The following is a 40,920-nucleotide window of genomic DNA, read 5'->3' as shown; positions in this document are numbered from 1 at the left end:
TTCCGGAAAAGATGAGTTTCGCGCGCTCCTGCACCTACTCTAGAGGTAACGGGATATGACGCGTGAAGGTTTCGGCCCTCCTAGATATCGATTCCTTCTTACGGAACGCCATACCCGGGTGAATTTCAGCATCTTCGTACCGTGCCGTTATTCACCGTTGAGTCCTTACTTCCGGTCAGGCGCCCCTCTAGACACCTTCGGGGTAAGGTCTCACCAGCGATTAGTGTGGGCCCCACGGACATAGTCAATGGGGATTATGTCCGCCACACTGATCCGGAGCTTTTAGGACATTGCATGACTTCGTGGCGACTCTTACCGCCACGGCTAAATTTACCTGCCGGCACGGGTAATATAGCCGGGTTCTCTACTCACTCGGTAACCCACCCGCTGCAGGGCGCATCTTGATTTTTGTGTTGTTCAGAAGATGTGTGCTGTAGCAAAAGAACGAGGGGCACCTCTGCCAGGTGCCCCTCGTTTTTGTATGCGCTTTACTGTTTATTAGCTGCCGCGCTCTTTAGCAGATTCCACGCTATTTAGTAGATGCCACGCTGCGCGGTCCAGCGGATTGTGCCGCGCTCAAAGTCCATGTAGTACACGCCGTTCACGTAGGACTCGTCGCCGCGTGCCGCACCGTAGCGGGCGCTGTTCTTCTCCCAGTGCTTGAAGATTGCGCCGTTACCGTTGGTCTCGTACGCACCGTACGCATCCGACCAGAGCAGTACCTTGCCGGAGGCGAACTGAATCTGAGCACCCGTGGAGGTGGTAGTCTCGTCGGTCACCGGGGCGCCCCAGGTGTCGCGGTGCTGCAGGAAGCGGTGGTAGAATGCGCCGCCGGTGTGCATACGGTGGGTGCCGGTCTGTGCGGACCACACGTAGGTGGTGCTGCCGGTGAATTCCTGCTTGATGATGCCGTTGCCCAGGTTCTGCTCGTCGGTGGTGGGTACGCCCTTCATGCCAGCTGCGCGCCAGGTCGCGTAGATGGCGCCGCGCTCGTTGATGATGTGGGTGCCGTACGCGTTGGACCAGTAGGCGCCCTCGCCGTTGGCGAAGGAGACCGCGATGGTGTCGGAGCGGGTTTCCTCGTTGGTGGTCAGACCGCGGAATCGCGCAATATCAGAGCGGAACTTGTGGTCCAGGCCGCCGTTGGTGACCAGCCAGTGCGAGCCGTGGGAGTCCGTCCAGTAGATGGTCTTGCCGTTGGTGAACTTCTGTGCGTACACACCGTTGCCGAGGTAGTATTCGGTGCCGATCGGGTTGCCGTAGAAGGAGCGGTTGTGGTTCCAGTAGTCGCCGATGCCGGTGCGAATGTCAATGGAGCCGGTCGCGGTGGTCACCACGTTCGAATCCTGACCGTTCGACCAGTTGCGGTGCACCGCGTTGGGGTTCTTTGCCAGAACCTTCAGATCGTTCACGGTGCCGGGGAAGAAGTTCGAGTCACCCACGAACGGGCCCGAGTCAGTGAACTGCCAAATGTCGTAGCCGCTCCATCCTGCCGGAATTGCACCGACCACGGTCGAGTAGCTCGCCAGGTGCAGCGGCAGAGAGCCGAACTGCTGCGAACCCACGCAGTGTGACCACCAGGAGGTCGCGGTGTACACCATCGGGTTGCGTCCGGTCAGCGAACGGTAGGTGTCCACAAAGTCGCGGGTCCATGCGGTCAGCTGCGCCGGGGTCATGTTGTAGCAGGTGTTGCCGTAAGCGGGGTAGGGGTTGAACTCGATGTCCAGCAGGCCTGGCAGGGTCTTGCCGTCAGCAGTCCACGCGCCACCATTCTGCACGAAGTAGCGTGCCTGATCGGCACCCGAGGAGGTTCGGGGGTTTGCAAAGTGGTAGGCGCCGCGCACCATGCCGACCTGCGCCGAGCCGTTGTACTGCTGAGCGAAGTAGGGGTTGGTGTAGTAGGCACCCTCGGTTGCCTTCACGTAGGCGAAGCGGGAACCTGCGGCGTAGGCGCTCGCCCAATCAACGTTCTGCTGGTGCGAGGAGACGTCCATGCCGAGGGTGCCGCCGGAGGGGGTCCACGCGGAGCGGCCCTGCGCCAGCGCCTGACCGGAAGCCAGGCCCTGCGCGGAGCTCTGGGTCGCAGAGATGCCGCTCAGAGTTGCGGTCGAGGCGGGGGAGGTTGCGCCGGTGCGTGCGTTGGTGGTGCCCAGGCGTTCACGCTCGCCCGCGCCCATGGCGGGGTTGGAGCGTTCGACCAGGGATGCATCCGGGGCGGGGGCGTAGGTGAGCTCCTCGTAGGAGGCATTGGGGTTGACCTCTGCGGCTGCGCTCGCGTTGGGGGCGGCGAATGCGGCGGGAACGGAGGTGAGGGATGCGGCGACCAGGGAGAGCGCACCTGCGGACGCCATGATGGAGCGGGCTGCCGCGGAGCGTGCGGCAGTCTGGAGTTTCTTCATAGATTTTGCCTGTGTTTGAGAGGTGGATGTGTCGATGTGGCCCTGTGTGGGGGCTTCTGACACGAGTGAATATGTGGGGTAGTTGAAGTGATGTGTGTGTCGGCTGCCGGGTATGTCATGCGGCTGACACAGCTAACAGCGTACGGTACCTGCACCGATGTGCGCAATGATTTGGGGTGTCATTCTGGCGGCATATCTTTCGCAGAGTGCACAGTAACCTAGAATCTTTGGGGTGCCTGTTTTACTTTGTGGCTTGTTGGTGCATTTATTGGCTCAAGTTTTTGGGACAAAATTTTAGGCACGCGACACGCCGAGGCGTTGCGAATTTCACTCTGTGGACTGCTGTATTGGGGCGTCGCTGTGTCGGTTCGTTGTTCAGGGTGGGCCGCAGCATCTAGAGCTACGTTGCCGGGATGCAGTCGGGTGCTGATGCGCCGGGCGGTGCCTCTTGCGACTTTTGAGTCGGCTTTTGGGCATAAGGAAAGGGGTGGGCCGCACACACAAAGACCCACCCCTCATGTTCCGGGTACTGTATTTGGCGCGGCCTCGCACCGGCACCCGGAGTTTCATGGTCGATGCAGGAGAGATGAAGAGTCATCGACCACGTATATGGTGCCTGTTGGCACGTTTTTCTCGGCTCTTCCCGCCCGCTCTTTCAGGTTCTGGTGTCCGGCTGAAAGATCGGGAGGGAAGAGGCGAAAGTTTATTTTTCCTCGAATTTTTTAAAATTTCGAGGGCTTAGAGGAACTTGGCGATGTCCTCGACCAGCGGCTTGAGGGTCTCGCGATCGATGTACTCAGCCTTGCCGGTCTTGTAGCATTCGAGCATCTGCTGAATACCTTCGTTCGGGTGCGGGTTTGCCATGAGCCATGCGCGCACGGGACCCTTCAGGGCGGTCTTGTGAGCCAGCGAAATCTTGTCGAAGTCGATGCCGCCACGCAGGTGGTAGACGGGGCGACCTTCGGTCAGTTCGGGGGTGTAGCTCTTGGCGACGGCCTTGTCGAGCAGCTTCTTGGAGTATTCACCGGTGAAGGAGACGGTGAAGAACGCGGTGCGGTTCTTCTTTGGCGCAATAATCGGCAGGATCTTCTTGCGAAGTGCCGGTGCACCGTTGAGGAATCCACCGTAGTCACTGCCGGCGATCACGAAGGCGTCGAATGCCTCTGCCTGCTCGGGGGTGACCTTGGAGGCGGGGACAGTCTCAACTTCGGGAGCCTGCGGGAGTGCACGCAAATCTTCTGCCAGCCAGGTGGCGTACTGTTCGGTGTAGCCGTAGGTGGAGCCGAAGATAATCAGCACGCGAGTAGTCATCTGTGAACCTTCCAGATATATTTCGCATTTCAAATACTAATTATGGGTTCCAATATAGGCTAGGCGCGCGAAAATGTGAAATCGCCTAGCTCTTGGAGCCCTATCTATCTTCTCATAGCCCACTCTGAGTGTCTCTATGTTTTTGAAATACGATCGAAGGTTCTCGAGTGTGACTAAATATTGCGCAGCAAGGGGTTTATATGGGTAAAAAGCACCCTAATTTACTTTCCGGGCGAGGTGGGGGTGGAGGGGGTGGAAACCGGCTTCTCGTGGTGTGCTCGACGGGGGAGAGGCGATGTTCAAAATGCGACGTGAAACACAATTTCTTCGATGGAAAGAGTTGGGAGAAACATACCCAAGAGGGCGTAAAACCCCTATAATTGAGAAAGAGTCCCACGCATCCGGCATGTGGTTACCTGTTAGAACGCGTGGGAATAATTGGGAATTTGACGTTAGTCTTCCCCGGAAAATCAGTGTGAACCCTCAGTGGTCGCACAAAACAACACACAAAGGTTAGGTACATGAGGCGCGCAAAAATCGTTGCAACCATCGGTCCGGCAATCGAGTCCCCCGAGAAGATCTCCGAGGCAATCAAGGCTGGCCTGAACGTCGCCCGTCTGAACATGAGCCACGGTGACCACGCCGAGCACCAGGCACGCTACGACACCATCCGTGAACAGTCTGCAAAGCTCGGTAAGGACGTTGCAATCCTCGCCGACCTGCAGGGCCCCAAGATCCGCCTCGAGCGTTTCGCAAACGGCAAGGAATACCTTGAGCCCGGCGCAGACTTCACCATCACCTCCGAAGACGTTGAAGGTACCGCAGAAATCTGTGGCACCACCTACAAGGGCCTGCCCGGCGACGTAAAGCTCGGTGACAAGCTCCTGCTCGACGATGGCAAGATCCGCCTCGAAGCTATTGAGGTAACTCCCACCCGCGTTCGCACCCGCGTGGTCGTCGGCGGCCCCATCTCCAACAACAAGGGCATCAACCTGCCCGGCGCAGCAGTCTCCCTGCCCGCGCTGACCGAGAAGGACGCAAACGACCTGCGCTTCGCACTGAAGATGGGTGCAGACATCATTGCACTCTCCTTCGTCCGTACCGGTGCAGACGTTGACCCCGTCCACAAGATCATGGACGAAGAGGGTATCCGCGTACCCGTCATCGCCAAGATCGAGAAGCCCCAGGCTGTTGAGAACCTGCAGGACATCATCGACAAGTTCGACGGCATCATGGTCGCTCGTGGTGACCTGGGTGTTGAGCTGCCCTTCTCCGAGGTTCCCCTCGTCCAGAAGAAGGCAATCGACATGGCACGCCGCTGGGCAAAGCCCGTCATCGTGGCAACCCAGGTGCTCGAGTCCATGACCGACAACCCTGTCCCCACCCGTGCAGAGGTTTCTGACTGCGCTAACGCAATCCTCGACGGCGCAGACGCAGTTATGCTCTCCGGTGAGACCTCGGTCGGTAAGTACCCGATTCTGACCCTGCAGGCTATGGCTGCAATCGTCAAGGACACCGAAGAGGGCGGCCTGTACCGCGTGCCCGAGCTGGACCGTAAGCCCCGCACCCGCGGTGGCGCAATCACCCGCGCAGCAGTGAACATTGCTGACCAGCTGGATGCAAAGCTCATCGTAACCTTCACCCAGTCCGGTGACTCCGCACGTCGTCTGGCACGTCTGCGTCCCGAGACCCCGATTGTCGCGTTCACCACCAGCTCGAAGGTTCGCTCCTTCCTGTCCATGCTGTGGGGCGTTGAGGCTGAGCAGGTTGAGATGATTACCGATCAGGAAGGTCTGTTCCACTTCGTGGACGAGTACCTGCTGAAGAACGGTCTGGCAGAAGCTGGCGACCTGGTCGTCGTTGCTGCCGGTGCTCCCGCAGGCCGCGCAGGTACCACCAACATGGTTCAGGTACACCGCGTCCACGGTGCTGAGGGTGAGCGCGAGGCTCTGCGTCCTTACGAGGAGGACGAGGTCAAGCGCTAAGCCGCTCACCAATCTTTTTCGATGCGTAGCTGAGGGTAATTCTCAGCCTGTACGCTCGGTATATAGAACCGCCGCCCGGTCGTGAACTCTCACGGCCGGGTGGCGGTTTCTTGTGCCTTTATTGTTGCCGCATCCGATGCGCGGGTGGGCGTAAAAGTAGAAGTAGATACGCAAAAGCGGCGGGAAAGCTTCAAGCTTTCCCGCCGCTTTTGCGTTGGTGCCCGAGGTGGGACTCGAACCCACACTCCGAAGAACCTGATTTTGAGTCAGGCGCGTCTGCCAATTCCGCCACTCGGGCGTATCACGCATTTGTGCGTAACACCTTTAGAATTCTAACCCAGGCTGTCTAGAAAATCTAATCTATCTGACGTGTTGGGGGCGCTGTTGTGGGGCGGGGAGCGTGTGCTGAAAGCTTCCGTCGGGCTCTCGGCGCGCCTCGACGGGAGACGCCCTGCGGCGTAAATCCTGAGCTCAGGGTGAACCGGCGCCACTTATCCACAGGTGGAGGCGGGGGAGAAAGCGCGCATCCTGTATCCTTAAAGACTGACTAACCATCCCCGTTCGCCTTCGCGGCTGGGGGCCACCTCAACGTTAAGAAAGTGATCACGGCTCGTGTTCAATTCTCTCTCCGACCGCTTGACGGCAACTTTTAAGAACCTGCGCGGCAAGGGCCGCCTCTCCGAGGCAGACATTGATGCAACCGTCCGCGAAATCCGCCGCGCCCTGCTCGACGCTGACGTCGCCGTCCCCGTGGTCCGCGAATTTACCGCCCACGTGAAGGAACGTGCTCTTGGTGCGGAGGTTTCCGAGGCGCTGAACCCCTCCCAGCAGATCGTGAAGATCGTGAACGAGGAGCTGGTGAGCATCCTCGGTGGTTCGACTCGCCGTATCAACATGGCGAAGAGCGGCCCGACCATCATCATGCTGGCGGGTCTGCAGGGTGCCGGTAAGACCACCCTGGCGGGCAAGCTGGCTCACTGGCTGAAGGGCCAGGGCCACACCCCGATGCTGATTGCATCCGACCTGCAGCGCCCCAATGCGGTGACCCAGCTGAAGGTCGTTGGCGAGCGTGCGGGCGTGCCCGTGTACGCGCCGCACCCCGGTGTGACCAGCGAGTTTGACGTACCCACCGGCGACCCCGTGCAGGTGGCTCGTGACGGTGTGGCTGAGGCACGCGCTAAGCTGCACGACGTGGTCATCGTCGATACTGCGGGTCGTCTGGGTGTTGACGCTGAGCTCATGCAGCAGGCACGCGATATTCGCGACGCGATTGAGCCGCACGAAGTTCTGTTCGTCATCGATGCGATGATCGGTCAGGACGCCGTGAACACCGCTAACGCCTTCAACGAGGGCGTGGACTTCACCGGTGTGGTCCTGTCTAAGCTTGATGGTGACGCCCGCGGTGGTGCGGCTCTGTCGGTGGCTTCGGTGACCGGCAAGCCGATTATGTTCGCCTCCACCGGTGAGAACGTCACTGACTTTGAGCAGTTCCACCCGGACCGTATGGCAAGCCGCATCCTGGACATGGGTGACATCCTGACCCTGATTGAGCAGGCTGAAGCTCAGTGGGATAAGGCTGAAGCCGACCGCATGGCGAAGAAGTTCATCGATCAGGAAGACTTCACTTTTGAGGACTTCCTGGCTCAGATGCAGCAGATTCGTAAGCTTGGCTCCATGAAGAAGCTGCTCATGATGATGCCCGGTGCGGCTCAGATGCGTCAGCAGCTTGAGGCTTTTGACGAGCGCGAGATTGACCGCGTGGAGGCGATTGTTCGCTCCATGACCCCGCATGAGCGTGTGGCTCCGCGCATCATTAACGGTTCTCGCCGTGCCCGTATCGCTAAGGGTGCTGGTGTGACCGTGTCTGAGGTGAACCAGCTGATGGAGCGTTTCGCCCAGGCTCAGAAGATGATGAAGAAGCTCGCTTCGGGCAAGATGCCCGGCATGCCCGGCGGTATGCAGATGCCCGGTATGGCTGCGGCGGCGGGTGGCGCTCGTAAGAACGCGAAGAACAACAAGAAGAAGAAGGCTCGCTCCGGCAACCCGCAGAAGCGTGCGGCTCAGGAGGCGGCAGCAGCCAAGGCACAGCAGGCGCGCGCCGGTGCTGCGTTCGGTCAGCAGGCTCAGAACCAGGAGATGGATCTGTCCAGCATGAACCTGCCGAAGGGCTTCGAGAAGTTCCTGCAGTAAGAGCAAATATGAGCCCCGCGAGGGGTGGTACGGGTGCGCACGTGGTTACGGGGCGCACCCGTACCGGTATGGTGCCCGGTTTGGGTGTGTGAAGGGAAGGTATCAATGGCTCAGAACGAGCAGAATTGGGATCGAGAGAACGCGGATGATCAGCTGAATGAGCAGGTCACGCCGTGGTCTCAGCGCGCCTTCGCTGATGATTCTGTAGAGGAACCTGCCGCTGAATCTGCCGTCGAGTCTGCAGATGAACTTGCAGATAACTTCGCGGGCGACCTTGAGGGTGACTTCGCGGGTGACCTCGATGATGACTCGAGCATCCTCCCCGGGTACACCCCTGTCTGGGCGCGCATCGCCCTCGAATACGGTGAGCACTCTGCCGAGCTGGCGGGTGATTTGGTGTACTCGAGCGAGAGCGACGACCCCGCCGTTGATGACGTTGCCGCAACCATTCTGAACCTCATCCGTGAAGCCCGCAGCATGCACGATGAGGTGAAGGCAGAAGACCCCGACAAACAGCGCGCCTGGAACGACCGCACGAAGGTTGACCGCCTCGCCGCCGCCCTGGAGAGCGAAGAGTGGACCGTCGATAAGCTCACCGGCATGTGGGAGGATGCCCCCGCACCCGCCGGTAGTGGCGAATCGGATAGCCCCGAGTACCTGCGCGCCCAGGATGAGGAGCGCACCGCCGAGAAGCAGCGCGAGGAACGCATCGAGCAGACCATGGAGCTGGAGGAGAAGATTCAGCGCCGCCGCATCATGGCTCGCTCCACCACCGATGAGGAGCTGATTGCCGCCCTCATTGAGGCGACCGCCGCCTCCCCGGAGCTGATTGCCTACGAGATGGGCGAGCATCAGGTGCAGCTCTACGTGCTGTGCGCCGTGGACGATGAGGGGTACATGAACGTGCTGGAGGTCGCTGACGGCCACCTGCACGTGGGTACCCCCGTTGAGGATTATGTGGCTCAGCTGGTGGATCAGCTGCCGGTCACCGGTGCCGCCCTGGAGGGTGAAGCGACCGTGTGGGAGGAGCTGCCCGGTGGACAGGGCGAGCTGGAGTTCCTGGTGGACGGTGACGCTGCCATGCTCGTTGACCTGCCCATTGACATGATTACGGGGCTTCTTTTGGCGTACCTTCCTGCCGGTACTCGACAGGTTGTTGCCGCGCCGGCAGGGGAATGGACCCTCATTTCTGCCGACCCGGTGGATCTGATGGCGCTGCTGGGTCTGCTGAACTGCAACGCCCTGATTGCTGAGGGCAACGCGAACCAGCAGCACCTGGTGGTCTATGAGGAGCCCGCCCGCGAACCCTACTCGGATGAGGAGTGGTACCTGGAGGCGTTCGGTGAACCCTACGAGAATATCGTGGAGGAGTTCACCTGGCAGCGCGTGCCTAAGCGTCTGAACCGTGCCCTCAGCCGTGAGGAAGTCGCACGTTTTGGTGGTGTGCTGGAGGATCTGCTCTCGGAGCTTCCCGGTAGCGCTCCGGAGCTTTCGGGCTCGAAGATTTTCGGTTCCGATGAGGATGAAATCGAGCAGGGCATCGCTAATGTCATGGCGATGTTTGGTGTGGAAGCTGATTCCATTACCGGCCGCCGCCTGAACGCGTACCTGCGCGATACGAGCAACACCCTGGCGTTGGAGTCGGTACTGCAGCTACTGGACGTTCCTACCGAGCTGGCGCTGGTTCCGACCACCGGTTTTGATGTGGCGTCGATTAGCACGGCTCGCGTCTTCGGCAACGAGGACGAGGAGCTCGCACAGCCCGCCGGTTCTGCTGAATCAGCTGATGCGGCTGAAGCTACTGATGAGGCGCAGACTTCTGAAGCTGTGGATGTTACCTTCCCGTTGGACAACTCCGTTGCTGATGCGCTCGCCCTTGACCATGATGCGGTTGAGCCCGGTGATGCAGAGGCCGATTCCTTCGAGGACGACGAGGAAATTGAGCCCTACCCGGGCGGCTACACTTCGCCCATGGAGCGTAGCTACCGCCTGGTTGCGACCGGTCGCCGCGTGACTCTCGCCGAGTGGATGGATGCCATCAGCGAAGGTCATATTCCCTTCGAGTACACTCACATGTCTTTCCCGGAAGACGCTGAGGATGAAGACTTCCTGGACTCTGAGGCGTTTGACGACTTCGAGGGCCACTACGAGCAGGACCGCGATTTCGATAAGGACGATGCGCAGCTTACGGGTGGCAGGAATTTCACCCCGGAGGAAGAAGAAGCTGTTCTTGCCCATTTGAGGGCGGCCCTCGCACCGTACTCCAGCCAGTCTGCCGCATCGCAGGCTGAGGCGACCTCGGCTGAGGACGCACAATCTGATGCCGCGGCAGGCGACGACCCTGCGCCGAATGCATCGCAGGATGCCGAGCCTCAGGCACCGGTATCTCAGAGCCCCGCATCGCAGAGTTCATCCGCGCAGAGTTCATCCACTCAGGGCCCCGCTCCGCGTTCGCGCCGCAAGCGCCTGACCCCGGAGCAGATTCGTGCGAAGACCCGCCGCGTGGGTCTTGTCCTGGGCGCGGATGTGACGGCTCAGAGCGCTATTGCCCTGACCCTGGCGAATGTGGCGCGCCGTCGTCGTGCTCAGGGTAAGGCGAGCCGTAAGTTCTCGGTGGCTGCCGCGCTCTTTGCCCTGAATGCTACGGTCGAGTCGGCTCTGATTCCGACGGTTCTGCGTTCTTTTGAGCAGACCCAGTTGAAGAAGCATGCCCGCCCGGTGGCGGATGCTGAGCTAGTGCATCCGGGGGATACCGCCGGTGAGCAGCCCCAGACCAAGCGCACTCTCATTGATGACCTACGTGAGGGCAACTACCGCACGGTGGAGGATGCCGCCCCGTCCACGGACCAGGCGCCCTCTGGACTGCGTGAGCGTGCCCTGGGTATAGTGCGTAGCATCAGGCAGCGTGCTGCGAAGAAAACCGACCGCTAAAGGAAAGAAGCCATGAAGGATTCCTATCTGAGCGATGAAGAGCTGAAGGCTTTCATCGCGACCCTCCCCACGCGCCGTTTGGCGGCGGGCGCGCTGATTCGTAATGAGCGCGGCGAGATGCTGCTGGTGAAGCCGAACTATAAGGACGGCTGGATTCTTCCCGGCGGCACCGTGGAGGCGGGCGAGGCGCCCAAGCCCGGTTGCGAGCGTGAGATTGCGGAGGAGCTGGGCCTGGACCTGAAGCTGGGTCGTGTGCTACTGATTTTCCACGGCCTGTCGCTGGGCGTGTGGGGTGACTCCACCTACTACATGTATGACGGCGGCGTGATTGCGGCGGATACGAAGATTACCCTGCAGGATGCCGAGCTGGTGACCTACGAGTGGGTGGCTCCGGAGAACCTGGAGGGCTACGTGCGCCCGTCGATGGTGGAGCGCCTGCGCGAGTGCTACCGGGCAATTGAGACGGGGGAGACTCTGGAAATGAGCAACCTCGACTCCTAGTAGCCTCGATTTCTGGCAACCTCGACTAGAGCTCGTTGATGAGGGGCTCGCCGGGAGCAGTTACTTGAGTCTAAACCGGGCTCAGAACGCTATTTAAAAGTGATGTTCGGTGCCTGCGGCAATTATTTTTCCGTGTCGCTAGCTTAAAATCTTGGGCTCTGGTACCCTAGCTGAGTACCCGGCGACGCGCGACCCCTCTCTTCGCGCGCCGTTGTGTCCATAGAGGCGCCGTGAATGGCCCGCCCCACGGGTGCTGAACCGTGTGCCTCGCACCAAATTATGAAACAGGAGTAACCACTAAAGTGGCTGTTAAGATTCGTCTCAAGCGTATGGGTAAGATCCGCGATCCTCGTTACCGCGTTGTGGTCGCTGATTCGCGCGTCAAGCGCGACGGTAAGACCATCGAGGAGATTGGTATTTACCACCCGACCGAGCACCCCTCGCGTATCGAGATCAACTCTGAGCGTGCTCAGTACTGGCTCTCCGTCGGCGCACAGCCGACCGAGCAGGTTCTGGCTCTGCTGAAGCTCTCGGGCGACTGGGCTGCATTCAAGGGCGAGAAGGCAGAGTCCAAGGTTCTGCCCGTCGAGGCTAAGGCTGAGTTCGTTGTTCCCGAGAAGGGTTCCGTGATCCTGCCCGAGGCTATCACCCCCAAGGCTGAGAAGGCTGAAGAGGCTGCTGAGGAAGCAGCACCCGAGGCTGAGGCTGAGGAAGCAGCTGAGTAATCATGTTGGCTGACGCACTCGAACACCTGGTTCGAGGGATTGTCGATCGTCCGGAGGACGTGAAGGTGCGCCTGCGCACTCAGCGTCACCGCGAGACCCTTGAGGTCCGCGTGCATCCGGATGACCTGGGCCGAGTTATCGGTAGGTCCGGTCGTACCGCCAAGAGCATCCGTCTGGTGATGGACGCTATTTCTGATGGCGAGCCGATGCGTATCGACATTATCGACACCGACAAGAAGCGACGCTAGCTCGTAACGTTTGAAGCGCCCCCGTTTCCGGTTTTCCGGAGGCGGGGGCGTTCGCGTACCCTGGGGCCTGTGGATGGGTGCTCGTCCAGGTCACCGCGGGCAGGGGTGAAGGGCGGCAGAATGCGCCCGTCCTAAGTGCCCGGTAGAATAGTGGGAGCCGTGCACGTGCGCGGCGTAGGTTTTTAGCTTGTATCCAGCGGAGGAAAATTATGCAGGTTGTGGTGGCTCGTATCGGTAAGCCGCACGGTATTCGTGGTGAGGTGACGGTTCAGCTCTTTACTGATACCCCGCAGGAGCGTTTTGCCCGTGGTGAGGTGCTCGGTATCGAGAATTTCAAGCCTGGCTCTGCTGCCGCTTCGGTGGCGCCTACCGGTGAGCTGACGGTCGCCGGTGCCCGCTGGAACAAGAAGATTCTGGTGGTCCGTTTTGATGAGGTGACCACCCGTAATCAGGCTGAGGAGCTGCGCGGCAGCCGCCTGGTCTACGAGGTTCCCGAGGATGAGGGTGACGAAGAGGGCTTCTACGAGCAGGAGCTGGTGAACCTGCCCGTGTACCTGCTCGCTGACGTGCCCGAGGGTGAGAGCCCCGTGGACAACCCGGCTGTGGGTAAGCCGCTGGGTAAGGTGACCGGCCTGCAGACCATGCCGGTTCAGGATTTGCTGCTGATTAAGCTGGCTCGTTCGCCGCGTCTTGCCTCCGGTGCGGGTGAAGAGATCATGATTCCTTTTGTTGAGGAGATTGTGCCCGAGGTGGTTCCCTCGACCGAGGACGAGCCGGGCTTTGTGCTGTTGACTCCTCCGGCGGGTCTGATTGACCTGGTTGAGGATGCTGAGCAGGATTCCGCGCAGGCTACTGAGCAGGCGGGGGAGTAGTCCGTGCGCTACGACGTGGTCACGATTTTTCCCGAGTACCTGGAACCGCTGAAGCTGTCCCTGCTGGGTAAGGCGCGTGAGAAAGGCCTGGTGGACCTGCACCTGCACGACCTGCGCGAGTACACGTTTGACCGTCACCGCACGGTGGATGACACCCCGTACGGTGGTGGCGCTGGCATGGTGATGAAGGCGGAGCCGTGGGGTCTGGCGCTGGACGAGGTGCTTGCCGCCTCCCCGCTGAATGCCGCCTCCGAAGACTCTGCTGAGGGCACTGAGCCCGCCGAACCTGCCGCTGATACCCGCCCGCTGCTGATTGTCCCGTCCCCGGCGGGTGCCGTTTTCGATCAGGCGATGGCGTACGAACTGGCGGAGGAGAAGCATATTGTCTTCGCCCCGGCACGCTACGAAGGCATCGACGAGCGCGTGCTGGACTGGGCGCAGGAGAGCTTCCGCGTGATGCCCGTATCCCTGGGCGACTACGTGCTCTACGGCGGTGAGGTTGCGGTCATGGCAATGATTGAGGCGATTACCCGCCTGATTCCCGGTGCGATGGGTAACCCCGCCTCCCTGGAGGAGGAGTCGCATACGGGTGGCCTGCTGGAGTACCCGGTGTACACGAAGCCCGCCGTGTGGCGTGACCGTGAGGTGCCGGAGGTGCTGCTGTCGGGTAATCACGGTGCGATTGCGCGTTGGCGTCGTGACCGTCAGATTGAGCGCACCCTGGAGCGCCGCCCGGACCTGCTGGAGGCGTACCCGGTGGAGCAGTGGGATAAGAAGGACCGCCGTTTCTTGGCTGAGCGCGGGGTGCATTTTGCGAACCCGGCAAAGGCGGCTCAGAAGAAGGCGAAGAAGAGCCCCGCACCGCAGGCTGATAACGCCGCTCAGGCAGATACCGCACCTCAGGGCGAATCTACTCAGACAGATACCGCCCAGCCCGAGGCAAATTCCTAGGCCTCGAATAGGCGCTCGCGAGCGCCTCGTAATCCTCTGAATGGGGGTTAGCGTCATATAACTGTTAGTTGGCGCTGACCCCTATTTTTTGTGCCTGCAAACCGTTATTCTGAGGGTAACCTCGCTAAGAACATAGCCTACCTATAGGTGGTGCGAGGTGGTAATACGCTTTCATCGTTGAAAGCACGTACTCAACAGAAGGAGGACACATGTCCGTTGTTAAGGTTCACCGTCTTGCTGTCGTTGGCGACAACCAGGCTGAGCTGGAGAAGCGCTTCGCTGCTGCCCGCCACATTGCTGACTCTTTCCCCGGCTTTGAGGGTTTTGAGCTGTGGCGCCCCCTGGATGAGGATGGCGACTACTTTGTGGTGACCCGCTGGGCTGATGAGGCAAGCCACGATGCGTACGCGGCGGCTCGTCGTGAGCGTGACCCGAACACTGTTGTCTCTCACGCTGATGGCACCATGAGCTTCGAGAAGGTGGAGTTCGACGACTAACATCTGTGTTTGTCTGCGTCTGACCGGATTTATGGCTGAAGCCCATGTGAGATGAAGAATTTATCTCATATATTGAGGGGCCGCACGAACTTTTCTGAATATTGCTTTAAGTGGGCATTAGCCCATGTGGAGGCGATATAAGGAAGGTTTGATGCGGTCCCTCCTTGATTTTTCGGGGCATAAAATCTGCAGGTATTTCGTGGTGATTGGATATGTGGGTTCGGCGCTATAAAACACCTGAATTATGGTCAATAAATGCCCCTGAAATCCTTCAATCCGAAAGTGACACTTTAATGCAAAAAGGTTATTATTGTTCCCGAGAGCACACTTCGTCCGTGCCGGTAGTTCGGGCGAGGACAGCGATCCCCTCTCGGCTACATCGCATGAGACAGCCGAGTCACTCAAGGGAAATATTCAGTGCACCCGTGTGAGAGCCTCCTCTGCATAGGAAGGTCTGGCAGGGGAGCCGACTCAACTATCACGTATTCACACAAGTGGTGCATGGTACTGAACCCCGCAATAGACGGGATGGGAGCTTGGTGGTTCGAGCGTTCATCGTGGTTGATGACCCTCCTTATCGCGGACAGGAAAGTGCTTTGCTTAGCGGGTGGGCAATTCGGTGGTCCGGACCGAAGCTCACCCGCTCCGCTATTTAATGCGAAAATTCTGGCGGACTATTCCCGCCTGGTTGTTTTAGCCTAGTGCTTTTCGGGCACCGGGCGCTCGCGGAACTCGATGGGCCGCTTTGCCTTGGGCAGCGAGTACATGACCCGTAAGTATGCATCCTCCACAAGACCCTCCAGCACCTGCTCGGTCACGCCCTCGCCGGCGCCCACAGAAATCCAGTGCCGCTTATTCATATGCCACGCCGGAATGACGCTCGGGTAGATGCGCCGCAGCACCTCCGACTCTTCCGGATCGGTTTTGAGGTTCACGATGGGGTAGCCGATGCCCTCCGTGTACATGGCGAACATCTTGCCGCCGATGCGGTACACCGTGGTTTCCGGACCGAACGGCTGGTCGGAGGTTGCTAGCGGCATGGCGAGCGCGAGGCGGTGCAGGGTCTGCTCCAGGTCCTCGGGTCGCAGAAGTTTGGGGGAGGGGTTTGTGCTCATAGCTTCGAGTCTAGTGCCCCGCACGGTACCCCGCCTAGCACGCAACCAAAAACTCTCGTACTGCCCGGCAAATCCACGCTAAAATAGGTAACTATGGCTGAATTTATTTATCAGATGATCAAGGCCCGCAAGACTGTGGGCGACAAGGTCATCCTTAACGACGTGACGATGTCGTTCTTCCCCGGCGCCAAGATCGGTATGGTTGGTCCGAACGGTGCGGGTAAGTCGACCATCCTGAAGATTATGGCTGGCCTCGACCAGCCCTCCAACGGTGAGGCACGCCTGACCCCCGGTTACACCGTGGGTATCCTCATGCAGGAGCCGCCGCTGAACGAAGAGAAGACCGTTCTGGGCAACGTTGAAGAGGGCGTGGGCGAAATCAAGTCCAAGCTGGACCGCTTCAACGAAATCTCCGCCCTCATGGCTGAGCCCGACGCTGACTTCGACGCCCTCATGGAAGAAATGGGTCAGCTGCAGGAAGCTATCGACGCTGCTAACGCCTGGGACCTCGACTCCCAGCTGGAGCAGGCAATGGAGGCGCTGCGCTGCCCGCCCGCTGACATGCCCGTCACCCACCTCTCCGGTGGTGAGCGCCGCCGCGTGGCACTGTGCAAGCTACTGCTGCAGAAGCCTGACCTGCTGCTGCTCGACGAGCCCACCAACCACCTGGACGCAGAGTCCGTGCTCTGGCTGGAGCAGCACCTGCAGTCCTACGAGGGTGCCGTCATCGCGATTACCCACGACCGTTACTTCCTCGACCACGTTGCCGAGTGGATCGCCGAGGTTGACCGCGGTAACCTCTACCCCTACGAGGGTAACTACTCCACCTACCTGGAGAAGAAGCGTTCCCGCCTCGAAGTTCAGGGCAAGAAGGACGCTAAGCTCGCTAAGCGCCTGAGCGAGGAACTGGACTGGGTCCGCTCCAACGCTAAGGGCCGCCAGGCTAAGTCGAAGGCTCGTCTGGCACGCTACGAGGAGATGGCTGCGGAGGCTGAGAAGACCCGCAAGCTTGACTTCGAAGAGATTCAGATTCCTCCGGGACCCCGCCTGGGTAACGTCGTTATTGAGGCTGAGAACCTGCAGAAGGGCTTCGACGGCCGTTCCCTGATTAACGGCCTGTCCTTCTCCCTGCCCCGTAACGGCATTGTGGGTGTGATTGGTCCTAACGGTGTGGGTAAGTCCACCCTGTTCAAGACCATTGTTGGCCTGGAGCCCCTCGACGGCGGCGAGCTGAAGGTCGGCGAGACCGTGAAGATCTCGTACGTTGACCAGAACCGCGCGAACATCGACCCGGAGAAGAGCCTCTGGGAGGTCGTCTCTGACGGTCTGGACTACATCCAGGTCGGCAACGTTGAGATGCCTTCGCGTGCGTACGTTTCCGCGTTCGGTTTCAAGGGTCCGGACCAGCAGAAGAAGGCGGGTGTGCTCTCCGGTGGTGAGCGTAACCGTCTGAACCTGGCGCTGACCCTCAAGCAGGGCGGTAACCTGCTGCTGCTCGATGAGCCCACTAACGACCTGGACGTTGAGACCCTCGCATCCCTGGAAAATGCGCTGCTGGAATTCCCCGGCTGTGCAGTGGTCGTCTCTCACGACCGTTGGTTCCTGGACCGCGTGGCAACCCACATCCTGGCGTGGGAGGGCACCGACGAGAACCCGGATCAGTGGTACTGGTTCGAGGGTAACTTCGAGTCCTACGAGAAGAACAAGATTGAGCGCCTCGGCCCTGAGGCTGCTAAGCCGCACCGCGTGGTGCACCGCAAGCTGACCCGATAGGGTTTGGTGGTAAGCCCCGCCTCCTGATGCTGTTATGACGCAGGAGGCGGGGCTTCGCTGTGTCTGCTGGGGAAGGGGTATAGTCCTGCTATCTCACGTGTTGTTCCGCTACGTGGTGGGTTATTCGTCGGTAGAAATAGTTCGCTCAGTGGCGACCGATATATCGTGGCGGATTTCATATTCACGGTTTATAATGGGTATGCACGTAAGTGCAACTGACACATGTGATTACGAAGAGAAGAGCATTATGCTTTCAAAATATAACTGGATGTCCTTGGTTACCGGTCTGTTGCTGATTGCAGCGGCAATCTACATGTTCGCCAATCCCGCTATTCCGCTGGTAGTTCTGGGTTATGTGTTCTCCATTTCGGTGTGGCTTGGTGGCGTGTTTGAACTGGTGCGTTACTTCGGCACGCCAAAGCAGGCACGTACCGGCTGGGACCTGGTTGACGGCATCTTGACCGTGGTGGCTGGCCTGATTCTGCTGACTGCCTCGGTGGGTGCACAGGCAACCTTCATCCCGACCATTGTGGGTACGTGGATGATTATGTGGGCGCTGATTCGTCTGATGACTGCCCAGGCCATGAAATACCTGAGCTACGCCGCCGGACGCCACCTGCAGCTCTCTGCTATTGGTACCCTTATTCTGGGCTTGCTCGTGGTGCTGTTCCCGATAATCTACGGCGTGGCGGCAGTATGGATGGCAGCACTGGGTCTTCTGGTGACCGGTCTGGTATTCGTGGGTGACTTCTTTGTTTCCCGCCGCACCAAGAGCACCGTGCACATTTCCCCGGACGGTGTGATTGACGGCGAAGCTAAATAAGAGCTTCTTCGCCCCGTCTAGAACGTACACTAGAACGTAAGAAAGACCGTGTGAGACAACCACCTCACACGGTCTTTCTGTATGCTGTAACGCTTTGCGCCGGAACCCTAGCGGTGCCCGAACTTTAGTAGCGGCACTCTGCTTTAGCGGTACTCGGGCAGGCGGAACATCATTTCCTGTGCCACGGTCGCCACCAGCTCACCGGAACGATTGAAAATCGAACCCTGCGAGAGCATACGGCCGCCCTGTGCGCTCGGAGAATCCAGCACGTACAGCAGCCACTCATCGGCGCGCGCCGAACGGTGGAACCACATCGCGTGATCCAGTGAGGCACTCTTCAGCCCCGGCTCAAGCCAGAACTTGCCGTGACGGCGCAGCGCGGGCTCCAGGGGCAGGTAATCCGAAGCGTAAGCAATAGCGGCGCGGTGCTCCGCCTCCGACGCCTCAGAACCATCAGCGTGTACCAGACGGTCAAAGGTCTTGAACCACACGCAGGCACGCGGCTCCGTCGAGGACGAATCCGGCTGAGTGTACAGGGGCGCATCCACGTGGCGCATATCAATCGGGCGCTCCCACGCGACCGCCTGAGCCACCGGATGCGGCAACTCACCCAGATAATCGCTCACCTTCGGCAGGGACTCGGGGTCCGGAACCTCCGGCATGGTCACCGCGGTGTGCTCCGGACCGCGGCTCTCCGCCTGGAAAGACATAATCGCCGAGAACATGGGCGCCTCATCCTGGAACACCTGCACGCGGCGGGTCGAGAAGGAACGGCTATCGTTCAGGCGCTGAGTAGCGAAGAACAGCTCACGCTCAATATCGCCGGGGCGCAGAAAATAGGCGTGAATCGAGTGGATGTCCTTGCCCTCCACCGTGCGCTCGGCGGCAATGATCGACTGGGCAAGAACCTGACCACCGAAGGTACGCGGCTGCTCGCGGGTGAGCGTCACACCGGTGGACACTTCATCGCTACCGAAGGAGGCGGGTGCCGCCTCCACGGGGGAGAGGTCCAGCATCCGCATGAGGTTTTGAGTCACAGTGGGCTTGGTCATGGTTTTATTCTCGCACGTTTTCAATGGGGCGGTTTCTGGCGTAGAGTGGGAGAGCATACTCTGAGACAACCACGACAGGTTGATTTGGAGTATTGACTAGGAACATTGACCCGGATGATCGATCCGGAACGTCACACACCATCGCACAATATCACCCACCAACTTGCCACCGAGCAGGCCAACGCCGAAAAGGAGCAGAAATGACTACGCCGTCTGAAACTATCCCTGACAATACCCCCGTGCAGGAGAACGCTCCCGACCAGAACAGCGCATCGAACGCGGCAGCACCCATTGAGCTCAAGTACAACCCCCACGAAGGCGTGGAGGAGCCCTACCTGATTCTGCCCGGCGGCGCGCAGGGTGCCGCAGTGGTCAAGGATCTTGCCACCTACATTTCTCGCGCTCTGGCGGTGAACCCGGACGCCGCTATCCGCCTGACTGCGCGTGGCCGCGTGGTGGCGGTATTCGCCTGTTCCCTGGAGCCGGAGGACGCCTCCTCGAACACCCCGGTCATTATGGGTCTGCGCGCCCTGCACCTGCTGGCTGACTCCACCCTGGACATGACCGTTCAGGCGCAGGCGCTGCTGGACCGTCTGGCGCGTCTGCAGAAGCAGGCAGAAGAACAGGGTAACGAAGAGAACCCGCAGCTGGTGCTGTTCATGCCGCCGGTGACCGTCAACGCTAGCTGGGCTGGTAAGTCTGCCCCGCTCAGCGGCTGGTACGAGGTTGGTACCGTCCCGGTTGAAGAATTCCACCGCGCCACCGCAGAGGGCCTGGAGGCGGTAGAACGCGCCCTGCCCGAGAACCCCGGTGCCGCGGTGCTTTCCACGGTGCGCTCGCGTATTTGGTCCTCCGATATGGTGCTGGAGTACCTACCTGAGTTCGATACCGTGCTTGTGCCGACCGGCGCGGCATTCGCCCTGCGCGTGTTTGGTTTCATCCCGGAAGGCTTCACGGGCGATCTGCCGCTGTTCGCTGCGCATGTTGGTTCGGAGGAGTGGCTGCGCATTGTGGCGCCCGCCGGTATGGTGCTGGTGCGCCGCGGTTCCGGTTCGCTACTCTAACTTTCCTCGAGATATTTCTAGACTTTTTACGCTGGTGGTGTGGGCTCTTTGCCTGCGCCACCAGCGGTTTTTCTATGCCGTATGACATCAACGGGGTAGTTGTAATAATGACATTCGATAGGGCATTACTTTACGAAAATAGGGTATTCTAGAGAGACTACGCCCTTTCACCGGGGCGTCTTTGACACACCGATTACCAGCCACACCGCACGGGAACTCTTCCGCCGCGCCCTCACCAGGCGCATTCTTCCCGTACGGATCGAAAGTGAGACCTATATGGATCTGATTGCAGTCGACATTGACGGTACCCTTGCCAGCAACCGAGATCAGATGGACAAGTACCTGACCGGTTTCTTCGCAAGCAACCGCCGATTCTTCAAGGCCATCCGCAACGCCACGGTCAATGTTGAAATTGCCGACCGTGTTCGCGAAATCGCGGCAGACACCGGCGCAGAGGTCGTAGTAATTACCGGCCGCGATGGCACCTACATGAAGGAATTGAACCAGTTCATCGCCCGCGCAGGTCTGGAACCCAAGCACGTGTTCGCTAAGCCCGGCAACGACGGCTCCAACAGCCCCGCATGGAAGGACTCCGTCATTGAGTCCCTGATTGCTGACGGCAACCGCATTATCCACGCTTTTGAAGACACCGACCACGAGGTGTACCTGCGCCGCGGCATTCCCGTCACCTGGGTCGCCCCGATTCGCGACTACATTGGCGAATGGCACTACGAGTCGATTGACATTGACCCGGTCGCCTGGGCTGCCGAGCAGCGTGAGAAGGAAGCCGCTCGTGAGCGTCAGAAGCGTCGCCTTGCGGAGGGCGTGCTCGCACACCAGAAGGCCGAGGCGAAGGAACGCCAGGCAAACGTCGCGGCATAAAACCCGCACACCAACTTGAGAGCTGCGGTGGGTAACCCACTCAAACGAATGAGGCGCCGGAAGGATTCAATCCTCCCGGCGCCTCATTCTAATGCTATATGCGTTGATCGAAGCTGATGTACTCGGCTGATTACACAGTTAGTTTACGCGGTGCCGAGCAGTTCACGCAGACGAGTCGCAAAGGGGCCCGCCAGCTTATGGTGCGCCTTCTCCTTCAGATGCACGCCATCAGCCATGTCACCCTCAGCCAGGTAGAGGCTCTGCCAGCCCGAGGTGTCCATGAACAGCACGCCGGTCTCGCGGGCACCCTGCCTTGCCACCTCGTTTGCCACGTGACGCTTATGCGCCACCTGCTTATCCGGTGCAGACGCCTCATCCATAGACACCACACCACCGAACACAATCTTCGACGACGGGTACATACGTCGCAGCTGCTCAATGACCTGAGTCTGGTGAGCGTTCACGTGCTCGCGAGCCTTCGTCTCATCCTCGTGAATGTAAATGTCATTGCCGGAGGCATCCAGGTAAATCACGCCGGGGTTACCGCTTGGCAGCGCCCAACGGCCACCCATCACACCCTGATAGTAGGAAGGGCACACACCCTCGCGGGCAGTCACAAAACCGATGCCGCCGCAACGGAACAGATACGGGACGAAACCTGCCTGCTTCAGACCCAAACCAACCCAGGAGGTTGCGGTCACCTGCGAGTCACCAATCACCAGGGCATCCTTAGCGCCAAGAACATTGGTGTTACGCGGCAGACCGTTCGCCTTATCCCAGTAGAGTTCAGCCTTCTCAAACTTGGTGTACAGAACGCCCTTCTTGGATCGCCAGCTCACCGGCAGACCCTCCCAACCGGCAAAGTCGCTGTACCCGCGCTGCTTCCACCAGTGCTCGTAGACGCCGGATTCCACCGCAACCGGACCGTACTTGGGGGTGTACATGACCACGCCACCCTTGAACTGCTGAACCAGCATGTCGGCGGCATCAGCGGAGGTGGGGAACGGCGCCTGAATCTCACCGGTTGCCTGCGCGCCCTCCTTGCCGAAGGCGTTCTGCGCGGTGCGTTCCATCTTCTGCGCCGGGGTGGTCGGTTCCGGAGTCGGCTCGGGGGAGGGGGACTCGCTGGGGCTTTCCTGCGCCGACTGGGTAGGCTCGGCGCCCGCAGCAGCGGTAGCGGCGGTGCCACCGGGCGCGATGAAGCCTCCTGCGGAGTACACGCCAAAGGAACCGGCGGCAACCACAGCAAGGATTGTGCCGGTCAGAGAAACTTTCGCGATAGGAGACTTGATAGAAGGCATGCACAACAGTATACGATAGGCGCAACCCCAAGTAGAGAGCTTTTGAGGGATATTCAAATGAAAATAACAAAAAATATGCACCGCAGTGACAATATTTTAGACTCGGTATGCAAACCGGTGTGCGACTTGGGGCGCAACTCAAAATAGAACCGGCATAAACCCCATATAGAAACGTCCCCTCCCACCCCGAATCTCGGGGTAGAAGGGGACGAATAAAAACTTATGAGAGCAGGTGGCGAACCTGCCTCAGCTCACAAGCATTGTTAGATGTCAGCCGCCTGAACCTTCAGCGCACGAGCCACGCCGTCGCGTGCCTCCGCAATCTGACGGTACAGAGCCGCAGCATCCTCAGGCAGAGAAGCCAGGTACGCCTCGGTACGCTCCAGCAGCTCAGCGGTCGGCTCGCTCGGGTACATGCCACCAATAATCTGCATGGAAATCTCGTGCGAACGCGAACGCCAAATACCCTCAATCTGCTCGAAGTACGGCTCATCGTACTGGGCAATCAGTTCGGGCTTGCCGGACTTGAAACCGGAAATAGCGTAACGCTGAATCATGTTCGACAGCTCGCCGGTCACCATGATCTTGTTCCAGTACTCAGCCTTAGCCTCCGCGGTCGGAATCGACGCGTATGCCTGAGCGGCGTACTGCTGGCCGTTTGCGGTGTTGTCGTTCTCCAGCTCCGCAGCAATCTGCTCGGCGGAGAAGCGGCCACCGGTAGCCAGGCGGCACACCAGGTTCCAGCGCAGGTCGGCGTCAATGTCCAGGCCCTCAAGGGTCAGCTCGCCCTCGAAGAGGCGCTGCACGTTGTCGTACTGCTCCTCGGTGCGGGTCTGGTTGATGAACGCCTGCAGCAGCTGCAGCTGAGCATCCGAGTCAGGCTCTGCAACGCATGCCAGCTCCCAGAGACGGTCAGCGGCACGGTGGCGGGTCTCCTCGCGAGCTTCAGGAGCCACGAAGGAGTGCAGGGTAGCGGACAGGTTGTTGATCTGGGTGCGCAGGGCGGTGGAGTTGGTCTCCTTACCGATGTTGTTCAGCACCAGGTCAACGTACTTACGTGCCGGCATCTGAGCGTCACGCACGGTATCCCAGAGCGAACCCCAGACCACGCCGCGAGCCACGGAGGAATCAATGTCGCCCAGGTGCTTGATAGCGGTCTCAATGGAACGCTCGTCCAGGCGAATCTTTGCGTACGCCAGGTCCTCATCGTTCAGCAGAAGCAGGTCGGGGCGCTTCTTGCCGAGAGCCTCCTCAACCACGGTCAGCTCGCCGTCAATGTCCAGCTCGATGCGGTCGGTGCGGGTCAGCTTGCCGTCCACCAGGTTGTAGAAACCAATCACGGCACGGTGCGGGCGCAGGGTCTCGAAGCCCTCAGCGTAGGACTGGCGAATACCCAGCGAAGAAATGTTGCCAGCCTCGTCGTTCTCAACCTCAACGGCGAGGGTGTTCACGCCGGCGGTCTCAAGCCACTTAGCGCTCCACGCACGCACGTCACGGCCGGAGGTGCGCTCCAGCTCAACCAGCAGGTCATCCAGAACGGTGTTGCCCCAGCTGTGCTTATCGAAGTACACCTTCAGCGCAGCCATGAAGTTCTCCTGGCCAACCCACGCCACCATCTGACGCAGCACCGAAGCGCCCTTAGCGTAAGTAATACCGTCGAAGTTCACCTGAACGTCGGCAAGGTCGCGAATCTCAGCCACAATCGGGTGGGTCGAAGACAGCTGATCCTGGCGGTACGCCCAGGTCTTCTCCGAAGCGGCGAAGGTAGCCCACGCCTCCTTCGCGTATCGGGTGTTCTCCGCAGCAGCCAGAGTCGACATGAACTCAGCGAAAGACTCGTTCAGCCACAGGTCGTTCCACCACTTCATAGTCACCAGGTCGCCGAACCACATGTGAGCCAGCTCGTGCAGAACGGTGATAGCTCGGCGCTCACGCAGAGCCTCCGCAACCTTGGAACGGAAGACGTAGGTCTCCAGGTAGGTCACGCAGCCAGCGTTCTCCATCGCACCGGCGTTGAACTCGGGCACGAACAGCTGATCGTACTTCTCGAACGGGTACGGGGTCTTGAACTGCTCCTCGTAGAACTCGAAGCCCTGACGGGTCAGCTCGAACATGTCCTCAGCGTCAACGAACGGCATGAGGGACTTACGAGCGTACACGCCCAGCGGAATCACGCGACCCTCAGAGTTGGTCAGCTCGCTGGTCACCTTCTCGTAGGGGCCAGCCACAATCGCGGTAATGTACGAAGACATGCGCGGGGTCGGCTTGAAGTACCAGGTCTTTGCACGGCCGCAACCGCACTCCTTGTCCTCAACCTTCACCTCGGGCTGGTTCGACACAACCACCCAGTGCGAGGGCACGCGCACAATAAACTCAAACTCAGCCTTCAGATCGGGCTGCTCAAAGACGGGGAACACGCGGCGGGAATCCGGCACCTCAAACTGGGAGTACAGGTACACCTCGCCGTCGGCGGGGTCCACGAAACGGTGCAGACCCTCACCGGTGTTGGTGTAGAACATCTCTGCGTCAATGATCAGGGTGTTCTCAGCCGCCAGGTTCGGCAGCTGGATGCGCTCGCCGTCAGCCAGGTCGGTGCTCAGCTCTTCGCCGTTGAGGTTAATAGACTTGACTGAAGAGGTGATGGCGTCAATGAAGGTGGAGGCACCTTCCTGAGCGTCGAAGCGGATTTCGACCTTCGAGGAGAAGACGTCTTTGTCCTTCGGCAGGTCGAGTTCAATACGGTACGAGTGCACGCGCTTAATAATGGAGGCGCGTTCGATTGCCTCATTGCGGGTTAGGTTCAGGCCGGGCATAAAGCTCCCTCTCCTTAGATGTGAATAGCGTGCCGTGCTGACACGCCCTGTCATGGTGCGCTGGTTCCCGAGGCGCGTGGCTCCTGCGACGCTGCATACGTGGCGCTGGAGGCGTTCAAGCTTGGGCGCGGCGAATCGGGACACCAAAAAGTGCCATATCCCACAGTCTACCGTATAGGTGGGGGTCTAGAAGGCTCCCCATTACCCGAACCCGCGCGAATTCGATACAGTTAAGACAGAAAAAACCCAAACGGGGAGCGTATCCCACCTGATGGATGCGCGGCGCACTCTAGCAACGGCGCTCAGAACTGAGAACCGGCGCCTCCCACGAACGCACAAACGCACGTCACACCAAATGACCAGGAGAGTACCATGCGCGTACACATCGCAACCGACCACGCTGGCCTCGAACTGAGCCACTACCTGATTGAGTCCCTCACCGCTGCGGGCTACGAGATGATTGACCACGGCCCCGCCGACTACGATCCGCTGGACGACTACCCCTCGTTCTGCATTAATGCAGCCCTTGGCGTGAAGCGTGACCGCGAGGCAGGTCTGGACTCCCTGGGTATTGTGCTGGGCGGTAGTGGCAACGGCGAGCAGATGGCTGCGAACAAGGTTGAGGGTATCCGTGCGGCTCTGGCGTGGAACCACGACACCGCGGCACTGGCTCGCGAGCACAACAACGCACAGGTCGTTGCTGTGGGCGGCCGCCAGCACAGCAAGGAAGAAGCACTGGAAATCATCAAGGTCTTCCTGGCTACCCCCTGGACCAACGAGGAGCGTCACGCACGCCGTATCGGTCAGCTGGCTGAGTACGAGCAGACCGGCGACATTGCCGGCAAGCAGATTGACGCTGCCTAAGCTCTAAAATCTGAGGCGCATAGTGCAGGCTATGCGCCTCAGTCGTCTCTGCACTCCAGATAATCTGTACTGTTTACACCCGCGTTATTTCTAGCCGCCGAGTTTTTGAGGGGGACCCGTGCCCGAAGGCCACTCCATTCACCGTATCGCCCGCCAAATCAGCGACGTCTTTACCGGCGAGCGAGTGCAGGTTTCCTCTCCACAGGGCCGCTACGCTGAGGGGGCCGCCCTGCTGGATGGGCACACCATCACTGGCGCGTATGCGCACGGCAAGCACCTGTTCGTGACCTTCGAAAACGACCTGACTCTGAACGTGCACTTGGGCATTTACGGCAACTGGAGCTTCGGCGGCGACGAGACGTTCACGGGTGCCTCGAGCATTGGTGCGCCCCGCAAGATCGGTGAGAAGGAGTATGCGGCGGGGGAGGGGGAACCTTACTCCGGCCCTCCCGAACCGAAGAGCACGGTGCGCTGCCGTATTGTTTCGGAGCACGGATGGGCTGACCTGGTGGGTCCGACTATCTGCCGCACCCTCACGCCGGAGGAGGTGCGCACCGTCCGCTCGAAGCTCGGCCCCGACCCGCTCAACCCGGATGCCGACCCCGAACAGTTCTATCGCGCGGCACGTAAGAGCTCCCGCCCGATTGGCGTGATTCTCATGGATCAGGCGGCTATCTCCGGTGTGGGTAATATCTTCCGTGCCGAGTCGCTCTACCGCCAGGAAATTGATCCGCTACGCCCCGGCAAGAGCCTCAGCGACGATGAGCTGAAGCGACTCTGGGAGGACAATAAGCACCTGCTGGTCATCGGCGTGCGCGTGGGCCGCATCATCACCACCGAACCCGAAGACCGCCCCGGTATTCCTGAGACTGAGGCGTGGCCCGACCACGCGAACTACGTGTACATGCACCACGGCGAGCCCTGCCGCCGCTGCGGAACCACCATCCGAATGGAAGAAATCGCCGGCCGCAAACTCTACTGGTGCCCCGGCTGCCAGAAGTAGCTACAGGAAGAGAAGAACAATGGCTGAGGCTCTATTGGTGGTGGATGTTCAGAGGGGTTTTCTGCATCCGCAGCTACCGGCTAGAAATAATGACGGTGCGGAAGAGAAGATGCAGAAGATTATGGAGGGTTTCCGCTGTTCAGGGCGCGAAATAATCCATATTCAGCATCGGGGAACGGATTCGAGCTCCTTCTTTTACGATGAGGAAAATATTAGGTTCCAGAGCGGATTTGAGCCTCGTGTGGGGGAGAAGGTATTTACAAAAAATGTGAATAGCGCATTTATTGGTACAAATCTGCTTGCCTATCTGCGTGAACGCGGGATTGATCGGCTCACGGTGATGGGTTGTACGCTGCCGCATTGTGTGTCTACCACTGTGCGGATGGCGGCAAATTATGGTTTTCAGGTGACTCTTGTTGAGGATGCCTGCGTAACCTTTGCTCTTTCTGATGGTGCCGGTGATTTTCTTTCCCCGGAGATGGTGCACCTCTACAATATTGCGGCGTTGCGCGATGAATTCGCCACGATTGTCTCGGCGCAGCAGGTGCTTGAGAAGTATATATAAGTTAGGCTGGAGCGTGCGGATTCCGAGCGTGCGAGGAAATAAATCCGCATGCGGAAGCGGTTCCCACGATTTGTTCAGGATAGTTCTCGAGGGGATGACGGGCTGGAGGGTGAAAATCCCGAGCGCGCGAGGGAATGTATTTTTGCCCGGAAGCGATTCCCGGCAACCTTGAGCGGGATTTGTGGAGGGGATGACGAGCTGGAGCGTGCGGATTCCGAGCGCGCGAGGAAACAAATCCGCATGCGGAAGGGATTCCCGTCATCCCCTCGAGGGAAAAAGAAAGGGCCTCGACGCGAACGCGTCGAGACCCTAAGTCTCGAGGGGATGACGGGAATCGAACCCGCGTAATCAGTTTGGAAGACTGAGGCTTTACCATTAAGCTACATCCCCGAATTGGAACTTGACCATAGTAGCGAGGTTCCGTCTGTGCTGTCAAACTCTTTGGTGTGTTGGCGCGGTTTTGTGTGGTGGTTTTGGTGTGTTCTTGCGGGCGCTCGCCTCGGCTTTTTGTACGGGTCTGTGCATCCTTATTAGGGGAGTACGCGCTCAGTGGAAATAAACCGCGCACCAGCCGCTGTGTTGGGCATTTAGCGGGAAAACAGGTAAACTAGGGCACTGACTGTGTTAAACACGCAAGTGCGCAACACGGTCGGTTTCACGGGGCGTGGCGTAGCTTGGCTAACGCGCCTGCTTTGGGAGCAGGAGATCGCAGGTTCGAATCCTGTCGCCCCGACGTGAAACGGTTGCCGCGACGCTACAGAGTCGTGGCGCTCTTTCCACTAAGCAACCGCGGCACACACGATTCGTGCCGCACCGAAACTATATGAGGAGATCACGGACGTGAAGACCGCCGTCGAGAAGCTCAACCCGACCCTCGCAAAGATTGAGGTCGAGGTTCCCTTCGCAGAATTCAAGCCCTACCTGGACCGCACCTACAAGAACCTCGCGGGTCAGATCAGCGTTCCCGGCTTCCGCAAGGGTAAGCTGCCCAAGCAGCTCATCGAGCAGCGTGCGGGCTTCGACTACATCGTCGAGGCATCCCTGAACGACGCTCTGAACGACTACTACGCACAGGCACTGGGCGAGAACGAACTCTCCCCCCTGGCACAGCCCGAGCTGGACGTTCAGTCCCAGCCCTCCACCGAGAACCGTGAGGCAGACGTCAAGCTGACCATCACCGTCACCGTTCGCCCCGAAATCGAGCTGCCCAACTACGAGGGCCTCGAGGTTGAGGTTGACGAGGTAGAGGTCACCGCTGAGGACGAGGTTCAGGCACTGGACGCTCTGCGTGAGCGCTTCGGCACCCTGAAGACCGTTGAGCGCCCCGCAGCTGACAAGGACTTCGTGACCATTGACATCGCAGCTGAGATCGACGGTGAGCAGGTTGACGCAGCAAACGACCTGTCCTACCAGATCGGTTCCGGCACCATGCTCGACGGCATCGACGAGGCTCTGACCGGCCTGTCCGCTGGCGAGGACGCAACCTTCGAGACCAAGCTTTCCGGTGGCGAGCACGCAGGCGAGCAGGCTGTCATCAAGGTCAAGCTGACCGCTGTCAAGGAGCGCGAGCTGCCCGCAGCTGATGACGAGTTCGCACAGCTGGCTTCCGAGTTCGACACCATCGACGAGCTGAAGGAAGACATCAAGAAGCAGGTTGCAGAGGCTAAGGTTGCCGAGCAGGGCACCCAGGCACGCGACAAGGTCCTCGCAAAGCTCGTTGAGCTCGTTGAGATCCCCGTCCCCGAGAAGGTTATCGAGGACCAGCTCGAGCAGCACTTCAATAACCCCAACGCTGAAGCTGGCCACGACACCGAGGAGCACCGCGCCGAGGTTCGCGCCAACACCGAGACCGCATTCAAGAACGAGATGGTTCTCGACGCTGTTGCGGACAAGGAAGAAGTGACTGTTGACCAGGCTGAGATGATTAACTACATCATCACCATGAGCTCCCAGTACGGCATGGATCCCAACCAGTTCGCACAGATGCTGGACGGCTCCGGCCAGGCTGGCGCACTGGTCGGCGAGGTTCGCCGCTCCAAGGCTCTGGCAGCAGTGCTGAAGACCGCAGTGGTCAAGGACACCAAGGGCAACGTTGTTGACCTGTCCAAGTACCTGGGCGAGGGCGAAGAGGCAGCAGCCTAAATCCCCGCCACGGTCCGCAAGAAGCCACCCCGCTAGAGGGCGTGAGCTGATTGCTTGAAACGTGTAGCCTCAGCGAGCATCCACCGAGTTACCGGTTGGGTGCCCGCTGAGGCTCTTTTAGTCCCCAGAATCACCCCCGATTTGCTCCCGAACGCGTATGCAGGCTCGTCAGTACCGCACATGCTGGGCGCTGTGCTTCACGCTGTGCTTCACCCCCTGGCGAACGAACAACGCGAAGGGAAGCGGGGGAGGGCAACTATCGGTAAGGTAGTAGCAACGAAACTTTTCGCGTGCGCTCCGGCGCGTAAATCGCGCAAAGATGCAGCGAAGACCCATTAGAGAAGAAGAGGAAGAATGTCCAGCTACATGCCTCTGCCCATCGGCGCCTCCCAGGCAGCCGGCGTGGCGCCCGCGCCGTCTATGGCAACCCCCATCGTTGGTGCCCAGGAAGATTACGTCTACAACAGCCTCCTGAAGGAGCGCATTATCTGGCTCGGTTCCGAGGTGCGCGACTCCAACGCTAACCTCATCTGCTCGCAGATGCTGCTGCTCTCGGCTGAAGACCCCGAGGCAGACATCTACCTGTACATCAACTCTCCCGGCGGCTCCGTCACCGCCGGCATGGCTATCTACGACACCATGCAGCTCATCCCGAACGACGTGGTGACCGTGGTGACCGGCATGGCAGCATCCATGGGTCAGTTCCTGCTCACCGCAGGCACCATCGGCAAGCGCTACGCAACCCCGAACGCCCGCATCCTCATGCACCAGCCCCTCGGCGGCATTGGCGGTACCGCATCGGATATCCGCACCCAGGCTGAGCTGATTCTGGACATGAAGAAGCGCCTGGCAGAGATCACCGCTGAGCGCACCGGCAAGAGCCTGGAAACCATCCTGAAGGATAACGACCGCGACAACTGGTTCAACGCGGAAGAAGGCCTGGAGTACGGCTTCTTCGACCACATTGCGACCACCGCCGGTAAGCTGCCCGAATCGAAGAACGCATAAGGGAGATGCACATGAACTACCTGCCGAACGATATCACCACCTCGGCGCCGGCTATGCCGAGCAACCGCTACGTGCTCCCCAGCTTCGAGGAGCGCACCCCCTACGGTTACAAGCGTCAGGACCCGTACGCAAAGCTGTTCGAGGACCGCATCATCTTCCTGGGCACCCAGGTGGACGACGCATCCGCTGACGACATCATGGCTCAGCTGCTGGTGCTGGAGGCGCAGGACCCCGAGCGTGACATCACCCTGTACATCAACTCGCCCGGCGGCTCCTTCACCGCAATGACCGCCATCTACGACACCATGCAGTTCATCCGCCCCGAGATCCAGACCGTGTGCCTGGGTCAGGCGGCATCCGCTGCGGCGGTTCTGCTGGCTGCCGGTACCCCCGGCAAGCGTCTGGCACTGCCGAACGCTCGCGTGCTGATTCACCAGCCCGCTCTGAGCGGCCAGCAGGGCGGTCAGGCATCTGACATTGAGATTCACGCGAACGAGGTTATGCGTATGCGTGAGTGGACTGCACAGACCCTGGCACTGCACTCGGGCAAGACCTACGAGGAAGTTGACCGCTCCATCGAGCGTGACAACATTCTGACTGCGGCCGCTGCCCTGGAGTACGGCCTGGTCGACAAGGTGCTGGAGTCTCGTAAGCTGCGTAAGCCTGCGACCAACACCGCTATTTCCCACACTTAAACTTTAGTTTTGAGGAATACCCCGATTTTTCGGGGAGGGGCGGCATCGCTCCGTGTGCGAGCCTTCGGGCTGGTGCACGGTGCGGTGCCGCTCCTTTTTGTGCTTTGCCGCTCCTTTTTGCGCTTGTCGGGTGGGGTGCGGCGAGGCAAGCTGATACGGGCGTTGACCTGCGCTTTCTTTGCGATTTCTTGCGGCGCGTTGCCGTCATATTCCGGCGCGTCAGCTTCCGCCGCCGTCATAAAAGACGCGCTTTGTCATATGCCCGGTAAGTCCGTCCATTTGGGGCGCGTAATTCTTGGTTCCGGGGTGAACTCCGGTAGCCTTAGAGAAGGAGAAAATTCGAGTCTTTCATACCGTTTTCTCGCTCAAACCAGGGCGCCCACCACCCGCCGGTGCCCCTCCTGAGAAATCACCGCAGACACCAGGTCACTGACCCTTCTGTACCGATTTCATCACGCCGATCGAAAGGGAATCTTCGTGGCCACAGACGTCATTGTGCCTCCCGAACAGCCCAACGCCAGCATGCGATGCTCCTTTTGTAAGAAGACGCGCGCGCAGGTTTTTAAGATTGTGCTTGGCCCGAACGTTTCGATCTGCGACGAGTGCGTGGAACTGTGCGAAGAGATCCTCGCTGAAGAGCGTCTGAAGGTGAAGGCTCCCGCCGCTGCGCCCGCGCCTCAGCTGGCTACTCCGCGCGAAATTTATAGCTACCTCAACGACTACGTCATCGGTCAGGACGCAGCGAAGCGTACCCTGGCGGTGGCGGTGTACAACCACTACAAGCGCATCCACGATATTGATAACCCGGTGTTGACCTCCCGCATTCTTTCGGCGACAGCGGGGGAGCAGGTGGAGCTGGGCAAGTCGAATATTCTGATGCTCGGCCCGACCGGTTGCGGTAAAACCTACCTGGCATCGACTTTGGCGAAGAAGCTGGATGTGCCCTTCGCTCTGGTCGACGCAACCACCCTCACCGAGGCGGGTTACGTGGGTGACGACGTGGAGAACATTCTGCTGCGCCTCATCAACGCCGCTGACGGCGATATCGCCAAGGCTCAGCGCGGCATCATCTACATCGACGAGATCGACAAAATTGCCCGCAAGGGTGGCGAGAACCTCTCCATCACCCGCGACGTGTCCGGTGAGGGCGTGCAGCAGGCGCTGCTGAAGATTATTGAGGGCACCGTGGCGACCGTACCCCCGGAGGGCGGCCGCAAGCACCCGGCACACGCGAACATTGAGATTGATACCTCGAACATTCTGTTCATTGTGGCGGGTGCCTTCGACAATATTGACGACCGCATCGCGGCCCGCGTGGGTGCCGGCGGCATCGGTTTTGGCGCCGAACTGGGCGGTTCCGTAAAGAACCCGCTGGACCAGATCATGCCCGAGGACCTGGCGCACTACGGCATTATCCCCGAGCTGATCGGCCGTCTGCCGGTCATCTCGACCCTGAGCGAGCTCAATGAGGAGGAGCTGGCTCGCGTGCTGACCGAACCGAAGAACGCGCTGCTCAAGCAGTACCGTCACCTTTTTGCCCTGGACGGTGTGGAGCTAATCATCGACGACGCGGCAATCGCCGCCATTGCGCGCCTTGCCGCCGAGCGCGGTACCGGTGCTCGCGGTCTGCGCTCCATGATGGAGCAGATTCTGCAGCCGGTCATGTTTGAGATTCCGGACCGCACCGACGTGGTGTCCATCGTTATCGGTGAGGATACCGTGCTCAACGGCGCGGAGCCCCGCTACGTACTGCAGGCGCCCGACCCCGAAGCCGAGACCACCCGCACCGTAAAGGGGGAGGCGAAGACCACCTCCCTGAAGGACGCGGACCGTCAGGCGGCATAACCGAATACTTCCAGCCGACAGGCTAGGGAATAAAGAAGCCGTCGCCCCGGTCATACGGGGTGACGGCTCACTAGCAGGTACCGCTCGGCAACATGCGCTGAAGGGCATGTGCTGAAGAGCGTGTACCGAAGAATAAGCGCCGGCTCATCGAAGCGGCTGGCGCAACCGTATGAGAGAGGAACACTCATGGCTGAGAACGCACCCGCACAGGTTGATTTCTGGTTCGACCCGATTTGCCCCTGGTGCTGGATTACCTCCCGCTGGATTGGTGAGGTGCAGAAGGTCCGCAACGTTGAGGTGACCTGGCGCCCCTTCTCCCTGTCCATGCACAACCAGGGCCGCGAGCTGCCCGCCGACTACCAGGCGATGATGGACCAGTCCTGGGCGCCGACCCGCCTCATCACCGCCGTGCGTGAGCTGCACGGTAACGAGGTTATCAAGCCCCTCTACGACGCTCTGGGCGAGCAGATTCACCACAACAGCAACAAGGCTGATTCCTACCGCGACGCGATCGTCAAGGCGCTGGCTGAGGTCAACCTGCCCGCAGAGCTGGTGGATGTCGCCTTCACCGACCAGTACGATGAGCAGATGCGCGCATCCCTGGACCTCGCCCTGGAGACCGTGGGTGGCACCGATGTGGGTGTTCCGCTGATTTCCATTAACGGCACCGCGTTCTTCGGCCCGGTCATTTCCCCGAGCCCCGCCGGTGAAGAGGCAGGTAAGCTCTTCGACGGCGCGCTGGCGCTGGCATCGTACCCCGGCTTCTTTGAGCTGAAGCGCCCCCGTAACGTGGGCCCGATTTTCCACGGTGAAGACGGCGAAGCCTAAGAACCCTGAAACGCGCTGAGACCCCTGCAATGTGCTGAGGCTCGGTAGAGTCTGCGGCTGCAGAGCATAAAAGTACCGCCCGGTCATTGAACGACCGGGCGGTACTTTATTTCCCAAACTATGCAGAGCTATCGGCGGTGGCTCGCGGTAGCCGCCTTGCGTGGCTGCTGCGCCTTCTGTGCCTTTTTCGCCTTGCGCTGTGCCCTGTGCTCGAGAACCTTCGGGTGCGTCGCGCGCTGCACAATCTTTGTATCGCGCATGTGGAAGGTGCGGGTTGCCGTGTACTGGACCGCCGCGTCCGAAGTGAACGCCAGCATCGCAAACACCGCAACGCCCAGCTGGAAGAAAATCGTGGACAGCGGCAGGGACTGGTGCCCCCACAGCACGCCGCCGGTAATCGCCGCGAAGTTCAGCGCCGTCAACAGCAGAGCCAGTCGGCGAGCCTTCGACGAGCCGCGCAACGTGCTCCACAGCAGGAACAGGTGCACCGCCGAATAAATTGCTACAAAACCCACCAGTACTGTACCGGTAATGGTCAGCAGCACGTCGCTATCCACCTGGTCGAAGAGGTTCAACAACTCAAGATCGTTGCCGGAGCCTTCCTCCAGCAGCTTGGCGCGAAGTGCCGGGCGGCTGAGCGCCAAAATAATACTGTTGACAATATCAGCGAGGGTCACGGCGATGAGCATACCCGAACCGACCAGCAGGCTCAGCGGCATGCGGTACGCCAGGTCGTGCGCGCTGGAGAGGTGAATCTCTTCCTGCTCCTGCGGTTCCAGACCCTCATTGTTGAGAATAACCACCGGCAGCGCGCCGTCGGTACGGATCGCGTCACCACCACCGTTGCGGGCGTGGTAGCCGGAGGAGAAATCGTGCAGAATCTCAACGCGGGTTTCCGGGTGAGCGTACTGGATGGACTCCACAATGTAGTCGCGCTCAAAGTCGGTTTCAGCATCGATGCGGTGCGTGACCTGCAGGGTGAAGAAGCTGAAACCCACACCGGAGTCATACGTGCCCGCCGCCAGCCAATCCACCTGGTGACCGCCAGGCAGAAGCCAGCCGTCCGGGGTTTTCCAGAAGCGCACGTGGTGGCGTTTCTCGGGGTTGCCGTCCACTTCCTTCTGGTAGGCGAAAGCCTGCGTCTTGCCGAAAATTTTCAGCGGGGAGACCGGCGCCTCCGCGTAGGAACGGCGGGTAATAGTGGAGAGAATAATCTTCCACGAGGAGACGAGCGTGACGTCGTCCGCGCGGGTCCAGCCCGCATCCTGCATGACCTGGTGAATCTGCTCCTCGGTACCAATCAGGCCGATATTGACCGGGTCGCCGAGCAGACCGTCTGGGGTGCGGGTGCGCCCAATGAAGTAATCGGGCACGTAGATGCGGGTCATGATGGCGTGAAAACGCGGTAGCGTCAGGTACGCGGTGACCGCCCAGAAGATAAAGGCGATGGGCACACCCCAAAAAGAGTGGCCGACCGTATTCGCCAGAATCATGAAGGTCAGCACGAGTGCCGCGACGCCGGCGAAGATAAAGAAGAGAGTGTCCCAGAAATCAACCCAGAAGCTACGCGGGACGAGGTCCTGCGCCGCACCGCGCGTGTCAATATCGCCACGGTAAACCGGTGGCGAGGTGACTGGGGGAGCAACATCGCTACGTATAGGCCGTAGGACGCGTTTTTGGTGGGACATTCCCGCCCTTTCTGCAACATAGTTAGGGTCTTTGAATATCACATAACTATAGCAAGGGGCAAGGCGTGAGAAATGCGTATTCCGGGCAGGGCTTAATCGCTTGGCTCGATAGCCCCGCCGCGGAATCACGGGCTGTTTCAACGCGCGGAGCGTGAGCTGAAAATGCGTTGAATAACGGGAGAAATGAACAGCAGAAGAAACAGGGGGAGTGTTAACCCTGTTTGTATCTTCCCAGCGAAAGGAAAGGGAGTACAGGGATGTACTGTGCGGGGATTCCCAGCAGCGGGAATTCCTACTCGGGGAGGGGCTTAGCCTCCACCGCGGCGCGTGCCGCCGCAATAGAGCTTTCGTGGTGCAGCATATCGCGGCTTTCACGCATGAGGCGCACCCACTTGCGGGTCAGATCCTCAAGCTGCTGGGCGGTCAACAAACCGGAGGCGATGCTCGCCTCATCGGCGGCGGCACTGGTGGAAATATGGTGATGCCAGAGTTCGTACACTTCGTTGGTGTAGCTGGCGCGTAGAGCCTGGGCATGTTCGCGTGCCTGGCTGATGTATTCGTTCAGGCTTGCACGGTAGTGCTGAAGCTGATCGGGGGAAATGTTTGCTTGCGCTCCTGGCGGTGAGCTCGGGGTTGAGCTCTGCCTCGCCTGGGGTTCGTTCGGTAATCCGGAAGAGGATGAGTATGAATTCATGAGGATATGGGGTGCGCCTACTTTGGCGCGGGTCAGTGTCAGGGTGCATCGCTGCACCTGACGGGTGGTTTCTGTCGTGCGGTTGGTCGGGGTATGTCTTGCTCGTACCGGTGATTTGTCTGTTGCTGAAGTTGAATAGAGGGTTGTTCCTGATGGTAAAACCCTCGCATCAACAATCATACATAAGTGACAGTCAATCTCATAAGGTTGATTATGCTCTTTGCACATTGATGAACAGAAAAAGGGATTGGAAATCCCACATAATCCCTACAGAACAGCAGACTAAAACCCACATTATTAGGGGAGGAGGTTGTGAAGGTTCTAGGGATGGGCGCGGACACCCACGGGTGCCGAATATGTAAAGCCTCTAGTCAGAGTCGTAAAAGCACCCTGCAAAGCACTGTGTGCAGCCGAGCATCACGCTCTCCGGGTACCTTGCCTGCAGAAACCAACGAACCGCAGACACAGAAAACGGGGCGGTACCGTCAATCGGTACCGCCCCGTTATCAACACCAAAGTGGCGTCATAAAATCAAGCGATAAACGCTCAAGTGCGATTACTCAGACGCGATTACTCAGCTGCTTCTTCCACAACGAGCACAACATCGCGAACCTCCAGCTCGCCCTCAGCCGCCACCAGGGACAGCTCACGAGCGTTACCGGCAGCCTTCAGGTCAGCCAAGCCAGCGGCAATGCGATCCAGCTGAGCCTGAGGAGCCGCAATAGTAGCGGACTCAACCTCGGTGCGCTGCTTAACCTTCGCGTCGCTCTTAGCCTTACGCAGGCCGCCCAGAGCCTCAGCAACATCCGGCAGGATCTGCTTCAGCGACTCAATCTGAGCCGGGTCAGCGTCCGCCAGGACCCACTGAGCAGAGATGCCAGCAGTCGGGTTCTGTGCGGAGTACTCAGCCAGCAGGGTACCCTCCAGGATGGGCAGTGCCTGCGGCCACTCGGCGCGGTGTACGCTACCTGCACGCCACCAGGACCAAATCTCTTCGGTCACGAACGGCAGGAAGGGCGCGAACAGACGCAGCAGGGCATCCAGGGTGGTTGCCAGCGCGGCAAGAACGGAAGCCTGCTCCTCCTCACCGCGAGCACCGTACGCACGGTCCTTGATCAGCTCAACGAAGTCGTCGGTGAAGGACCAGAAGAAGCTCTCGCAAATCTGCAGGGCACGAGCGTACTCGTACTTCTCGAACGTTGCGGTTGCTTCCTCAATCAGGTACGCCAGGCGAGCCAGCAGGGAACGGTCCAGGGCGTTGATGAGCACGCGGCCCTGAGCCTGAGAAGTAATCACGGACTTCTCGGTAGCGCCCAGGTTCAGCACGAACTTGGACGCGTTCAGCAGCTTGATGGCAAGGCGGCGGCCAATCTTCATCTGGCCTTCGTCGTAGGCGGTGTCAGCACCCAGGCGAGCCGAAGCAGCCCAGTAGCGCACAGCGTCCGAACCGTACTTCTCCAGAACCTCGTTGGGGACCACAACGTTGCCCTTAGACTTGGACATCTTCTTGCGGTCCGGGTCGAGAATCCAGCCGGAGAGCGCGGTGTTGTACCACGGCACGGAGGAAGCCAGGGTCTCCGCGCGAACAGCGGTGGAGAACAGCCAGGTACGGATAATGTCGTGACCCTGCGGGCGCAGATCCATGGGGAAGGTCTTCGCGTGCAGGTCCGGGTCCACGCCCCAGCCGGTCGCAATCTGCGGGGTCAGGGAGGAGGTAGCCCAAGTGTCCAGAACGTCCGGGTCAGCGATGAAGCCGCCCGCTACGCCACGCTGATCCTCGGTGTAACCGGGAGCAGCCTGAGAGGCGGGGTCAACCGGCAGCATGTCCTCAGAAGGCAGAATCGGGTTCTCGTAGTCCGGCTCGCCCTCAGCGTCCAGCGGGTACCAGACGGGGAAGGGAACGCCGAAGAAACGCTGGCGAGAAATCAGCCAGTCGCCGTTCAGACCCTCAACCCAGTTCTCGTAGCGGCTACGCATGAAGGAGGGGTACCAGTTCATCTCACGGCCGCGCTCGATGAGCTTCTCGCGGCGTGCAGCGTCACGGCCACCGTTGCGGATGTACCACTGGCGGGAAGCAACGATTTCGAGGGGCTTGTCGCCCTTCTCGTAGAACTTCACGGGGTGGGTAATCGGCTTGGGGTCGCCGTCCATTTCGCCAGCCTCAACCAGCATTTCCACGACGGTCTTCTGTGCGGTGAAGACGGTGGTGCCTGCCATACGCTCGTAGCGCTCGCGACCCTCGGCGGAAGTGATCCACTCGGGGGTTTCGCGGGAGAAGCGGCCGTCGCGGCCGATGAGGGCACGGGTGTCCAGCTGCAGTTCACGCCACCAGGTGACGTCGGTGGTGTCACCGAAGGTACAGATCATGGCGATACCGGCACCCTTGTCAGGCTGTGCCAGCGGGTGCGCCTTGATTTCGACCTCAACGCCGAACAGCGGGGAGGTGACGGTGGTGCCGAACAGCGGCTTGTAACGCTCGTCGTCCGGGTGCGCCACGAGAGCCACGCAGGAGGGCAGCAGCTCGGGGCGGGTGGTCTCAATCCAGACCTTCTCGCCGTTGGGGCGGTGGAAGCTGATGCGGTGGTACGCGCCGGGGCGTTCCTTGTCTTCCAGCTCAGCCTGTGCCACTGCGGTGCGGAAGGTGACGTCCCACATGGTCGGTGCTTCAGCCATGTAGGCGTTGCCTGCTTCCAGGTCCTTCAGGAAGGCGAGCTGGGAGACCTTGCGGGAGTGTGCGTCGATGGTGCGGTAGGTGCGCGACCAGTCAACGGACAGACCCAGGGTGGTGAAGAGGTTTTCGAAGACCTTCTCGTCTTCAACCGCGAGCTCTTCACAGAGTTCAATGAAGTTGTTGCGGGAAATGCGCGGCCACTTTGCCTGGCTGCGGTCGGGCTTGGGGGTGCCGTCTGCCTTCCAGGTGATCAGGTCGCGGAAGGAGTCGTTGTCTGCCACGGAGGGGTCGCAGAGAACGCCGTAGTAGTTCTGAACGCGGCGTTCGGTGGGCAGGCCGTTGTCATCCCAGCCGAGGGGGTAGAACACGTTCTTGCCGGTCATGCGCTGGTAGCGTGCAATGACGTCGGTCTGGGTGTAGGAGAACATGTGACCCACGTGCAGGGAGCCGGATGCGGTCGGCGGCGGGGTGTCAATGGAGTAGACCTGTTCGCGAGTGGTGTTCTCGTCGAATGCGTAGGTCTTCTCGTCGGCCCAGCGCTGCGAGAGCTTCTCTTCGAGGCCTTCGAGGGCGGGGCGGTCGGGAACGTTAATCTGTACGGGCGAGTCTGAGCCCAAAATGTTTTCAGCCATAACGGCTATTTTCTCATATTCACGGCATTCTCTCAGCTCCAGGGGAATTCTGCGCTGTGCTTGCCTGTTCGTACTGCTCGATTGCGGCTTCTAGACGTGCCAGGAGGGGCTTGTATTGGCGCACAAATTGTGCCCTGCGTACTGCGGCGCGTACCCCTCTGGAGGCGGTGATTTCCTGCCAGCTGGCGGGGTCGAGGTAGCTCTGCCCGAGCAGTAGGTGAACCTCGGAACTGTAGGGGGTTCCGGTGGTGGCACGGATAGTGCGCGCCCGCTGCTGGAGTGCTTGGCGCTGCTCTTTAAGAGATGTGATGCGCTGGTGCGGTATTGCTGTCATGTGGAGGTTCCCAATATGAGGAGTAATCGGCGATTCAGCGGTGAGCTCAGTGAAAAACGGAAATGGGGAGAGAGCCCCCTAATATGCCGCTCTCGGTTACCTGCAGTGTAGGCGCGAAAATCCGCAGTATCAACAGCCGGCGAATCCTTCTCAGGGGCGCGGGCACGGCGTAGACTGAAAGTACACGACCTTTGAGGAGTTGCCAATGAGTTCTCTGAGTATTTTTGGTTTGGGCACGTCTGAAACTGTTCTGCTGATACTGCACCTGGTGCTGGTTGCGTTGTGCGTCTGGCATTTAACGGTGCGTAGCGGCTATGGTGAGGCGCGTATGCGTTTCGTGCTACCGCTGATTATGTTCATGCCCGGCGCTGCGGTTCTTTATCTGCTGTCTGCGCGTGAAGGTACGGTCCCTCCGGACACGATTAAGACCGGCAGTAGCTCGCCCGTGTACTTTGAGCATCGCCTCGGATTCCGTGACGGCGGCAGGAGCCGCTGGGGTCTGCCGCGCCGCCGCAAGT

General features: G+C 59.8%; 31 protein-coding genes and 3 tRNA genes. 23 read left to right on the top strand and 11 right to left on the bottom strand.

What is annotated here, in order from left to right:
• Window positions 1-533 precede the first annotated feature (533 nt).
• Both QZ540_RS02105 and QZ540_RS02100 read right to left on the bottom strand, forming a co-directional pair.
• On the bottom strand, window positions 534-2,399 hold the full coding sequence (locus QZ540_RS02105) for a GH25 family lysozyme (RefSeq protein ID WP_294627349.1): 1,866 nt from the start codon (window positions 2,397-2,399) through the stop codon (window positions 534-536).
• A gap of 738 nt (window positions 2,400-3,137) precedes the next feature.
• Window positions 3,138-3,710 carry a flavodoxin domain-containing protein gene (locus tag QZ540_RS02100; protein ID WP_049327782.1) on the bottom strand — a complete coding sequence of 191 codons (573 nt, stop codon included), beginning with the start codon at window positions 3,708-3,710 and terminating at the stop codon, window positions 3,138-3,140.
• Window positions 3,711-4,231: 521 nt separating this feature from the next.
• Between QZ540_RS02100 and pyk the strand changes: the two genes are divergently transcribed.
• Window positions 4,232-5,695 carry a pyruvate kinase gene (gene pyk, locus QZ540_RS02095; RefSeq protein ID WP_294627347.1) on the top strand — a complete coding sequence of 488 codons (1,464 nt, stop codon included), beginning with the start codon at window positions 4,232-4,234 and terminating at the stop codon, window positions 5,693-5,695.
• 215 nt (window positions 5,696-5,910) lie between these two features.
• On the opposite strand, the gene QZ540_RS02090 is transcribed toward pyk, so the two are convergent.
• Window positions 5,911-5,993 (bottom strand) — tRNA-Leu (locus QZ540_RS02090).
• A gap of 314 nt (window positions 5,994-6,307) precedes the next feature.
• On the opposite strand from QZ540_RS02090, the gene ffh reads away from it, so the two are divergent.
• The 8 genes from ffh (at window position 6,308) to QZ540_RS02050 (ending at window position 14,610) form a co-directional block, all read left to right on the top strand.
• Window positions 6,308-7,885, top strand: coding sequence for a signal recognition particle protein (gene ffh / locus QZ540_RS02085; protein ID WP_049349072.1), 1,578 nt, complete (start codon window positions 6,308-6,310; stop codon window positions 7,883-7,885).
• Window positions 7,886-7,990: 105 nt separating this feature from the next.
• Window positions 7,991-10,816, top strand: a complete 2,826-nt coding sequence (locus tag QZ540_RS02080) for a hypothetical protein (protein ID WP_294627345.1) — start codon at window positions 7,991-7,993, stop codon at window positions 10,814-10,816.
• Window positions 10,817-10,828: 12 nt separating this feature from the next.
• Entirely contained in the window at window positions 10,829-11,317 is a 489-nt protein-coding gene (locus QZ540_RS02075; protein WP_294627343.1) for an NUDIX hydrolase, read from the top strand.
• Window positions 11,318-11,619: 302 nt separating this feature from the next.
• Complete coding sequence (rpsP, locus tag QZ540_RS02070) at window positions 11,620-12,042, top strand: 30S ribosomal protein S16 (RefSeq protein ID WP_049358453.1); 423 nt, start codon at window positions 11,620-11,622, stop codon at window positions 12,040-12,042.
• A 2-nt stretch (window positions 12,043-12,044) separates the two neighbouring features.
• Window positions 12,045-12,290, top strand: a complete 246-nt coding sequence (locus QZ540_RS02065) for an RNA-binding protein (RefSeq protein WP_005505691.1) — start codon at window positions 12,045-12,047, stop codon at window positions 12,288-12,290.
• Between the two features lie 209 nt (window positions 12,291-12,499).
• Window positions 12,500-13,162, top strand: a complete 663-nt coding sequence (gene rimM, locus QZ540_RS02060; RefSeq protein ID WP_294627341.1) for a ribosome maturation factor RimM — start codon at window positions 12,500-12,502, stop codon at window positions 13,160-13,162.
• A gap of 3 nt (window positions 13,163-13,165) precedes the next feature.
• A complete protein-coding gene (gene trmD, locus QZ540_RS02055; protein ID WP_294627339.1) occupies window positions 13,166-14,113 on the top strand; it encodes a tRNA (guanosine(37)-N1)-methyltransferase TrmD in 948 nt (315 codons plus the stop codon).
• 209 nt (window positions 14,114-14,322) lie between these two features.
• On the top strand, window positions 14,323-14,610 hold the full coding sequence (locus QZ540_RS02050; protein ID WP_294627337.1) for an antibiotic biosynthesis monooxygenase: 288 nt from the start codon (window positions 14,323-14,325) through the stop codon (window positions 14,608-14,610).
• A gap of 698 nt (window positions 14,611-15,308) precedes the next feature.
• Here QZ540_RS02050 and QZ540_RS02045 read toward each other — a convergent pair.
• A complete protein-coding gene (locus QZ540_RS02045) occupies window positions 15,309-15,725 on the bottom strand; it encodes an MmcQ/YjbR family DNA-binding protein (RefSeq protein ID WP_294627335.1) in 417 nt (138 codons plus the stop codon).
• 93 nt (window positions 15,726-15,818) lie between these two features.
• On the opposite strand from QZ540_RS02045, the gene ettA reads away from it, so the two are divergent.
• Window positions 15,819-17,498, top strand: a complete 1,680-nt coding sequence (gene ettA / locus QZ540_RS02040; RefSeq protein WP_012903368.1) for an energy-dependent translational throttle protein EttA — start codon at window positions 15,819-15,821, stop codon at window positions 17,496-17,498.
• Window positions 17,499-17,745: 247 nt separating this feature from the next.
• A complete protein-coding gene (locus QZ540_RS02035) occupies window positions 17,746-18,321 on the top strand; it encodes an HdeD family acid-resistance protein (protein WP_096741135.1) in 576 nt (191 codons plus the stop codon).
• Between the two features lie 143 nt (window positions 18,322-18,464).
• On the opposite strand, the gene QZ540_RS02030 is transcribed toward QZ540_RS02035, so the two are convergent.
• The gene (locus QZ540_RS02030) at window positions 18,465-19,373 is read right to left on the bottom strand and encodes an acyl-CoA thioesterase II (RefSeq protein WP_294627332.1); all 909 of its coding nucleotides are present in this window, start codon (window positions 19,371-19,373) and stop codon (window positions 18,465-18,467) included.
• A gap of 200 nt (window positions 19,374-19,573) precedes the next feature.
• Between QZ540_RS02030 and QZ540_RS02025 the strand changes: the two genes are divergently transcribed.
• Both QZ540_RS02025 and QZ540_RS02020 read left to right on the top strand, forming a co-directional pair.
• On the top strand, window positions 19,574-20,437 hold the full coding sequence (locus QZ540_RS02025; RefSeq protein ID WP_070819531.1) for a transcriptional regulator: 864 nt from the start codon (window positions 19,574-19,576) through the stop codon (window positions 20,435-20,437).
• A 276-nt stretch (window positions 20,438-20,713) separates the two neighbouring features.
• A complete protein-coding gene (locus tag QZ540_RS02020; RefSeq protein WP_005508133.1) occupies window positions 20,714-21,319 on the top strand; it encodes a hypothetical protein in 606 nt (201 codons plus the stop codon).
• 143 nt (window positions 21,320-21,462) lie between these two features.
• Here the strand turns inward: QZ540_RS02020 and QZ540_RS02015 are convergent, their stop codons facing one another.
• Together QZ540_RS02015 and pepN are read right to left on the bottom strand one after the other, a co-directional pair.
• On the bottom strand, window positions 21,463-22,620 hold the full coding sequence (locus tag QZ540_RS02015; protein ID WP_005508134.1) for an SGNH/GDSL hydrolase family protein: 1,158 nt from the start codon (window positions 22,618-22,620) through the stop codon (window positions 21,463-21,465).
• A gap of 263 nt (window positions 22,621-22,883) precedes the next feature.
• The gene (gene pepN, locus QZ540_RS02010) at window positions 22,884-25,433 is read right to left on the bottom strand and encodes an aminopeptidase N (RefSeq protein ID WP_294627329.1); all 2,550 of its coding nucleotides are present in this window, start codon (window positions 25,431-25,433) and stop codon (window positions 22,884-22,886) included.
• Window positions 25,434-25,805: 372 nt separating this feature from the next.
• On the opposite strand from pepN, the gene QZ540_RS02005 reads away from it, so the two are divergent.
• The 3 genes from QZ540_RS02005 to QZ540_RS01995 all read left to right on the top strand — a co-directional run bounded on the left by QZ540_RS02005 (window position 25,806) and on the right by QZ540_RS01995 (window position 27,865).
• Window positions 25,806-26,297, top strand: coding sequence for a ribose-5-phosphate isomerase (locus tag QZ540_RS02005; protein ID WP_070605377.1), 492 nt, complete (start codon window positions 25,806-25,808; stop codon window positions 26,295-26,297).
• Between the two features lie 118 nt (window positions 26,298-26,415).
• A complete protein-coding gene (locus QZ540_RS02000) occupies window positions 26,416-27,300 on the top strand; it encodes an Fpg/Nei family DNA glycosylase (RefSeq protein WP_294627326.1) in 885 nt (294 codons plus the stop codon).
• Window positions 27,301-27,319: 19 nt separating this feature from the next.
• The gene (locus QZ540_RS01995; RefSeq protein ID WP_294627324.1) at window positions 27,320-27,865 is read left to right on the top strand and encodes a cysteine hydrolase family protein; all 546 of its coding nucleotides are present in this window, start codon (window positions 27,320-27,322) and stop codon (window positions 27,863-27,865) included.
• A 319-nt stretch (window positions 27,866-28,184) separates the two neighbouring features.
• Here the strand turns inward: QZ540_RS01995 and QZ540_RS01990 are convergent.
• Window positions 28,185-28,255 (bottom strand) — tRNA-Gly (locus tag QZ540_RS01990).
• A gap of 268 nt (window positions 28,256-28,523) precedes the next feature.
• Here QZ540_RS01990 and QZ540_RS01985 point away from each other — a divergent pair.
• The 6 genes from QZ540_RS01985 to QZ540_RS01960 all read left to right on the top strand — a co-directional run bounded on the left by QZ540_RS01985 (window position 28,524) and on the right by QZ540_RS01960 (window position 34,383).
• A tRNA-Pro gene (locus tag QZ540_RS01985) sits at window positions 28,524-28,598 on the top strand.
• A 107-nt stretch (window positions 28,599-28,705) separates the two neighbouring features.
• On the top strand, window positions 28,706-30,007 hold the full coding sequence (gene tig / locus QZ540_RS01980; RefSeq protein ID WP_294627322.1) for a trigger factor: 1,302 nt from the start codon (window positions 28,706-28,708) through the stop codon (window positions 30,005-30,007).
• Window positions 30,008-30,361: 354 nt separating this feature from the next.
• Window positions 30,362-31,015 carry an ATP-dependent Clp protease proteolytic subunit gene (locus QZ540_RS01975; protein ID WP_005505718.1) on the top strand — a complete coding sequence of 218 codons (654 nt, stop codon included), beginning with the start codon at window positions 30,362-30,364 and terminating at the stop codon, window positions 31,013-31,015.
• A gap of 11 nt (window positions 31,016-31,026) precedes the next feature.
• The gene (locus QZ540_RS01970) at window positions 31,027-31,710 is read left to right on the top strand and encodes an ATP-dependent Clp protease proteolytic subunit (RefSeq protein ID WP_005505720.1); all 684 of its coding nucleotides are present in this window, start codon (window positions 31,027-31,029) and stop codon (window positions 31,708-31,710) included.
• 477 nt (window positions 31,711-32,187) lie between these two features.
• Window positions 32,188-33,555 (top strand): ATP-dependent Clp protease ATP-binding subunit ClpX, encoded by a 1,368-nt coding sequence (gene clpX / locus QZ540_RS01965; protein ID WP_294627320.1) that lies wholly within the window; start codon window positions 32,188-32,190, stop codon window positions 33,553-33,555.
• A 186-nt stretch (window positions 33,556-33,741) separates the two neighbouring features.
• The gene (locus QZ540_RS01960) at window positions 33,742-34,383 is read left to right on the top strand and encodes a DsbA family protein (RefSeq protein WP_294627318.1); all 642 of its coding nucleotides are present in this window, start codon (window positions 33,742-33,744) and stop codon (window positions 34,381-34,383) included.
• 128 nt (window positions 34,384-34,511) lie between these two features.
• On the opposite strand, the gene QZ540_RS01955 is transcribed toward QZ540_RS01960, so the two are convergent.
• The 3 genes from QZ540_RS01955 to valS form a co-directional block, all read right to left on the bottom strand.
• The gene (locus QZ540_RS01955) at window positions 34,512-36,071 is read right to left on the bottom strand and encodes an LssY C-terminal domain-containing protein (protein ID WP_294627316.1); all 1,560 of its coding nucleotides are present in this window, start codon (window positions 36,069-36,071) and stop codon (window positions 34,512-34,514) included.
• A gap of 292 nt (window positions 36,072-36,363) precedes the next feature.
• Complete coding sequence (locus tag QZ540_RS01950) at window positions 36,364-36,765, bottom strand: hypothetical protein (protein WP_294627314.1); 402 nt, start codon at window positions 36,763-36,765, stop codon at window positions 36,364-36,366.
• Between the two features lie 570 nt (window positions 36,766-37,335).
• Window positions 37,336-40,068, bottom strand: coding sequence for a valine--tRNA ligase (gene valS, locus QZ540_RS01945; RefSeq protein ID WP_294627313.1), 2,733 nt, complete (start codon window positions 40,066-40,068; stop codon window positions 37,336-37,338).
• A 539-nt stretch (window positions 40,069-40,607) separates the two neighbouring features.
• Here valS and QZ540_RS01940 point away from each other — a divergent pair.
• On the top strand, window positions 40,608-40,920 hold a 313-nt coding region (locus QZ540_RS01940), incomplete at its 3' end, for a hypothetical protein (RefSeq protein ID WP_005508144.1).

Source organism: uncultured Rothia sp. (assembly GCF_916049665.1).
Classification (GTDB): domain Bacteria; phylum Actinomycetota; class Actinomycetes; order Actinomycetales; family Micrococcaceae; genus Rothia.
Note: the sequence above shows the minus strand (reverse complement) of the source record. Positions and strands in the feature narration are given on the sequence as shown.

Coding starts and splice junctions, on each gene's coding strand:
- QZ540_RS02105 (WP_294627349.1), bottom strand. CDS start 2,399: ATGAAGAAACTCCAGACTGCCGCACGCTCCGCGGCAGCCCGCTCCATC.
- QZ540_RS02100 (WP_049327782.1), bottom strand. CDS start 3,710: ATGACTACTCGCGTGCTGATTATCTTCGGCTCCACCTACGGCTACACC.
- pyk (WP_294627347.1), top strand. CDS start 4,232: ATGAGGCGCGCAAAAATCGTTGCAACCATCGGTCCGGCAATCGAGTCC.
- QZ540_RS02080 (WP_294627345.1), top strand. CDS start 7,991: ATGGCTCAGAACGAGCAGAATTGGGATCGAGAGAACGCGGATGATCAG.
- QZ540_RS02075 (WP_294627343.1), top strand. CDS start 10,829: ATGAAGGATTCCTATCTGAGCGATGAAGAGCTGAAGGCTTTCATCGCG.
- QZ540_RS02065 (WP_005505691.1), top strand. CDS start 12,045: ATGTTGGCTGACGCACTCGAACACCTGGTTCGAGGGATTGTCGATCGT.
- rimM (WP_294627341.1), top strand. CDS start 12,500: ATGCAGGTTGTGGTGGCTCGTATCGGTAAGCCGCACGGTATTCGTGGT.
- QZ540_RS02050 (WP_294627337.1), top strand. CDS start 14,323: ATGTCCGTTGTTAAGGTTCACCGTCTTGCTGTCGTTGGCGACAACCAG.
- QZ540_RS02045 (WP_294627335.1), bottom strand. CDS start 15,725: ATGAGCACAAACCCCTCCCCCAAACTTCTGCGACCCGAGGACCTGGAG.
- ettA (WP_012903368.1), top strand. CDS start 15,819: ATGGCTGAATTTATTTATCAGATGATCAAGGCCCGCAAGACTGTGGGC.
- QZ540_RS02035 (WP_096741135.1), top strand. CDS start 17,746: ATGCTTTCAAAATATAACTGGATGTCCTTGGTTACCGGTCTGTTGCTG.
- QZ540_RS02030 (WP_294627332.1), bottom strand. CDS start 19,373: ATGACCAAGCCCACTGTGACTCAAAACCTCATGCGGATGCTGGACCTC.
- QZ540_RS02025 (WP_070819531.1), top strand. CDS start 19,574: ATGACTACGCCGTCTGAAACTATCCCTGACAATACCCCCGTGCAGGAG.
- QZ540_RS02020 (WP_005508133.1), top strand. CDS start 20,714: ATGGATCTGATTGCAGTCGACATTGACGGTACCCTTGCCAGCAACCGA.
- QZ540_RS02015 (WP_005508134.1), bottom strand. CDS start 22,620: ATGCCTTCTATCAAGTCTCCTATCGCGAAAGTTTCTCTGACCGGCACA.
- pepN (WP_294627329.1), bottom strand. CDS start 25,433: ATGCCCGGCCTGAACCTAACCCGCAATGAGGCAATCGAACGCGCCTCC.
- QZ540_RS02005 (WP_070605377.1), top strand. CDS start 25,806: ATGCGCGTACACATCGCAACCGACCACGCTGGCCTCGAACTGAGCCAC.
- QZ540_RS01995 (WP_294627324.1), top strand. CDS start 27,320: ATGGCTGAGGCTCTATTGGTGGTGGATGTTCAGAGGGGTTTTCTGCAT.
- QZ540_RS01975 (WP_005505718.1), top strand. CDS start 30,362: ATGTCCAGCTACATGCCTCTGCCCATCGGCGCCTCCCAGGCAGCCGGC.
- QZ540_RS01970 (WP_005505720.1), top strand. CDS start 31,027: ATGAACTACCTGCCGAACGATATCACCACCTCGGCGCCGGCTATGCCG.
- QZ540_RS01960 (WP_294627318.1), top strand. CDS start 33,742: ATGGCTGAGAACGCACCCGCACAGGTTGATTTCTGGTTCGACCCGATT.
- QZ540_RS01955 (WP_294627316.1), bottom strand. CDS start 36,071: ATGTCCCACCAAAAACGCGTCCTACGGCCTATACGTAGCGATGTTGCT.
- QZ540_RS01950 (WP_294627314.1), bottom strand. CDS start 36,765: ATGAATTCATACTCATCCTCTTCCGGATTACCGAACGAACCCCAGGCG.
- valS (WP_294627313.1), bottom strand. CDS start 40,068: ATGGCTGAAAACATTTTGGGCTCAGACTCGCCCGTACAGATTAACGTT.